Raw genomic sequence first — 57671 nt, 5'->3', positions numbered from 1 at the left:
TCTTCGCTTGTTAAAAAGGCGAAGGCCCGGAGGGAACAGGGGCTGTTTATCGTGGAGGGAGCAAAGATGTTTTCCGAGCTTCCAAAGGAAAAGTTAAAGGAAACCTATGTGTCGGAGAGCTTTCTGCGCCAGCACGGTGAGAAGGCGGCTGCGCTTTTAAGAGGAATCCATTATGAGGAGGTATCCGACGATGTGATGAAATACATGTCGGATACGCAGACTCCCCAGGGGATTCTGGCCGTTGCGGAGCAGTTTTACCATACCCTTGAAGAAGTCCTGGAAAGGGGCGGAGAGGAGAGGGGAAATGCGGCCCATCTGATGATTCTTGAGACGATCCAGGATCCGGGCAATCTGGGCACAATCCTGAGGGCCGGGGAAGGCGCCGGCATCACCGGAGTCGTGATGAACAGCGCGACGGCCGATATCTACAATCCAAAAGTGATACGCTCCACGATGGGATCCATTTACCGGGTACCGTTTGTCTATGTGGACGATTTGGAAAAGGCCCTCGTGTTGATTAAATCAAAGGGAATCCGTCTCTATGCCGCCCATTTGAAGGGAACCGGCAATTACGAGGATGAGGATTACCGCAAAGACACGGGCTTTCTGATTGGAAATGAGGCCAATGGCCTCACGGAAGAGACGGCGGCAATGGCGGACTGCTATGTTAAGATACCCATGGCGGGAAAGGTGGAATCCCTAAATGCGGCAGTTGCAGCTTCTGTTCTCATGTTCGAGGCCGCCAGGCAGAGAAGAAATTAAAAATTTAATAAAAAATTTGTTTATAGTTTAGAAATGAGTAATAAAAATGTAAGTTTAGAATATTCAGCCATATATTGATAAATGTCTGAAAAAATAATATAATAGTATCAAGGAGTATTTCTGTTACCGTTCACACAGGCAGTATTCCGCGAGGTGTTTTTACAGGCACAACCGTTTTCAGGCAAAGGTGTGGACAATAACGTATTTCCTTTGAAAGGAGAGATAAGTATGGCATGGATAATCTGGCTGGCGGCATTTGTGGTTCTGATAGGAATCGAGGCCGCAACGATGGCGCTTACGACTATCTGGTTTGCCGGAGGAGCAATAGTCGCTTTTTTACTGGCGCTGCTCGGAGCGGGACAAAGCATTCAGTTTGCAGCGTTTTTCATTGTTTCCTGTGCATTGCTTTTTTTTACCAGGCCTTTTGCACTGAAGTTTGTCAACAAGAAGACGGTTAAGACGAATGTGGAGAGCCTTATCGGGAAGAAAGCCAGAATTACGGCGGATGTGGACAATGATCTGGCCACCGGAGCCGCAGTCATTTCGGGTCAGGAATGGACGGCGCGTTCAACCGACGGCAGGCCGATTAAAGAAGGGACTATGGTAAAGATAGACGCGGTCAACGGAGTGAAACTGATCGTGAGCAGAATCGAGGAGGAGAAATAGAATGGGAGCATTTATAAGTTTTGTCGTTATTGCGATTATCGTTCTGCTGGTACTTTCATCATGTATCAGAATCGTACCGCAGGCACAGGCACTTGTTGTGGAGCGTTTAGGCGCGTATTTGGATACATGGTCGGTAGGAGTTCATTTCAAGGTTCCTTTCATTGACCGTGTGGCCAAGAGAGTAATTCTGAAAGAGCAGGTAGTGGATTTCGCACCGCAGCCTGTTATCACAAAAGATAATGTTACGATGAAGATTGATACGGTTGTCTTCTTCCAGATTACGGATCCGAAGCTGTTTGCATACGGCGTGGAGAATCCGATTATGGCAATCGAGAACCTGACTGCCACTACACTGAGAAACATCATCGGTGATCTGGAACTTGACCAGACCCTGACCTCCCGAGAGACAATCAACACAAAGATGCGTTCCGCCCTTGACGTTGCCACCGACCCGTGGGGCATCAAGGTAAACCGTGTGGAGCTTAAGAACATCATTCCGCCGGCTGCCATCCAGGATGCGATGGAGAAACAGATGAAGGCAGAGCGTGAGCGCCGTGAGGTAATCCTCCGTGCGGAAGGTGAGAAGAAGTCGGCAATCCTTGTAGCGGAAGGTAAGAAAGCATCGGCTATCCTGGAAGCCGAGGCTGAGAAGGCATCAGCTATTCTCCGTGCGGAAGCCGAGAAGGAGAAGAGGATCCGTGAGGCCGAAGGCCAGGCGGAGGCAATCCAGAAGATCCAGCAGGCGAATGCGGATGGTATCCGTTTCATAAAAGAGGCCGGCGCCGACAGCGCAGTTCTCCAGATTAAGAGCCTGGAGGCATTTGCAAAGGCCGCAGACGGCAAGGCAACGAAAATCATTATTCCGTCGGAGATTCAGGGAATTGCAGGTCTTGTAAAATCCCTTGTGGAAGTCGGAGCGAAAGATGACAATGCCGGTGCAAAATAGGCATTTATCAAAAAGAACCCGATGAAGAGCAGGCTTTGCAGGTTATTCACCGCTTAAGAAAAAACCGGATTAGTCCGAAGCAGTCAGAATTGCTTGAGGAAATCCGGTTTTTCCTTTATTGATTGGCAATGGAACGTTCAGTTAACGTGCTGCTCATTGCCGGCGGCGGTCTGCGGGGCGTGCCTTTCAACGTTTTAAAGGTGGTAATGATGGAGAATGAACAGAAAACATCGGGCGCAAGGCGCAGGATGGTCAGAAAGGTAAACCTGGGGCAGGATAAGATTAAACTGGATTTGTCCAGGGAATACGGCCTTGTGCTGGAGGGCGGCGGAGCCAAGGGCTCCTTTCAGATTGGAGCCTGGCGGGCCCTCAGGGAGGCCGGAATCAGGATAAAGGGTGTATCGGGAGTCTCCGTCGGAGCGCTCAACGGAGCCTTAATATGCATGGATGATCCGGAAAAGGCGGAAGATATCTGGCATAACATCAATTATTCCACGGTCATGGATTTTAATCCGGGCATGGGAACCCTGCAGGAAGCGGCGGAGGAAATTAAAAAGCTTATAAAGGATCGCGGCATCGACATCACACCCCTGAAAAAACTCCTCCATGAGACCGTGGACGAGGAGAAAATCAGGAATTCCGCCTGTGAACTCTTTGCCACGACGTTCTCCGTTTCTGATATGAAATTGCTTAATGTGGATGTAAAATCCATGCCGGACGGCAAGATTGAAGAGATTCTTTTGGCCAGCGCCTATTTTCCGGTCTTTAAGACAGAGAAGCTGGGAGGAAAGCTCTACACGGACGGCGGCGGATTTAATAATGTTCCCCTGGATGTGCTGATTGACCGGGGCTACCAGGATATTATCGTCATCCGGATTTACGGGATTGGCTATGACCGGGAGAAAAAGATTAAGATTCCGGAGGAAACCAATATTTACCATATTGCACCCAGGGAAGAGCTGGGAGGCGTCCTGGAATTCGACAGCAAACGGAGCCGGAAGAATATGGCCCTCGGCTATCTGGAGGCGTCGCGCCTTCTCTATGGGCTGGACGGGCGGAGATATTATATCTATGCCCCTTATGAGGAACCGTATTATTTTGACAGAATGATGTCGGAGCTGGAACTGCTTAAGGTTTATCTGAGTTCAGTTCTGGATGAGGAAACCCTCTCCTATCTGGACGGTTACCGGTTTTACACGGAGAATGTATTTCCCGAACTGGCGGTCAGAATGAAGCTCAAAGAGGAATGGAATTACAAAGATATGTACCTGGGAATCCTGGAGGAACTGGCGACGTCACTGAAAATTACAAGATACCGTGTCTACAAAACGGATGAGCTGGTGAGGGAAATCCACAAAGCTCTTCTTAAATCCGACGGAAGACTTACCGTATATGAATGAATCGGGTTACTGTTCACAGGTAATGTCCCGCGAGGCGTTTTTGCGCGTATTTTGCGTGAAAATCCCGAGTTACACGGCGCGTGTTATTGTTTGCAGCACAGCTGCTTTTAGCTGGGATGTGAACAGTAACTGAATCGGCGCCGGGTTTTCATATCTTTTTGACAAGTGGGCGGTATTTATGTAAAATAAGAGGGATTAAAGGAGAGAAAAACGATGGTATTACAGGAAAAAAAGAGAACTGGCAGAGTTTCCTCTTTTGTTTTAGACACGCTCCATGTTGTGGTGGGGATTCTGATTGTCATTCTGGCCGTACTTGCTTTTCTTAACCCGGATGAGAACAGGATTCTGTTCCCGGCTATCTTTCTTCTGGCATCGCTGCTGAACCTTGTGAGCGGCTATGAACGTTTCCACAACAACAGAGGAAAAAAGAAAAAGAGAATTGCAGGCGCAGCGCTTATGGCAGCGGGAGTTGCACTGTTCCTTTTATGCGTGATAAGCGCACTTACAATCTGGTGGGGGTAATAAGACGTGAAGACAGAAGTTTTAAGGATGTTAAAAGAGGCGGACGGATATATCTCCGGCCAGGAAATCTGCGAGAAATTTGATGTTTCCAGGACTGCGGTATGGAAAGTGATTAAACAGCTTGAATCGGAGGGATACCTGATTGAGGCTGTGAGGAATAAAGGATACAGGCTCAAAACGGCCGGAGATATTTTAAGCCGTGCGGAACTTGAGAGCAGTATGAATACCGAGTGGGCGGGCAGGAATGTCCTCTATTTTGATGAGACAGGTTCTACGAACACGGCGGCCAAGATGGCTGCGGAGGAGGGCGCTCCCCATGGGACTCTGGCGGTCGCCGATTACCAGAATATGGGTAAGGGACGCAGAGGAAAGATGTGGACATCACCGCGCGGCGTGGGGGTCTGGATGAGCCTTATGATCCGGCCGGAACTGCACCCGTCTTCCGCATCGATGCTGACACTGGTGTCTGCTATGGCCGTTTCCGAGGGAATTAAAAAGACCTGCGGCCTGGAGACAGAGATCAAATGGCCCAATGACATTGTAGCGGGCGGCAAGAAGCTCTGCGGCATTCTGACGGAGATGAGCACGGAGCTGGAATGTATCAACTATGTGGTAACAGGAATTGGAATCAATGCCAATATGGAAGAATTTCCGGAGGAGATCAGGGAGGTGGCAACATCAATCCTGATGCAGACCGGAAAGACCGTAAAGAGGAGCGAACTGATAGGCGCCGTGATGGAGGCATATGAAAAATACTATGCGCTGTTTATGGAATCCGGCAACATGGCGGGACTTCTTGAGGCGTACAACAGCCACTTGGCCAATGTAAACCGTTCGGTCCGCGTGCTGGCGCCGGGGAATGAATATGTGGGCACCGCGCTCGGAATTAATGAGGCGGGTGAGCTGTTGGTGAAGACAGAGGACGGAGCCGTGCACCAGGTTATCTCGGGTGAGGTTTCGGTTCGGGGGATTTATGGGTATGTGTAGTTGAGGAATGAGAACGCCGCCGGGACGGCCGGGGGCGGAATGGTGAGGTGAGGTAGTGAGTCTTCAGTCCCGGGCTATAGGTTGTCGCGGGTGGGGAATCCGGGCAGAAAAAGTTCCTGCGGGAAACGCTCGCGCTCTTTCGAGTACATAGCGGACACTAACCTCGAAAAGACCTCGGTAAGTGCCGATGAACTCCCAGGTTCCCTACGGAATCTTTTTCTCCCTCCTTCCCCACGGGCAGGTTATGGGCCGGGACTGAAGAAATAGCTACCTGTTAAACTGCACCGTCCGCTGTTTTGGGCGGCGGTTATGAGGAACTTATGGAATATTTATATGGTAAATTAAAAACGCTGGAGCGGGAAGATAGCCCGCTTAAGGAGGCGGAGAGGCTCAGGGCCGCATCGGGGCCGTTGCTTTACTGGTATGATCGTAACAGACGGATTCTGCCCTGGAGGGAGGAACCGGAAGCGTACCGGGTGTGGATTTCTGAGATTATGCTGCAGCAGACCAGGGTAGAGGCGGTTAAACCGTATTTTGCCCGTTTTATGGAGGCGCTGCCCGATATAAAGAGCCTGGCCCAGGTGGAGGAGCAGACGCTTCTGAAGCTGTGGGAAGGGCTTGGATATTATAACAGGGCCAGGAATCTGAAAAAGGCGGCCCAGGTTATTGTGGAAGAATATGGAGCGGTGATGCCGGACTCCTATGAAAAACTGATAAAGCTCCCAGGTATAGGAAGCTATACGGCCGGAGCGATTGCCTCTATTGCTTTTGGTATTCCGGAACCGGCTGTGGACGGGAATGTCCTGCGGGTGCTGTCAAGACTTCTGGCTGACAGGGAAGATATCGGAAAAGCCGGCACAAAAAAGCGGTTTGAAGATTTAATCAGGGAAAACATGGACCGGGAGAGGGCCGGGGATTATAACCAGGCGCTGATCGAGCTGGGGGCAATTGTCTGTCTCCCGGCCGGAAAGCCGCTTTGTACAGAGTGCCCGCTTCATTCAATCTGCCTGGCACGGAGAGAGGGGCTGACGGAGATCATTCCCGTTAAGGCTCCCAAGAAGCCGAGAAGAATTGAAGATAAGACGGTATTTCTTCTGGAATGGGAGGGCCGGGCGGCTATCCGTAAGAGGAGCAGCAAGGGACTTCTGGCGTCACTCTATGAATTTCCCAACATCCCGGGACATGCAGAGGCGGGAGAGCTTAAGGAGCAGCTGAAAGACGGGCTGGGACTTCCGGCGGAGGAAATTCTGTCCGTTGAAAAACTTCCCGATTCGGTCCACGTTTTTTCCCATGTGGAGTGGCATATGACGGGATATCGTGTAAAAATTGCAAAAGAACATCCAGAATTGTTTAAAATGGTGAAAAAAGAGGAAATATTTTCAAAATATCCCCTTCCAAATGCATTCGGAGTGTATACAAAAGCTTTAATGTGAAATAATGAGAGGGAAGACCTATGAAAAAAATGATTTTCGTGTTCAATCCCAGATCGGGGAAAGAGCAGATACGAAACAAACTGCTCGATATATTGGATATATTTACAAAGTGCGGATATGATGTGACGGTTCACGTCACCCAGGAGCCTCTCGATGCCATGCGTGTTGTGAAGCGCTGCGCCAGGGGGAAGAACCTTGTGGTATGCAGCGGCGGCGACGGCACGCTCAATGAGGTCGTATCGGGACTCATGACGTTCCCGCCGGGGAAGAGGCCGGTGATTGGTTACATCCCGTCGGGTTCCACCAACGATTACGCCTCCAGCATTGGAATTTCCAAAAACATGAAGAAGGCGGCATTGGATGCCGTCAGCGGCAGCACAATCGCCGTGGATATAGGTAAATTCGGGGAAGAGAAGTATTTCGTTTATGTCGCAGCGTTCGGAGCGTTTACCGAGGTTTCTTACAGAACTCCGCAGGAGACGAAAAATCTGCTGGGACATCAGGCCTACATGCTGGAAGCGGTAAAGAGGGTCACAAACCTGAAGGCCTACAGAATGAAGTTTGAGTGGGAAGGCGGATCGCTGGAAGACGAATTCATAATCGGAATGATCACGAATACAATCAGTATCGGTGGTTTTAAAGGACTGGTAGGTCTGAATGTGGCATTGGACGACGGAGAATTCGAAGTTCTTCTGGTCAGGAAACCCAGGACGCCGAAGGATATTGCCAGCATTGCTTCCTATCTGATACTGCGCGAGGGAGAAAATGACTGCGTATACCAGTTTCGCGCGAAACGCCTGAAAGTCACATCACCGGAACCGGTGGACTGGTCGCTGGACGGGGAATATGGCGGCAGCAGGACGGAAACACTGATAGAAAATATGAACCGCGCGGTATCAATCAGACGCAAAGCGTCGTCTGTTGTCGAAGCTTTGTGAAAAACTAATAGAAAAGCTCAGAAATATGTTGAAAAAAAATTTTGGTTAGTATATAATAAAAGGCCGAGCACTATTTTACAAAACTTCTAGGCGAAAGGACGTTAATTCGTGGAGAAAGAAAATTTTTTAGAGAAGTTAAAACGACTTGTCGACCTGGCGAAAACAAAGCAGAATGCACTTGACATCACAGAGATTAACAATTTTTTTGCCGGGGATAATCTGTCAACAGAACAGATGGAACAGATTTATAATTATCTGGAGAACAATAATATTGACATTATCCCTGAAGTGATCGATGAAACGATACTGGCGGAAGATGACGCTCTGCTTCTGGACGATGCAGATGATGACTTCCTGAAGAGCGAAGAGGAAGAGATTGATCTCGATGCCATTGATCTTCTGGAAGGGATTGGTACCGAGGATCCGGTGCGTATGTACCTGAAAGAGATAGGTACGGTTCCGCTTTTAAGCGCTGATGAGGAACTGCGTCTTGCCAAGAGGAAGGCAGAGGGCGATGACAATGCAAAGGAACGTTTAATTGAGGCCAATTTAAGGCTTGTGGTAAGTATCGCGAAACGTTATACCGGCAGAGGCATGAGCTTTCTGGATCTTGTTCAGGAAGGAAATCTGGGCCTGATCAAGGGTGTTGAAAAATTTGATTACACAAAAGGATATAAGCTGAGTACATATGCTACCTGGTGGATTCGGCAGTCTGTCACAAGAGCGCTGGCAGATCAGGCGAGAACGATCCGTGTTCCCGTGCATATGGTTGAGACGATTAATAAGATGTCGAAGATGCAGAGAAAACTGACACTGGAGCTGGGCTATGAACCATCCGTGGCAGAGCTTTCCGAAGCACTTGAGATGACGGAAGACAAGGTCATGGAGATCATGCAGATAGCCAGGGAACCGGCTTCTCTGGAGACCCCGATTGGAGAGGAAGACGATTCCAACCTGGGCGATTTCGTGGCTGACGGCAATGTGGTAACTCCGGAGGGCAACGTGGAGTCTGTTATGCTGAGAGAGCATATTGATGCACTGCTCGGTGATCTGAAGGAGAGGGAGCGCCAGGTAATCGTTCTGCGCTTCGGTCTGGAGGACGGCCACCCGAGAACACTGGAGGAAGTGGGTAAAGAATTTAACGTTACCCGTGAGCGTATCAGGCAGATAGAGGCCAAGGCTCTCAGAAAACTGAGAAACCCGGTCAGAAGTAAACGGATCCGTGATTTCCTGTAAATCGTAAAATAAATTAAGCAGCCTGTGTGCTGAAAGCAGATTGTGTGATATCGCTTAGGATATATGCGCAAAGGAGCTTTTAGCGGGGTTGCTTTTTTTAATGGGAAAGGTGATTGTATGGAAAATAAGAGAAATTATCAGATAGAGATGGAAAAGACTATCAAACAGGCGGAGAGGGACAAGGAGGTGCCTTCTCTGTTCCTGCACAGCTGCTGTGCGCCGTGCAGCAGCTATGTACTGGAGTATTTGTCGAAGTTTTTCAGGATTACTGTTTTTTATTATAATCCGAATATTTTTCCGCCGGAGGAGTACGAGGAGAGGCTGGGGGAAATTGAACGGCTGGTCCGGGAGATGCCGGCGGAGCATCCGGTGGAATTCATAGCCGGGGATTACCGGCCGGAGGAATTTTTCCAGGCCGTGAAGGGACATGAGGAGGATAAGGAGGGTGGTGAACGCTGCGGAATCTGTTTCAGGATGCGGCTTTTTGAGGCGGCAAGACTGGCAAAAGAAGGCGGGTACGACTGGTTTACGACCTCACTCACAATCAGCCCGCTGAAAAATGCGGAGAGGCTGAACCGGATCGGCGAGGAGGCGGCAAAGGAATATGGAGTGAAGTTCTTAAACTCCGATTTTAAGAAAAAGAACGGTTACAGGCGTTCCGTTGAACTGTCACAGGAGTATCGTCTTTACCGGCAGAATTACTGCGGCTGCGTGTATTCACAGCGTGAAGCGGCCATGCGCGGGAAACAGGACGGTTTCAAGGAAAATTAACGTTTCGGTGCAATACAGAGGACAGGGCAGAATGACTAAAAAATCCATGTTTAAAAAATTGTTTTTCAGGGTAAATTATGCATAATGATGAAATTGGTAAAGAAATGAAATTTCATGGTGAAACATATTGACGAAATGAAAATTCCGTATTATTATGAGATTAAGTGATGAAAATATATTTCATATGGAGAAGGAGGAATGACGCATGATTTACACGGTTACATTTAATCCGGCGTTGGACTACGTGATTAAGGTGGATCATTTTACGACGGGAACGGTGAACAGGACCGTATCGGAAGAGATTTTCTATGGCGGCAAGGGGATCAATGTATCGGCGGTTTTAAAAGAATTGGGTTATGCCAGCACGGCGCTCGGGTTTGTAGCGGGATTCACGGGTGATGAGATCGAACGCGGCGTCAAGACACTTGGATTTGCCAGCGATTTTATCCGCGTAAAAGAGGGGATGTCACGAATTAATGTAAAGATGAAATCCGATAATGAGACGGAGATCAATGGAATCGGCCCGAAAATCACGGAAGAAGACGTGGAAAAGATGTTTGAGAAGCTGGATAAGCTGGGGAGCGGGGATATTCTCGTGTTGTCCGGCAGCATTCCGAAATCCATCGATGATAAAATCTATGAAATTATCATGGCGCGGCTGGAGGGAAAAGGAGTCAGAATCGTTGTCGATGCAACGAAGGACTTACTTCTCAACGTTCTCAAATATCATCCGTTCCTGATTAAACCAAATAACCACGAGCTAGGCGAGATGTTTAATGTGGAACTCAAATCGGATGAGGACATCATCCACTATGCCGGGAAGCTACAGGAGATGGGAGCGGTCAATGTCCTGATTTCCATGGCGGGAGACGGGGCTATTTTGATTACGGAAGACGGAACTGTCCATAAGATGGGTGTGGCCAAGGGAACAGTAAAAAATTCCGTAGGAGCCGGAGATTCCATGGTGGCCGGTTTTATTGCGGGCTATCTGGATAAAAGAGATTACGGATATGCGCTGAAACTGGGAACCGCATCGGGTAGCGCGACGGCATTTTCCGAGGGGATTGCAACCAGGAAGGATATTATAGAAATTCTGGAAAAACTTTAATAAAATGTGATAAGGGGTAACGAAAGACCATAGGGGAGAGCAGTAAATCAAAGAGAAAACCGGCAGAGGATAAGATGCCGGCGGGACTTAAGAGTAATCGGGAGACAGAACGACAAATCAGGAGGACAACATGAGGATTACGGATTTATTGAAGAAAGAGAGTATTGCTCTCGGGGTCAGGGTGGATTCGAAAGAGGCCGCAATTGATTATCTTGTGAATTTGATGGATAAAAGCGGCAGACTGAGTGACAGGGAAGGTTACAGGAAGGGCATTCTTGCAAGGGAGGCGCTGGGAAGCACGGCGGTCGGCGACGGGATTGCAATTCCCCATGCAAAAGTGGCGGCGGTCAATGAACCGGGACTGGCGGCCATGGTAGTGCCGGAAGGCGTGGACTATGATTCATTTGACGGCAGTCCGGTCAACCTTCTTTTCATGATAGCGGCTCCGGATGGAGAAGCGGACGCCCATCTGGAGGCTCTTTCAAAACTCTCTATGGTTTTGATGGACCCGGATTTTAAGAACTCGCTTGTAAAGGCAAAGACGGCAGATGAATTTCTCAAGCTGATTAATGACAAGGAAGCAGACCGCTTTGCCCCGGCAAAGGAGGAGACGCCGCAGGAGGCGGAGCCTGCGGCGGAACGCGGGGCAGGCGGTAAAACTCCGGCTGACACAGGGTACAGGATTCTCGCCGTGACAGCCTGTCCGACCGGTATCGCCCATACGTTTATGGCAGCGGAAAACCTTCAGAGAACCGGTGAAAAACTGGGATATCCGGTCAAGGTGGAGACAAACGGAGCGGACGGCATTCAAAATCATCTCACAAAGGAAGAGATTGAGTCCGCGGACGGAATCATCATTGCGGCTGACAAGAATGTGGAAATGGCGCGTTTCAACGGAAAACCGGTTATTATTGCGCCCGTTTCTGACGGTATCCACAAAGCGGAAGAACTGATTAAGAGGCTCGAAGCGGGAGAGGTGCCCGTTTACCACCATACGGGAGAGGGAGGAAACGGGGGCGAAGAAACATCCGATAAGGAAAATCTGGGAAGAAGCATTTATAAACATCTGATGAACGGTGTTTCCCATATGCTGCCATTTGTCATTGGCGGAGGTATTCTGATTGCCCTCGCGTTTCTTTTTGACGACTATTCCATTGATCCGGCGAACTTTGGCAAAAATACACCGCTTGCCGCCTATTTAAAGACGGTGGGTGAGCAGGCGTTTGGAATGATGCTGCCCGTCCTGTCGGGATTTATCGCAATGAGCATTGCAGACCGCCCGGGTCTGGCCGTTGGTTTTGTAGGCGGTCTCGTTGCCAAGATGGGTATGACGTTTGCAAACCCGGCGGGCGGAGATGTAAACGCCGGGTTCCTGGGAGCGCTGCTGGCCGGTTTTATCGGCGGTTATCTCATCCTGCTTTTGAAAAAAGTATTCAGCAGGCTGCCTAAATCACTGGACGGAATCAAGCCGATCCTGCTTTACCCGGTGCTCGGCATTCTCCTCGTTGCCGTGATTACGACCATTATCAATCCCTTTGTCGGCGCAATCAACGACGGCCTTTCCCACCTGTTAAACGGGATGGGCGGAACCAGCAAAGTGATTCTCGGAATGGTGGTCGGCGGAATGATGTCGGTAGATATGGGCGGACCGGTAAACAAAGCGGCCTACGTGTTCGGGACGGCCCAGCTGGCGGAGGGCAATTTCGATGTGATGGCCGCCGTGATGGCGGGAGGTATGGTTCCTCCGCTGGCAATCGCCCTTGCAACCACTTTTTTCAAAAGGAAGTTTACGGATAAAGAACGTCAGTCGGGACTTGTAAACTATATTATGGGTCTGTCCTTTATTTCGGAAGGCGCCATTCCCTTTGCCGCACAGGATCCCCTGCGTGTAATCCCTTCCTGTATAGCAGGCTCGGCGGTGGCCGGAGGCCTGTCCATGCTCCTTGGATGCACACTGAGAGCCCCCCACGGCGGTATCTTCGTGCTTCCCACCATTGGAAACCCGCTGGGCTATCTGGCGGCGGTTGCTGCGGGTTCCGCAGTCGGATGTGTAATTCTTGCGGCTCTTAAAAAAAATGTATAGATTGTATGTATACCATGTATGCTTTGATGGGATAATATAAAAAGATGAAATGTTTGCCGTCTGCCTCCGGGCAGAGCTGTTCCTCCCCCACGTTTTATTACAGTCGGCGGAGTCAGGCGGCTAAACAGTTTCATCTTTTTTATTGGTTGCCAGGAAAAGGTTCACGGAGTGTGCTTTATCTTATTCCGGGTATAAAATTCCTTCAGATCTGCTTTTATTTCCGGCGGGAGCAGAGTCTTTTTCACTCTCTGCAGAGCGCCTTCCAGTGCAAGAAGCCTGTGTATACAGGCCGAGGAGTCATTTTCCTGTATTTTCAGCCATGCATTTCTGGAACCGTATTGCTCCAAATCCTCCCGCGTGAAGACTCCCGCTTCGTTCAACTGGCGTTCCAGTTCTTTTCCGATATTCGGAAGTTTTTCAAGTTCTCCCATATTCCTGCCTTTCTAAGATAACTTATAATTTAGTGATACATAGTTTTTGGTGTTAATAATCGGTATGGCCGGGAACCGGTGGAGCGCCGTCTGGAACGTCCGTGCTGAAGAATACAAAAAGATAAGGGGCAAACAGAGATGGGACGGCGCAGAACCAGCCCGGCACAAATTTTCCGAAGAGCAGAAGCATAACGGAGGTAATGGGAGTGAACATTTCTACAGGGAGATAAAGTAAATGGTTTATCTGGCCGTAATCTCCGGTGTGCAGCATAAGCTGTTCCAGAACCAGAATGATGACAGCGTAAACAACGAGCAGGGACGCAGCCCTGAAACACGTCTGCCGGGTATAAGTCCTGCAAAGACGCCGTCCGATGAAAATAAAAAGAACGGCGGAGACGGCGAGATGGGCAGCAAGGAGGCCGTTGCTCATCCAAACGGACCATTCTGTGGTCAGGCTGACAGCAGTCAGTACTACAAAATAGAAGATAATTCTGATGATAAGTCCTGAGGCAAGCGTGTAGAGCGGCAATTTGTATATCTGTTTATCCATTAGGAACCCTCCTTTACATGACAGCCATTTCCAGAATGCAGCAAGGGGCTATTGGAATGCCATCCTGTTCCATAAACCCGGCTGCATGCCGGAATAAAGGCTGCTGTCCATCTGCTGCATCATTTCCCGCTCTTCGTCCGTATAAAATTCGATGGCCGTGTCTGTGGGACCGCAGGACACATAGTATTTGCCGCCGTGGCTGCCAAGATACTTCCAGCCGTCGTGCATACCAAGAGCTCTTGTTTCATCCATCTCTTCCCGGCTGTCGAACTGCAGGAGCCAGAACATGGTCTGAGTGACGGAGCTGCGGATTTTTCCGTCCATAATCAGCGGCTTGACAGGATAAAAATCAACATAAAGATTTCCTCCGTTCGTGGAGTAGCAGAAATGATTCTTCCAGTTATCCGGGAGGGTGAGGGTATAATCACGTGTGGTTATCACGCTGCTGTCCCTGGGAGCGGTGAGTAGGGATACGGTCCCGTCGCTCAGAAGAGCTGCGCCGTCCACCCCTATTTTCTGACCGTACTCCGTCTCGGTATCGGCAAGCATCCAGCCGTCGGAATTAAAATAATAGTTTTCATAGATGCCGTCCCGGTTTCCGTCCAGCCAGAGATCACAACTGCCGACATAGGAACCGTTATCCTCCTGCCAGCGCCAGTTTGAGACGCCGTCTTTGACGGAAGGCCTGTTCTGGTCCTGTATCCACTGCCCGGCAAAGGAAGTGGAGAAACAGGACATTGATATAATCAGTGCGGATGACAGGATTCTGATACTTTTTTTCATTAAGTGCCTCCTTATTTATAGAAATATCTGTGTCTGATGGTTTTTAGTTTGTATTTTAAAGCTGTGCATCGGGGGGAGGTTATGAGTCTTCAGTCCCGGGCTTTAGGGTGCGGTGAGGGGGAATCCAGAGAAAAAAATTCCTTCGGGGACACGCTCCCGCTTGTGAAGCGCACAGCGGATGCTAGGCTCGAAAATACCTCGCCAAGCACCGGCGGGCTTCAAGGTCACCCTTCGGAAAGTTTTTCTCTTCCTTCCCCGGGCAGGTTGTCGACGGGACTGAAGACTCAGCGAAGGTGATCGCCCCGTCCGCTGTCTTCAGGGGCTGGTTGTCCCTTTCGTCAAGTGCAGAAGAGGTATTGCAACAACCACTACGAAGCGGTGGGATTTAATCGGTTTGCTATCTTATTAATCGCTGCTTCACAGTGCATGTAAAACAGGATAAAACACTGTTTTGAGTGGCTAAGACTCGGGATTTCTACTATCTCATCCTGAGTGAAAGACGGCTCTATAACAACACATTCTCAGGTTTGTAAAGAGACGGTTCCCGGGCATCTGAAGGCCCGTGGTGGTAGCGACAATGCCCTTCCACCTTGAAGGAATAAAACAAATCAGCGGCCGCAGGCCGGTTTTCGGGATGGCAAAAACCTACGCGTCTTCAGTCCCGGCCATAACCTTCCCGTGGGGAATCCGGGAGAAAAAGATTCCGCAGGGAACCTGGAAGTCCATCAGTACTTAGGTGGCGTATTTTGGCACCTTAGTACTGTTATGCACTTCAAAGAGCGCAAGCGTTTCCCGGAGGAACTTTTTCTGCCCGGATTCCCCACCCGCGATCAAACTCAAGCCGGGACTGAAGACTCACATCCCCCCCCCCTCACCATTCCGAACTCAATTATATGGACATTATAACATGCCCCCGGGACGCAGGCCAGAGCCTGGGGACGAATTAATATAATAGAAAGAGAAAAGAAAGACAAATTCAAGAATCCCCCCTTTTTACACCCCGGCCGGGGGATGGGAAAAATAAGTGGCCGTTGCATCTTTCTTTTTTTTAGTATATTATTACATGTGGGAATTTCTGTTACTGTTCAAACCGGATAGGTTACGTGAGGTTTATTCGCGTACTGTTTGTGAATAATCTGAATTTTACATCGAAAGGATGAGAGAGATGTACCGCTTATGTATTTTTGATCTTGATGGGACATTGCTTAACACGGTTAATGCCCTGACTTATACAACGAATGTGACGCTGGCTGCTTTTGGCCTCGGACCGATTGTACCGGAGCAGACGAAGCGGATGGTGGGAGACGGTTACAGGACACAGATGGAACGCGCCCTGAGGGCCTGCGGTGATGAGAAGCTGGTACATTATGAGGCGGCTCTCCCGCTGTATATGGAGAATTTTGCAAAGTACTGCATGAAGGATGTGAGGCCCTATGAAGGAATCGGGCATCTTCTTGAATATCTGAGGAAGAAACAGGTAAAGATAGCAGTATTCTCCAACAAACCGCATAACCAGGCGGTGGAGAACATAGAAACCATTTTCGGAAAAGATTATTTTGACTGCGTCAGGGGAGAACAGGCGGGCACGCCTAAGAAACCGGCACCGGACGGAGCGCTGATTGTCTGCCGTGAGATGGGAATGACGCCGGAAGAATGCCTCTATCTGGGTGATACCAATACGGATATGAAGACGGGAATCGCGGCCGGAATGGATACGGCATGCGTTACCTGGGGGTTCAGGGACAGGGCGGAACTGGAGGCTCTGAGTCCGAAATATATTGTGGATCATCCCTCTCAGGTGGAAATGATTGTAGAAAAAGCGAATATGCCGAATGAGGATTTGAATGAAAGAAAATAAAAACAGAAAAAAGGGAAATTGGATGAAGCGTTTTGCCAAACATTTCTCCGTTATGGCCCTGTTTTTTGCAGTCATCGGCTTTGCTGCGGGCTGCAGCCGTTACGGTGGTGGGAACAGTGGAACGATAGGCGGCGAGACGGGAAATCATGCGGCAGACGAGTCGAAAAAGGGTGGCAAAGATACGGACGGGAAACTGAATGTGGTTACAACCCTGTTCCCCTATTACGATTTTCTGCGCCAGATAGCAGGAGATGATATCGAGCTTACCCTTGTGGTTCCCGCCGGAATGGACAGCCATTCCTTTGAACCGACCCCGGCGGATATGATTACCATCCAGAATGCAGATCTTGTGGTGTGCAACGGCGGCGCCATGGAACAGTGGTTCGGGAAAGTCCTGGATTCCTTTGGAGACGGTGCGGCACCCGGCCGTGTTGTCACAATGATGGATTATGTGGACACCGTGGAAGAAGAGATTGTGGAAGGGATGGAGGCGGAAGAGCATGACCATTCATCGGACCGCCGCGTTCACGGAAATGACGGCCATCTGCATGAAGAGGGTGAACACCTGCACGAGACGGATGAACATACGCATGAGGCAGAGCAGTTTGACGCACACACCCATGAAGAGGAATACGGTTATGGAGAAGACCTTCTGCACAGCGGCCATGAATATGACGACGGCCACGAAATTGAAATAGAGTATGATGAACATATCTGGACTTCTCCGGTCAATGCAATGAAGCTGACGGGAGTCCTGGCGGATGTGCTGATGGAGGAAGATCCAGCCCATGCGGCAGATTACCGCAGAAGGGCGGATGATTATATCAGCGAATTGAAGACGCTTGATCAGGAGTTCCGGGAGGTTGTTGCGGCGGGGCACAGGAGACTCCTTGTTTTCGGCGACAAGTTTCCGCTGCGCTATTTCTTTGATGAATACGGTCTTGAATACCGGGCGGCCTTTACCGGATGCAGCTCAGATACGGAACCCAGTGCAAAGACGATTGCCTACCTGATAGATAAAGTGAAGGCGGAAAATATACCGGTAGTCTATTACCTGGAACTTTCCAGCCACCGTGTAGCCGAGATTATCGGGGAAGAGACGGGGGCGGAACCTCTTCTGTTCCACTCCTGCCACAATGTGACGAGGAGGCAGTTTGATTCGGGGGTAACTTATCTGGAGCTGATGGAGCAAAACGTGGTGAACCTGAGAAAAGGACTTGAATAAATGGGATTATTATTAAGATGTGAGCATGTCGATTTTGGATATGAGAACCAGGATGCGGTCATTGATGTGAGCCTGGAAGTCAATACGGGGGACTATATCTGTATTGTAGGTGAGAACGGTTCGGGTAAGAGCACCCTGATGAAAGGGATTCTGGGCCTGTTAAAGCCGACGGCGGGAAAGATTGAAGTGTCGGAGGAGCTTAAAAGGGCAGGAATTGGTTACCTGCCCCAGCAGACAGCGGCTCAGAAAGATTTTCCGGCTACCGTTTTTGAGGTGGTCCTGTCCGGCTGTCTGGGGAAGAGAGGGAACCGGCCCTTCTACTCTTCAAAAGAAAAAGAGACGGCGCTTGCCAATCTGGAGCGCCTGGGAATTATGGATTTGAAAAAAAGCTGTTTCAGGGATTTGTCGGGAGGGCAGAAACAGAGGGCTTTGATTGCCAGGGCGCTCTGTGCCACGGACAAGCTTCTGATTCTGGATGAACCGATTACCGGGCTGGATCCCTCCGCGATTCAGGATTTTTATTATATTATCAGAAAGCTGAACCGGGAGGAAAAGGTGGCCATTTTGATGGTTTCCCATGATATGGCTAATATTGTAAAGCAGGCGGGAAAAATCCTGCATCTGCAGCAGAAGGCAATTTTCTGCGGAACAATGAGAGATTATCTGAAGAGCGGTATCGGCAGACAGTTTCTGGGAGGTGACGAAGGATGAGCATTGTAAGTGAAATGATGTCCTACCCCTTTATTGTAAGAGCGCTTGTGGGAGGTGTGCTGGTGTCCCTCTGTGCATCACTTTTAGGGGTCAGCCTTGTCCTGAAACGGTATTCCATGATAGGCGACGGACTTTCCCATGTGTCGTTCGGCGCTCTTTCGGTGGCGCTTGCAATCGGATGGTCGCCCCTCAAAGTATCGATTCCCGTTGTAGTCCTGGCGGCATTTTTCCTCCTCAGGATTACGGAGAGGGGAAAAATTAAAAGTGACGCGGCCATCGCAATGATATCAGCCAGCGCGCTTGCAATCGGTATTATCGTGACCTCCCTGACGACGGGAATGACAACCGATGTGAGCAGCTATATGTTCGGCAGCATCCTTGCGATGAGCCGGGAAGACGTACGGTTTGCCGCCGTTCTTTCCGTAGTGGTATTAGGACTTTTCCTGTTTTGCTATAATAAGATTTTTGCAGTGACGTTTGATGAGAACTTTGCCAGGGCAACCGGAGTGAATGTTTCTATCTATAACGTCCTGATTGCGGTCCTGACCGCCGTGACCATTGTGCTCGGAATGAGGATGATGGGGGCAATGCTGATTTCCAGCCTGATTATATTCCCATCCCTGACTGCGATGAGGATATTCAAAAGTTTCAGGGGAGTAATGATTGTCTCAGGAATTCTTTCTATTATCTGTTTCTGTATTGGAATGGTGATTTCCTACGTCTATTCCACCCCGGCAGGAGCCAGTGTGGTGGTAGTTGACCTGGCGGCTTTTATACTGTTCAGTCTGGTGCAGGCGGTGCGGCAGGGATTTAAATGGTAAAACGGAGAAAGAATTAAAAAGTCCGGATAGAGAAATGGCTGCGGAAAATATTCGGCAGGCCGGAAGCGAAAGACGGTAAGGACAGCATAATTCCGGAGGGAATCATATGCTGTCCTCTTTGTGTCCGGGAGAAGCCGGGTTCCGTTTTGGCTGATGCGGAACATGGAATAAAAAAGCTGACTGAAATTCTCACCTGCTTGACTTTATCCTGTATTTGTGTAAAAATAATAAATTAGGTTTAAACTATTGTAAAAAGAAGAAAAGAAGGTTGATAATAATGACAAAGATTGATATCATTTCCGGTTTCCTTGGAGCAGGAAAGACTACATTTATTAAGCAGCTCCTCAGGGAAGCCATCGCAGGAGAGAAAGTCGTGCTGATTGAAAATGAATTTGGTGAGATCGGAATTGACGGAGGATTTTTAAAAGACGCCGGGATTGAGATCCGTGAGATGAATTCAGGCTGTATCTGCTGTTCCCTGGTTGGGGATTTCGGCAAATCACTTAAAGAAGTGCTTACAAAATACCAGCCGGACCGTGTCATCATCGAGCCGTCGGGTGTTGGAAAGCTTTCCGATGTCATGAAGGCGGTGAGAGATGTCGCTTCTGAAATAGAAGTAATGCTCAACAGTGCCGTTACCGTTGTAGATGTAAACAAGTGCCGCATGTATATGAAGAATTTCGGTGAATTTTTCAACAACCAGATCGACAATGCAGGTACTATTGTGCTGAGCCGTACGGATATAGCGGCAGCTGAAAAGGTTCAGGCAGCTGTTGAGATGCTCAGGGAGCATAACGCAGCGGCAAATATTGTAACAACTCCCTGCAGCCAGCTTACGGGTGCGCAGCTTCTGGAAATTATCGAGAAAAAGGATGATATGGCGGAAGAACTGATGAAGGAGGCCAGGGAATACAGACAGCATGAGCACCACCATCACGGCCACGGGGAAGAAGAGTGTGGCTGTCACGATCATGAGCACCATCATCATGCTCACGATGAGGAAGAAGAATGCGGCTGCCACGGTCACGGGCATGAGCACCATCATCATGATCACGGTGAAGAAGAATGCGGCTGCCACGATCATGGGCATGAGCACCACCATCATGATCACGGTGAAGAAGAATGCAGCTGCCACGATCACGGGCATGAGCACCACCATCATGGCCACGATGAGGAATGTGGCTGCCATGATCATGAGCATCATGAGCATCACCACGACCATGATCACGGCGAAAACTGCACTTGTGGCTGCCACGATCACGATCACCATGACCATCATCATGCCGATGAAGTTTTCACAAGCTGGGGAAGAGAGAATGTGCCTGCCATCAGCCGCGACAAACTGGAGGCAGTGCTTCATGAACTTGCTTACAGCAGGAAATACGGCGAGGTACTTCGTGCAAAGGGCATGATTCCCGGCGAGAAAGAAGGAATATGGCTTCATTTTGATCTGGTTCCGGAACAGGTGGAAATCCGCGAGGGAATTCCGGATTATACCGGTAAACTCTGCGTAATAGGCGCAAATCTGGATGAGGATGGCCTGGAAGCGGCGTTCAAAGCCTGATGAAACACGGAGGGAGATATAAGTAATGGATGACGAGAAGATGCCGTTATTTCTGATCAATGGTTTTTTGGAAGCCGGTAAAACGGCCTTTATAAAGTTTACACTTCAGCAGGATTACTTCCAGTCTGAGGGAAAGACATTATTAATTGTCTGCGAAGAAGGCGAGGAAGAGTACGAGGCAGATTTACTCAAAGAGACAAAGACGGCGGTAGTCTACGTGGAGGAACTCTCAAAGCTCACTCCGCAATACCTGGAAGAACTGGAGCTTTTCTATAACCCGGAGCGCGTGCTGGTGGAGTGGAACGGCATGTGGAACCTTGATGAGCTGAAACTTCCGGCCGACTGGGAGCTTTACCAGCAGATTACGATTGTCGACGGTTCTACCTTTGATTTATATCTGAACAATATGAAACCGCTGGTGGGCGCCATGGTCAGAAACACGGAAATGCTCATTATGAACCGGTGTGACGGAATTGAGGATCTGGATACCTACCGAAGGACCTTAAAGGGAATGAATCCTCAGGTGCAGATTGTCTTTGAGGATGCCGAGGGCGAGATACAGGAAATTTCCGAGGCGGATCTGCCGTATGATGTAAATGCAGAAGTGATAGAGATTTCACCGGAAGCTTACGGAATCTGGTATATCGACATGCTGGACAAGCCCGACCGCTACCGCGGCAAGACGGTGGAATTTACTGCGATGGTTCTTAAGACTCCTGATTTTCCGAAGAACTACTTCGTGCCGGGAAGAATGGCGATGACCTGCTGTGAAGCGGACATGACCTTCCTGGGCTTCATGTGTAAAGCCAAAAATGCCAGACTTCTGGAAACAAAAGAGTGGGTGAAGGTTACCGCGAGAGTGGAATACGAATTCAGCCCGGAATATGAAGGCGAAGGCCCGATGCTCTATGCGGATTATGTGGAGAAGGCAAAAGAAATAAAAGAGATAGTGCAGTTTTAGATGAGAACAAAGAATCCCGCTCGCGGAGTGTTTTTGATTCACAGGACGTAATTTCCTATAATTAAAAAAGTGCCATACCCGGTACAGGAATCCAGTATTCCTGGCGCCGGGTATGGCACTTTTTTATCGTTTCTTCTCTACTCGCTCATCTTCGCGACCGGAGTGGGCCTTCTTCTGTCAAATACCTCGGTAACATCAAATAAATCGCTCAAATGATCCTTCGTCGGATTTGTCTCCGGAAGGTCGTAATACATTCGGAAGCCATCCAGGTTTCTTCGTCCCTGTCTCATGTAATCGTCGCCAATCTGTACCCAGTACTGGCTGGAATCCACGTTGCAGAAATAACGGAATCCTTTGGAATGGAGATACTGGTAACGTTCACCGCTGGTGTCGTAAGGCATCCAGCCGCCGATATCGCTGCCGAACGGGAACAGGATGATATCACATGGGCCAATCAGTGTTTCCACCTCTGCCTCCCACTTATCCGTATCCGCGCGGAAGTTCTCCATCGAAATCGTTCCCATGTTTCTGTGGCCCCAGCTGTGGGAAGCCAGCTCAAAACCGTTTTCTTTCAGGCACGCGGCTACCTTGGCGGCCTCTTCCCGTTCTTTTGCATAGTCAAAGCCCGGGTTCTTGGCTCTGTATTCGTCTGAGTCGTAAGACGGGGCGGTACGGTAACCGAGGATACCGTTATAACCAGTAAGAGCAATAACTGCTTTTGCCCCCTTATAGGAGAAATCAGGGTGCTCTTCGATAAAGTCGTCGAGCAGCGGTACCAGGTCGTAGGAACCTACGAGCACGGAACCGTCTTCCAGTTTCATCTCGTTAGTAGGTTTTCCGTCTTCTCCGATAATCATCTTTGTGGCAAAACCGTCGTTTTCCATATATTCATAATAACATACGTCATCCTGTGACATGACGAAAGGCTGCTTGCCCGGAGGCAGCATAATGTCGCCCTGGACAAAGTGCGGATTGCCATCCTCGCCGGTGGTCTCGTAAGCCACATCGTGGAGCTTTACAAGGACAAAACCACGGTCATACATGGACTGAAGAATCTTCATAAATTCCTCTTTGGTGGTCATCATCTGATTATAGCCCTTTTCCCTGGAATCGCCGTCAAAGGCCTTGGAGGTATCCATAATCAGGGTGTGGAAAAATACATGCGTAACTTTCTTCGGATCGGCGCGCACGAGCGTGTTCTTTGTCTCTTCAAAGCCTGCAATTGCCGCAGTAACCTGTTCATCCGATGCATAAGGGCTTTCATTTAAAAGCGCGATGGCAGCGTCGTAATCATAACCGGCGGCAATGAGATTGGCGCGGTTCAGATAGCTTTCCAGACTGTTTGCATCGGCAGAAGCTTCCGCGGCATCCTGGGATTCGGAGGTGTCTCCCGCCGCCCCCTGATTGCCGGGATCGGATCCCTGCATGGACGGATCTGAGGCCGTATAAACTTCCCCGAGCACTCCCCTGGTCTCCAGGCTCTTATTTCTCATGTAGAGATACGCCGCAATGCAGAGTAAAATAGCTAGAATCGACACCAGGACAATATAGGGCAGTACCCGCAGAAACTTCCTGCGCTGCCGCCTGGAATGGCTGGAATATCCGCTGCTTTTCAGTAAAAAATCATCTTTTCCCATAGTATTAAATCACCTTTATCTAAGAATATGTTTTGTTTGAGGCGCCTGTAAGGCATGAAATTAAAAACCAGGATGACAGACAGGCAAAAAAGTAGACCGGAAAAAATCCCGGCTTCCATTGTTGTCGATGGAAATAAAAAAGAAGATGCATTTCATCGTTTGGGTATCATTATAGCATAGATTTCAGGGAATAACTATTACAGTTTACTTAAAATTTATTCCTTTTATTTGGTTATAAGAGGGAGGTTAGTTGAGATGCGAGGACGCCTCTGTAAGACGGCGGACGGGGGAGTGGGAGGGTGGATATGAGTCTTCAGTCCCGGTTTGCAGGTTGTGGTAAGGGGGAATCCAGGAGAAGAGATTCCTACGGGGACTCGCTTCCGCTTGTGGAATGCGCAGCGGTGCTAGATTCGAAAAAACCTCATCAAGCACCGGCGGATTCCAATGTCCCCTTCGGAATCTTTTCTCCTTCCTTCCCCGGGCAGGTTGTCGACGGGACTGAAGACTCAGCGAAGTGTATTGCCCCGTCCGCCGGCTCCAGGGGCTGATTGTCTCTTTCGTCAAGTAAGGGGGAGGTATTGTCGCGGCCACTATGTAGTCGTGAATCTTTTACCTTATGAAGGTATTTCGGGCAGGATTCAGAGAAAAATCCAAAGCTGAATTTAATGATGAATTATAAAATTCAATGGATATTTAAGGATAAGTCAGGCGTCGAAGCTCAGATTCATCAATTGGATACCATACAGGAAAATCATTTGACAATATAGGGAGGAATTCCCCTGAAATTTGGGAAAACGTAGTGGCAGCGACAGTACCTCCCCCTTTGAAGGAATAAGAACAATTCAGCGGCCGCAAGCCGGGGTCCGGGATGGCGAAAACCTTCGCGTCTTCAGTCCCGGGCCATAACCTTCCCGTGGGGAAGTAAGAATATGTTAATGTTGAATCGGTTGTATTCCGCGAGGTGTTTTATGTGAGTGCAGCGCAGCGTAAGTCACAGAAAACCCGAGGGTTGCAGCGCGAAACGGTGATTTTTACCGTTTCTGTGCATCGCGCAGCGTGTTTCTGGCCACAGGGTGGACAGAAGCTAAAAAGATTCCGCAGGGAACCTGGGAGGTCCTTTCTGAACATTGGATATTCTATTGGCCTCTTGATTTCCCCTGTGCCTGTTATTACTGGAAAATTTGAACAGCCAGCATTTATAAAACATCCAAATATGAGAAAGAACCACCTGGGAGTTCATCGGCACTTACCGAGGTTTTTCACGAGGTTAGTACCGTTATGTACTCCAAAGAGCGCAAGCGTTTCCCGGAGGAACTTTTTCTGCCCGGATTCACCACCTGCGACCAAACTCAAACCGGGACTGAAGACTCACAACCTCCCCTTCACCATCCCGCCCCCCGACCTAACGGCGGCGTTCTCATTCCCCCCATAAAATTTTGTCGGAAAGAAAAGAACACTTCCTGTAACACAATGGCATAAGTACATGCATTCTGTCCATATCCTGATTAAAGAAGGAAATAGATGCGGAGAAAAGGTATGAAACGATTAACGGCGGTTATTTTGACGATTATGATGGTCCTGCAGGCGGGGCTTTGCAGCGTGTATGCTTCAGTTCCGGAGATTCCGGCCGCGGCGGCTTCGGCGATGGTCCAGGCTGCGGACGGGCCGGAAATTCAGGCTCCGGAGGCAATTCTCATTGAGGCGTCCACCGGAACGGTGATTTATGAAAAGAATGCCGACGAGGCCAGGAACCCGGCCAGCGTTACGAAGATTATGACGCTGCTTCTGACTTTTGACGCCCTGAAGTCCGGAAAGATTCATCTGGACGACGAAGTTGTCACCAGCGCCCACGCGAAATCCATGGGAGGTTCCCAGGTATTCCTGGAGGAGGGCGAAGTCCAGACCGTGGAGACACTGATCAAGTGCATTGTCATTGCGTCCGGCAACGATGCCAGCGTGGCAATGGCGGAATACATAGGCGGAGATGAGGCCACATTTGTAAAAATGATGAACGAGCGGGCAAAAGGTCTTGGAATGGAAAACGCAAACTTTGAGGACTGCTGCGGACTGACCGATTCCACAACCCATGCAATGTCGGCCCGTGATATAGCGTTAATGTCGAGGGAGCTCATCACAAAATATCCCGAGATATTTAATTACTCTACGATATGGATGGAGAACATTACCCATGTGACAAAACAGGGCACAAAAGAATTCGGTCTTTCCAATACCAACAAACTGCTCAAAATGGCCACCAATTTTGAGGTGACCGGCCTGAAAACGGGTTCGACCTCCCTGGCGAAATACTGCCTGTCGGCAACGGCAAAAAAAGACGGTGTGGAACTTATCGCCGTTATACTTGCAGCCCCCGATTTTAAAGCCAGGTTCGGCGATGCCCTGACACTCTTAAATTACGGTTATGCCAACTGCCGGATGTACCGTGACGAAGATCCGGGCACAGTGCCGCCGGCCACGCTGATAAACGGAATACAGGACACCGTGCAGGGAAGGCTGAACGGAACCTTTTCCTATTTGACGATGAAGGGGGAGGACTTCGGAGGCATTGAAAAAGAATGGGTATTTGAAGAAGAAATCAAAGCTCCCGTGGGCGAGGGCGATATCCTGGGCCGTCTCGTCTACCGGTTAAACGGGCAGGAGCTTGGAAGCGTGGATATCGTAGCGGCGGAGGATGTGAGAAAGGCCAATTTCTTAGATTATCTGAAGCGGGCCGCCTCCAGCTTCTGCGTATAGGGACTGTGCATATAATATACCATTAAAACGAAACAGGGATTTGTCACTGTCAGCCAGATTTTTGGCGCTATTACATAGTGACAAATCCTTGTTTCTTCATGTTGAAATATTTCCCTCAGGGTGGGTATAATAAAACTATCAAAAGGAACGACCGGCCGGTCACTTTTATCAATTTGGAGTTACATGAACGGAAATTGGAAAATAGAACATAAAAGTGGAAAGAGGGTATCAGTATGAAAGAAAAAGTTCAGTTATTTGGACGGTTTTTGAGCGGTATGGTTATGCCGAATATCGGCGCGTTTATCGCATGGGGCTTAATTACGGCATTGTTTATCCCGACGGGCTGGATGCCGAATGAGGCGCTGGCCGCGCTTGTAACGCCAATGTCAACCGTGCTTCTGCCGCTGTTAATTGCCTACACGGGCGGCGCTGCCGTACACGGACAGCGGGGCGGCGTAATCGGCGCCATCGCAACCATGGGCGTAATCGTAGGTTCCGATATTCCAATGTTTATCGGCGCCATGATTGTAGGTCCTCTGGCGGCATGGATTATGAAAAAAATAGACAATGTAATAGAAGGTAAGATTCCGGCAGGTTTTGAGATGCTGGTCAATAACTTCTCACTCGGTATTGTAGGCGCAATCCTGACGCTCCTTACATTAAAGGGCGTTACGCCTCTTGTAGAATCATTAAACGAGGCAATGAGGGCAGGCGTTGGTTTCTTCGTTGACAACAAACTCCTCCCAATGGCAAGTATTTTCATCGAGCCTGCAAAGGTTCTGTTCCTGAACAACGCAATCAACCACGGAATTTTCTCCCCAATGGGAATCCAGCAGGTGGAGGAAACGGGAAAATCCATTTTCTTCCTGCTTGAGGCTAACCCGGGCCCGGGACTCGGCGTGCTGCTGGCATACTGCCTGGCGGGCAAGGGTTCTGCAAAGAGCTCCGCACCGGGCGCCGTAATCATTCATTTCCTCGGCGGTATCCATGAGATTTATTTCCCATATATCCTGATGAATCCGCTTTTACTTCTCTCCGTTATTGCAGGCGGAGCCAGCGGCATCTTTGTAGAGCAGATGCTGGGCGCAGGACTTTCCGCACCGGCTTCACCGGGAAGCATCATTGCAATTCTCGGAATGACCCCGCGCGGCGGCTATATCCCGGTTCTGGCAGGCGTTCTCGTAGCTACGGCGGTATCCTTCTTCATTTCCATGCCGATTCTCAAATTCGCCGGCAAGGATGAGGACCTGGAAGCTTCCAAGAACAAGATGAAAGAAATGAAGAATGCGGCAAAGGGAATTGCCGAAGAGCATAAAACAGCAAATACAGTTGATTCAAAAGATATCAGAAAAATCGTATTTGCCTGTGACGCCGGAATGGGTTCCAGCGCAATGGGAGCAACGGTGCTCAAGAAGAAACTGGCGGCGGCAGGCCTTGGAAATATTGAGGTTATGCATTCACCTGTATCTTCCATCCCGGCTGATGCGCAGATTGTGGTAACGCATCAGGAACTGGGAGAGAGAGCAGGGCACAGCAATCCTGACGCGCAGCTTATCCTTATCACCAATTTCCTGGCCGCGCCGGAATACGATGAGCTGATTCAGGAATTACTGAACCGATAAGGGAAATGCCCCGGAACCGTCACATAGGCGGGGCGGGCGCATATAGAAAATTGTTAAGACAGAAACCGGGTGTGCCTCCACACCCTGTTCTGTCTTTCTATCGTATAAAAACACCGGGCGGGGAAAAGGCCCGGAGGACAAAAGCCGGGTAAGGGCGGTTAAGTGCCGGAAAGCGGGAGAGGGAACGGTAAATATATGGATTTTACACCGAGAATGCAGCAGATACTTCTGCTCATGCTGAATGAAGATAAAGTCATATCCGTCAAAAATCTGGCGGAGCAGATGAACCTGAGCAAGCGCACGGTTCAGAGGGAACTGGAATACCTGGGAAAAGCGCTGAAAGAATATAATGTGACGTTCTGTTCCAAGACGGGGACGGGAGTGTGGCTGGAGGGGGAACCGGAAGACAGGGAGAGGCTGCTCAGGCAGCTGAGCGAAAAGGACACGTTTTACGTCTCGGACAGGACGGAGCGCCGCAAGAGGTTGATCCTGGAAATCCTGAAGGACAAGACGCTGAAAAAGCTTTACTACTACAGTGATCTGTTCGGAGTCAGTGAAGCGACGATCAGCGCGGATCTGGAGGCTGCGGAGGAGTGGTTTGCTCCGTTTAACCTGAAAATCAACCGGAAACCCGGATACGGGATATCCATAGAGGGCAGGGAGAAGGATTTCCGCCTGGCTCTCAGGGCTTTTATCGATGAAAATATCGACACGCGCTTTATCCGGGATATTTATGAGGAAAAAGACCAGGCGCTGTTTGAACTGGTGGAAAATAAAAATGATAAAAACATCTACAAGATTTTAAATAACGACCTCCTGCTGCGGGTCATTGCGTGCATCCAGAGGGTGAAGGACCGAAGACTTTTAAACCTGACCGAGAATTCCTATGTGGGACTCGTCCTGCATGTGACAATCGCGGTAAACAGGATTCTGGGGAAAGAGATACTGGAAGAGAACGAGGCCATGATTAAGTCCCTGCGCGGCGACGAAGATTTCCGCCTGGCGGGCAGAATCGTGGAGGAGCTTCGAAAGGAGTTTAGGATCGAAATCCCGGAGATCGAGGTTGCATACGTCTGTCTTCACATTAAGGGAGCCAAGGTCCAGCAGATAGAGCTGGACGAGGACTCTAAGGCCAGGGTGAGCGGGCAGAGGGAACTTCTGTCGGTGGTAAACGCGATGATTGACCGGTTTGATCCGGCCGTCGCCTGGCAGCTTAAACAGGATGAGGAATTCGTCGTGCAGGGGCTGGCCGCCCATCTGCAGCCGACATTAGTGCGCCTTGCCAACAATATGAAGATTGAGAATCCGCTTCTGGAACAGATAAAGAACGATTATGCCGCCATTTTTGAGCGGTGCCGCGATGTTGCCGGAGTAATTGAAGAGCATTACGGTTTCACGGTACCGGAGCCTGAGATAGGCTATCTGGCCATCCATTTCGGGGCGGCGATGGTGCGCCTGGAAAGCCGGAAGGAAGTAAAAAGAAAAGTGAACATGGGCGTGGTCTGTGCCAGCGGCATTGGAATATCACGCCTGATGTGCTCCAGGATCAACAAGTTTTTCAAGGACCGCATCGAGCTTACGGCATACGGGGTTAACGATCTGAACCCGTTCGCACTGGAGCATACTGATTTCTTTGTATCCACGCTTCCTATCCGGGAGAATGCGGATATCCTTTACGTAAGCCCCCTTCTGACGTCGCAGGAGATGGAGCAGATTGCCGCCAGGGTGCGTGAATACGAACGCATGCCCGTGGCCGGGAAAGAGAATGAGGCGTTTACAAGACAGCTTGAGGAAGTCAATTATATGGCGACCCAGATTAAATCGCTGATCAAACGTTTTAAACGCACAAAGATTGGGACGGCGGCCACATTCGGGGAGCTGCTTTTAAAGGCGGGAGAGGAGCAGACGCCCTACGCGGATCGGCAGACCATGATCGTAGAGGCCTTGAGGAGAAGGGAAACGATGGGCTCCCAGTTCTTCCCGGATTTCTCATTCGCGCTTCTCCACGCGCGGACAGCCGGGGTCACAAAGCCGGTATTTACGGTCTTTGTACCGGATTCGGGAGAATGGTTTACCGCTCCCGATATGAAGGGAATCAGGGCCGCCATCATTATGCTGATGCCGGAGGAAGGCCACACGCAGGAGAACGCGGACATGCTGGGCTATTTAAGCCAGATGCTGGTGGAAGAGGATGAATTCCTGAACGCCATCATAACAAAGGAAGAGGAGAACGTCCGGGATCTGCTGTCGCGGTATCTCAAAAAATACTTTGACCAGTATCTGGACAGAATGTAAAAACGGAAATTTCCGCCTTCAGCTTTTGTCACTATCTGATGATGCCAAATGCATTTTTGTTTCGGTTGAATTATACGGTGTGCCGGGGCTATAATTGAGACATAAAAGGGAACAGAAGAAACACCGGAACGGGAAAACCTGTGGATAATGAGGAGGAATAAGAGAATGTTTGGTTTTGGAAAGAAAAAAGAACAGGCTGAAAAAATTCAGAAACCGGAGCTTTTAGAAAAGAAAAATATCCGTTTAAACTGCAGCCCGATGCCGAAGGATGACGTAATCCGGGCGGTGGGACAGCTCCTTTGCGACAGCGGGTATGTAAACGAAGGATATATCGATGCAATGATAAAAAGGGAACTTTCATTCCCTACCAATATAGGAAACGGAATTGCGCTTCCGCATGGAGTTGAGGAGGCCAAGAAAGAAATTAAACAGTCCGGAATTGCAGTGATGGTATTCCCGGAAGGCACCGACTGGGGAACCGAGAAGGTTAATCTTGTAATCGGAATCGCCGGAGTAGGGGAGGAGCATCTGGAAATCCTCTCAACCATTGCAGAGAAGATGGCGACGCCGGAGGCTGTCGAGGAACTGATTAAGGGCAGCGAGGATGATATCTACGCGGCATTTACAACAAAAGCGTGATGGAATCATTTTCAGAATGATGGAATTTAAAGCTGGTAATCATAGATAATAACAGAAGGATATCAAACAGAACAATCATTGGAGGTTGAAAACATGAAAACAAAAGCAGTGAGAATGTATGGGCTCGACGACTTAAGATTAGAAGAATTTGAATTACCGGAGATAAAGGATGATGAAATCCTTGTAAAGGTAATGAGCGACAGTATCTGCATGTCCACCTACAAGCTGGTTAAGCAGGGTAAAAAACATAAACGCGCTCCGCAGAATATCGATACCAACCCGATTATCGTCGGCCATGAATTTGCCGGAGATATCGTACAGGTCGGAAAGAAATGGCAGGATCAGTTCAAACCGGGACAGAAATTCTCCATCCAGCCGGCCATCAACTATCAGGGAAAACTGGACTCCCCGGGATATTCCTATGAGTTCTGCGGCGGAGCCGCCACATACTGCATTATCCCTCACGAGGTGATGGAGATGGGCTGTCTCTTGAATTACGACGGCGAGAGCTACTTCCAGGCATCCCTCGGAGAGCCGATGAGCTGTATTATCGGCGGATACCATGCCAATTACCACACCAACAAAAAGAATTACGAGCATGCAATGGGAACAAAAGTGGACGGCAATATCTTAATCATGGGAGGCTGCGGCCCGATGGGCCTAGGAGCCGTAAGCTACGGCATCCAGTTTGAAAATAAGCCGAAACGGATTGTTGTAACCGATGTCAACGAGGACAGAATCAACCGTGCAAGAGAAGTGATTTCCGAGGCCCACGCCAGGGAGATGGGCGTGGAACTCCACTATGTAAACACGGCGGCAATGGCAGATCCGATTGCAGAACTTACGGCTATCACGGAAGGCCACGGTTACGATGACGTATTCGTATACGCTCCAATCAGGCAGGTAGCCGAGATGGGAGATAAACTGCTGGCATTTGACGGCTGCATGAACTTCTTTGCAGGCCCGACCGACAGCCAGTTTTCAGCCGAGATTAATCTCTACAACTGCCACTATACAAGCACCCATATCATGGGAACTACAGGCGGCAACACCGATGACCTGATCGAGGCCAACGCCCTTTCCGCAAAAGGCGTGATCGAGCCGGCCGTTATGGTAACCCATGTAGGCGGAATCGACAGCATCGCAGAGGCCACAAAGAACCTTCCATCCATTCCGGGAGGAAAGAAGCTGACCTATACACAGTTTGAGATGCCTCTGACGGCCATTGACGACTTTGCGAAGCTGGGAGAGACGGATCCGCTTTATAAGAAGCTGGATGAGTGCTGCAAGGCCCACAAAGGTCTCTGGAACGCCGAGGCGGAGAAAGTCCTGTTTGAGCATTTCGGAGTAAGATAAGTTTAATATACGGCAGTGAAAAGCATGCTCAGCGGGCTTTTCACTGCCGGCCAACAACGAAAAGCACGCTTCGCGAACTTTTCATTGCCACTCAATAAAAAGAAACAGGACGGCAGATGATTAAAACCTGCCGTCCTGTTCTTTTTTGTAACCATTATATTGTTGTAGATAACAGGGGGTTATTTCTCCTGTGTCACAGGGCCGTAGAAGCCGATGAGATATAATCCGCAGATTCCCACCAGGGCGTAAATGACTTTGGACAGCATAGAAGCGGAACCAAAGAGAAAGGAAACGAGGTTAAAGTTAAAGAACCCGATCAGTCCCCAGTTGATTGCACCAATAATGGCTATGGTGAGAGCAATTACATTTATAGTTTTCTGCATATTCTACCATCCTTTCCTGTATGCGGATTTCTCCGTTTTGCTTATTATTGTCCGAAGAGGAAAAAAATATACGTATCTTCCAGGAAATTTTTAGCAATTGCACAAAAAATTAAAAAAATCAGCCTGATTTTCGGGCAGAAAGCAGAGAATCAGCTTGAAGTAAGATCTCATTTATTGTAAGATAGAACGAGGAGTTATTAAGTTGAAAAATAAGAATCTTACAGTCAAAGGACGTTGCCCTAAACTGCAGGAACATATACCGGGAGGAACTGGGAATTAAAGACTTTATGGTGGGGAGAGGATGAAGGGATTCCGTCAGTTACATCGAAGCAGGTGTCTACAATAGAAACGCTGGCTGACACGGTAAGCGGCCTTGCAGATAAGAAGTGGAGGAGCCGGAGGCAAAGGATTTTCCGTCATTGCGGATAAGACGGCCGAGTCCGTGGAACAAATTACAAAGAATATTACGCGGAAATCCAACATCGTGCAGAGCAATTCGGCTACGGCAGAAGAAAGCGCTGCAGCCAGTGAAGAGCTTTCAGGGCAGGCGGAGAGGCTTAAGAGCCTGGTCAGCACTTTTAAAATAAAACCAAATTAAAGAAATTGTGAAAAGGAGGGGCTTTATGACAAAAACATTTTTGTGTTTTGAATTAGAAGCTGCTCTTTTTTTGATTCCGCTTGAGCTGGTAAAGCATATTCTTCCGGGAAAGACAGACGAAGAAGGTAAGGCTGCCTACGGCGGCAATGAGGTGTGCTTCTTTGATCTGTGCCGTCTGTGGGGAGGAAACGCCGGTGTCTGTGGGAACTATATGATACTCCTGAACCGGGAGGACTGCCTCTACGGATTCCGGGCCGATGAAATCATGGGGATTTTTGAACTGGAATCCGCCGTTCTGAAGGAGATGCCGGAAGAGGTGACGGGCGGGAACGGTTCCCGCCTCAGGAGAGCGGCATATATGGAGAGCCTGGATGCATGGGCGTTTGTCATAGAGCCGGACTTATTTTTATGACGGAGGCAGCGAAGATGGTGGAAGAGAAAAGAGAGATTCTCAGATTATACTCCGGGGAAGGATATGGGGAGGTTTTGATGGAACAGATTGGAAGAATCCTGCCGAAGCCCCGTGTGATTAAAGTACCGGGAGCGCCGGACGGTATTGCGGGCATGATATATTTCCATGGCCGGCTTATCCCTGTAAAATATCTGGATGGAGCGCAGCACAAAGAGGAGTTTGAGTGTGCCGTACTGGTGGTCCGGGAAGACGGCAGTGTCTGCGGCCTGCTGGCAGACGATTTGTCCGGAGGTGAGCGGTTTGATACGGTTTACGGGTAAGGAGTTTGAACTTCTGATAAATTATATGAAGGTACACTACGGAATCGATCTTTCCAAAAAGAGGGTCATTGCGGAGTGCAGGATGAGCCAGGAAATGGAAAAGAACGGAATTACCTCCCTGAAACAATATATGGAGATGATGGAGGCGGACAGAACCGGAAGGATGAGGGCCGCCCTGCTGAACCGCCTTACGACGAATTATACATATTTTATGAGGGAACCGAAACATTTTGAATTTCTTGAGCAGAATATACTTCCCGATATCCGGCCGGAAACAGCGAAGTCTCCGTTCAGAGTCTGGTCTGCCGGCTGCTCCAGCGGGGAAGAGTGCTATACGCTGGCGATGCTGCTTCAAAATTATACCGACGGAGGGGGATTTCTCCCCTCTTTTGAAATCCTGGGCACGGATCTTTCGGAGAGTGTGATAGGGAAGGCAAAAGAAGGACGGTACCCGATCAGTGAACTGGATGTGATACCGCTGTTCTGGCAGCAGAAGTACTGCAGGAAAGAAAAGGACAAAGGCAGTTTCACAATTATCCCGAAGCTCACGGAAAAGGTCAGATTTCAGATTATGAATCTTCTGAGGCCCAATGTGGGGATTGAACGCTTTGATCTGATTCTGTGCCGCAACGTCATGATCTATTTTGACGATGCATCGCGTAAAAAATTAATAGAAAATTTAAACCGGGCGTTGAAACCGGGCGGCTATCTGTTTGTGGGCCATACCGAGCTGCTTCCCAGAGACCAGGAGCTGCTTACTTATGTGCGCCCGGCTGTCTATAGAAAATAGAGGAAATGCGTATGGAAGAAATCAGGGTTGCAATTGTTGCGGAGACCGTAAGGATACAGGAAACGATCAGAAACGCGCTGCAGAGTGGGGGAATATCGGCCTCTGTCTTAAGAGCCGGCGCGTGGCGGAAGGGAATTTCGCCTGCCGCAGAGTACGGTGCGGTTATTCTGGGATGCGAGACCGCGGCATTTTTTGAGAGGGAGTACAAGTCTGTCCATACATTTGGGAAAAAGGAAAACTATATCATCGCCGTCTGCGGGGATGGAGCCGGAGAAGATTTTGCCCGTAAAAGCGGATGTGACTTTCTAACGATGACATCCATGGATACGGAACGGGGAAGAGACCTGTTTGCAAGGGAACTGCTCATCAGGATTAAAGTGGGAAATTCAAAAGCGGGAAGAAATCTGTTGTACGGACGGGAAGATAAAAACAGCCGCTTTTTAGTGGGAATCGGTTCATCGGCCGGAGGGCCCAAGGCGCTTCTCAGAGTTTTAAAAGATTTGCCGGAGGACACCTGCGGGATTCTGCTCGTACAGCATCTGAGCAGGGGATTTGCGAAAAGTTTTGCACAATATTTGGATTTACAGATTAAGATGAAGGTAAAAGAGGCTGAGACGGGAGAGATGGTACAGGACGGGACGGTTTATCTGGCCTCCGACGGCTGCCAGATGAGCGTCGGCAGGAGCGGTATGGGATATGTCGTCAGAAATATTCCGGGAGAGAAAGTAAACGGCTTTGCTCCGTCGGTCAACTATCTATTTTCTTCCCTGGCCGGTGCGGCGGGGGAGAATGCCATGGGAATGATTCTGACCGGTATGGGAGACGACGGAGCAAAAGGCCTGCTGGAAATGAAAAATGCGGGAGCCTATACTGTTGTCCAGGACAGGAGGACGAGTGAAATTTACAATATGCCTTCGGCGGCGTTTGAGCTTGGAGGCGCGCAGAAGCAGCTTCCTTTAGACAGTATGTCCGGAGAAATAAGACGCTTTTGTATACAGATGCGGAGGAAAGGAAGGAGATAAAACCGGATGGAAACAAAGATAATGATTGTAGATGATGCAATGTTTATGAGGATGGTAATTAAAAGGGCGCTTAAAACAGCGGGATATGAGAATTTCACAGAGGTTGGCGATGGAAGAGAGGCGCTGGAACGCTATAAGGAGATCCGGCCGGATCTGGTGCTTCTTGATATCACAATGCCGGAGCGGACCGGTCTGGAGGTCCTTGATGATATCCTGACCGAAGATCCCGGGGCAAGAGTCATCATGTGTTCCGCTCTGGGACAGGAAGCGGTCATTGCCCAGGCAATTCAGAGGGGAGCCAGGGATTTTATCGTAAAACCATTTAAAGATGAGATGCTGGTTCAGATGGTCAAAGCCAATCTGAAGGCATAGGCTTAGAAGAGATATATGGTAAGCCGGGAACGGGGAATGCAGATTGAAAGCTGCATCCGGAACAGCCTGGTGGAAGGGAATAGACAGAAGGAAATGAAAAAGCTGAAGTTTAAGGATCTTAGGATAGGGAATAAATTACTGGTTTCCTATATGTCAATTATTTTGCTGTATATTGTTACGGTTACGGCGGCTCTGTTTGGAATTACAGAGACCTCCAGGACCCTGGATACGTTCTATAAGAAGGCGTTCGCCATATCGTACACGGCTCAGGATATGAAGTCCTCCGTCCAGGGAATCGGAAGATGCATACTCGATGTGGCCACAAAAGTTACGGAGCAGGAAAAGATAGAAAAAATAAAAGAAGCCAGAGAAATGGAGTCAGTGCTGCTGAGAGGATATGATTATCTGGCGGAAAATCTGGAAAGTGATGAACTTCTTGTGGGCCTGAAGGAACAGATGGACAAGATTAATCCCATCAGAACGGAAGCAATCGGACTCATCGAGGCAAGCCGCTATGAGGAGGCGATTGCTCTTTATGATAACGAGTATGAGCCCAATACCAAGGTGGAGAGGGAGTATCTCCAGAAAATAGCGGACAAATCCCTGGAACGGGCACAGAGATACCTGGAAGACGGGCATGATGTAAAACGGCAGATGAACAGCATTATCACGGGACTTGCTGCAATTGTCCTCATGATTTCCACCTTCCTTTGGATCCGCATCACAAGAGGGATAACAGGCCCGGTAAAGGAAATACAGGAGGCAGCCAGACAGATGGCAGAGGGGAATCTGGAGGCATGCATTTCTTATGAATCGGGGGACGAATTAGGCGCCCTGTCGGACAGTATGAGAGAGACCCTGGGGACGCTAAAGACTTACGTATACGAAATAGAGAAGGGATTATATGCCATTGGAAACGGCAGGCTTACCTATCATTCTGAGATTACATATAAAGGTGATTTTATCGCGATTGGTCTGGCTATGGAGCAGATTACGGAACTTTTAAACAGGGCGATTCTGCAGATTGCCAATACGTCCGAGCAGGTGGCGGCCGGTTCCGAGCAGGTGGCGGGCAGTGCGCAGATGTTGTCCCAGGGCTCTGTGGAACAGGCAGCCGTGATGCAGGAGCTGGCGGCCAGCATCAATGAGATTTCTGATAAGGTAAAACACAATGCCGATGATGCCGTGAGGGCCAGCCGGAAGGTCGAAGAGGTGAACGGAATCGTCGCCGGGGGAGACCGGCAGAAGGCGGCCATGCTGGAGGCAATCAGAGATATCAGTGAGAATTCAAAGACAATTGGAAAGATTGTGAAAGAGATTAAGGATATTGCGTTCCAAACCAATCTGCTGTCGCTGAATGCCTCAGTGGAGGCAGCCAGGGCTGGGGAAGCGGGACGCGGATTTGCAGTTGTCGCCGCCGAGGTGCGCAACCTGGCTGCTAAGACGGGAGAGGCGTCCAGAATGATGGCGGAACTGGCGGCTCAGACCGGGGATAAAGTGGACAAGGGCGCAGGCGCGGCAGGTAAGACGGCGGAAGCCTTTGACCGGGTGGTGCATGGAACCGGAGAAATCCTGACCATGATTGACCGCATTTCAGATGCCTCCGTGCAGCAGGCGGATTCGGTACTTCAGATCAGGGAAAGTATCGAGCAGGTGATTTCAATCGTGCAGGATAACTCTGCGACGGCTGAGGAGAGCGCCGCAGCCAGTGAGGAATTGTCGGCGCAGGCCCAGATTATGAAACAGCTTGTGGAGGAATTTGAATTATAGAAAGTTTAATTTTCGCAATAAAAGAAAGGTATCTGCCTTTCAGGGATATTTTCCATGGGAGGCAAAGAAAAGAGGCAGCGGATGGGGAAGTATTACAGTTTAAACGACAGTATGAGCGATATACTCAGGGAGCTTGGCAATATTGGGAGCGGAAAGGCGGCGACCGCTCTGTCGGATCTGATGGGACACGCAATTGGAATGGAGATTCCGGCGGTAAATATCAGGGGATTTGAACAGGTTTCCAATATTCTCGGTGGAACCGAAAATACCGCAGCCGGAGTGCTGATGGATTTGACCGGCGATATCAGCGGGATGTTCATGTTCCTGTGCAGTGAATCCTTTTTAAAAAGTCTCATAAAAGGAATGCTTGGGAGTGAAACAGAAAATATTTATGAGCTGGACGAGATGAGCCTGTCCGCATTTAAGGAGATTGGCAACATCATGTGCTGCTGTTATATCAGCGCCCTGGCGGAGATGCTGGATATTACGATCGATGTGTCAGTTCCAGATGTAAATGTGGATATGGTGGGAGCGCTGTTAAGCGTTCCTATGATACGTATTGCAAATGTCAGCGAAGAGCTTTTATTTATAGAAACCGAAATCAGCACCGGCGGACTGTCGGAGCAGGGCTATGTCCTGTTCTTCCCGGAGCAGGAATCCCTGGAGAAAATTGCTGCGATACTAGAGGAGAAATATGAAAAATAGTCCGGTTAATGTGGGGATTGCCTGTGCGCTTGTGGTGAAGGAGCCTGGGGTACTGATTACTTATGCACTGGGTTCCTGTGTGGGCGTCTGCCTTTTTGACAGAAAAAAGCATATTGCAGGCATGGCCCATATCATGCTGCCGTCTTACGAAGATGCAGTGGACCGACAGAATTTATACAAATTTGCGGACAGTGGATGTGAACTCCTGCTCCACTCCATGCTCCGGCAGGGAGCCGGGCGCGATGATATCACCGCGAGGCTGGTGGGCGGAGCCAGAATGTTCCGCACCGGAGGATCGATGGAAGGGATCGGTGAGAGGAATGTCAATGCGGTCAGGGAGACTCTGCGCCGCCTGGGAATTCAAATCACTGCGGAAGATACAGGAAAAGATTACGGAAGAACGGTAACTTTGGACTCGGTAACGGGTGAGGTAACCATAAAAGCCGTCAACGGAGAGATAAAAAAAATTTGACGGGCAGGCGCCTGACAAATGGAAGGAGAAAGAGAAATGGGAAGCGGACAGACAATATTAGCGATTGATGACAGCCTGTTAATTTGCCAGCAGATAGAAAAGGTTTTAAAGAGTGACGAGGTGGCCATCCACAAGGCGCACTCGGCAAAGGAAACAATGGAGATTCTGGATCAGATTCAGCCGGATCTGATTCTGCTTGATGTGGTGCTTCCTGATATGGAGGGGTATGACCTGTTCCAGAAAATCAGGGATCACGAAAACGGCCGTGCACCGGTTATTTTCATCACGTCAAAGGACAGCGAACAGGACATAACAAGAGGATTTTCCCTCGGCGCCTGCGATTATATCAGAAAACCATTCCTTCCAGAAGAACTGAGATCCAGAGTCAAGGCCCATCTCCATGACAAACAGGAGAAGGATGAACTCCGCTCCCTGAATGAGACGCTCAAGGCGAATATGGAGAAGCTGAACCGGGCGGCGTTCCGTGATGAGCTGACGGGACTTTACAACCGCCGTTTTATCGTGGAGAAGCTGGCGAAAGATTTGAAGGAAGAGGGCCGCGACGACGCCCTGGTCATGGTAGATGTGGATAATTTCAAGCGGATTAACGACACCTACGGCCATTCGGTGGGGGATATGGTTCTCGTCTGTATTGCCAATATCATGGAAAGCATCTGCCGGAGACATAAGGTGGTGCGCTGGGGCGGAGAGGAATTTCTCCTGATCCTGATGGCGGTCACAAAACAGGAAGTGCTTGAAATCTGTGAGGAAATCCGCAAAGAGATTGCAGAATTTCCGTTTATGTTCGGGGATACGAATTTTACATGCACAGTTACGCTTGGAATCGCACTTTATGATAAATCAAAAGATTTCGATGATAACACGAACTGTGCCGACAAGGCTCTCTATTATGGCAAGACGTCGGGAAAAAACCGGGCGGTGCTTTTTGGGGCGGAGAAGGAAACAGGGGTGTGATGTAGATGGGATTTTTTGATACAGATATGGAAGATATGCTGGATATCTATCTTCTTGAGACGAACCAGCTTCTCGACCAGGCAGACGAAATTCTGTTGAATGCGGAACAGGAAAAGGCGCTTACAAAAGATGAAATTAACGGGATTTTCCGTGTAATGCATACGATTAAGAGTTCCTCGGCCATGATGGGACTGACTGCTTTGTCGGTGCTGGCCCACCGCCTGGAGGATATTTTCGCTGTATTCAGGGAAGAGCCGTTCCGGCTCGGGGGTTTTGAGCAGGAAACCTTTGACCTTATCTTTGCCGCCGCCGATTTTATCAGGGGCGAACTGGGGAGGATGAACGAGGAGACGTTCCAGCCAAACGATCCGGAGGGCTTTGACGAAAAGATAGATGCCCTGGTCTCAAAAGTAAAGGCGAAAAAGGATTTTACCGCCCATATCAGGTTTGAGGCAGGCTGCAAGATGGAGAATATCCGCGCTTATATGGTGGCGCGCCAGATAAAAGAGGATTGTACCGAGATGCAGACCTTTCCGGAGAATGTGGAGTCGGATCCGGGTACGGCGGACTATATCCGGGAACATGGATTTTACATCCATTTCCTCTCGGAAACCCCGGGTCAGGTGTTCGATAAGCTGGCCGAAGCCCTCTTTGTGGCCCGCGTGACCGCATCGGAAACCATGCCGGGACAGACCGGGACGGGTGAAGGTACAAAGACGGCGTCCGGGCAGCCGGAGACAGGCGCCGGGGAAAAAGTTTCCGGTTGTACTGAGGCACCGGAGCAGAAGGATACGGCCGAAGAGGTGGAGGAGCTGAAGGATACGGCTGAAGAGGCGGCGGAAACCGCAGATAAGACGGCAGCCGGAGATAAATCAGCAAATACGGCAGGACGGAAGGAGGCGGATAAACCGGTAAAACAGGCGGGCCAGAATGGGGGAGCTCAGACTGGGAGCGAGTTTATCCACGTGAAGGTGGAACGCCTGGACGAACTTCAGAATCTGACGGGAGAGCTGATGATAGCCGCCCAGGCCGCCGATTTATACGGAAGCAGCTCCGCGGGAGCGGGAGTGCGGGAAGACAACCAGAAACGCCAACTGGAACGTCTTTTAAGGGAATTGGAAGAACTTGTAATTTCCATCCGTATGATACCGTTTTCCAGTGTTGTCCCGCAGATTAGCCGCGTGGTCAGGGATATCAGCCGGAAAGAAAATAAGAAAATAACATTCACCGTGACGGGCCAGGATGTGGAAGTAGATAAAAAAATTGCGGACAGTATTCTGGAGCCGCTGCTTCATCTGGTCCGTAATGCCGTGGATCATGGCATCGAGACACCGGAAGAACGTGAAGCGGCAGGAAAATGCCAGACCGGGCAGATAACGCTGAGCTTTGAAAATATGGGCGGAGAAATCTGTGTATCCGTCCAGGACGACGGCTGCGGAATCGATACGGAGAAGGTGCTTAGAAAAGCGAAAGATAAGAATCTATTTACCGGAAATGAGGCGGACTATTCTGAGGCGGAACTGATGGAACTTTGCCTCCTGCCGGGTTTTTCAACAAGAGAGCAGGCCAATGAATTTTCGGGCAGAGGCGTTGGCCTCGATGTGGTCCGCCAAATGGTGGAAAAATTAGGAGGCCACCTCCACCTGGAAAGCAAAAAGGGAAGCGGAAGCCGGTTTATACTCCACCTGCCCCTGACCCTGACGATTATTGACAGTATAAGGCTTTTGGCGGGAGACAATTGTTTTGCCGTCCCAGCCAGGCAGGTGATACAGTTTTTCCCCTATCCTCCGGAAGAAACAGAGCTTGTAAGACGGGGAGAGAAGGAATTCTGGCTGCACGAAGGACGCTATATCCCGATTATCTCCCTGCGCCGGTTTTACGGCATGGAAGAGACGGGGATGGGACGCCGCGTGATGGCATACGTAAGGGGCAGTTCCCGGGAGGCCTGTCTCCTGGCCGATCGGATTGTCGATCAGATGAGCCTTGTGGAGAAACCGCTTCCTGAGATATTTGGCCCCCATTTCAGGTATTATACGGGAATTTCAGGCTGCAGCCTTCTTGGGGACGGTTCAATCTGTATGCTGCTAGACATAGAGGATTTAATCCGCGTTGCGGGAGGTGTAAAATCGTATGAGTGACATAAGCGGGCTGAGCGCCCGGATGGCTTTTTTTGACGAAGGAGCTGAAACAGCCGCCAATTTCCGGGAAAATCTGGAATTCATGGCAGTCGATATGGGAAATTTCTACTATGGAATTGAGCTGGAATGTGTAAAAGAACTGATCCGTGAGCCACATATCACGCAGATTCCCTGCCTGCCCGCCTATTATGAGGGGGTATGCAACTGGAAAGGTAATATAGTTCCCGTAGTGTCCATGCGGGCGGCCGGAGGAATTTCTCAGGAGGCTCCTTCGCAGAAGCTGGTTCTGATCGTGAGAGCGGGCGGCCTGGAATGCGGTTTACTGATCGAGGGGGAACCGCGGATCCTGGGTATCTCACCCGATCGTGAGCTGATAGGGGAACTGCCGGAAGCCGATGGGATCATGCTTGTCGTCAAGCATGCGTTTGAGGGGGAAGATAAGGTCATTTCGGTGATTGATGTAGAGAAATCCCTCAAAAAGATGGTGGTGTTTGAGTAGAAAAATGAGGATGCGGGCGGGACGGCCCGGGGATGGGGATGGTGGAAGACTCATCACCCCCGCTCAGCGAGCCGTCCCGCCGCGTCCTCATTTTTCAACCTACTTTCCTGCTTCTTCCGAAAATGTCGTAGTCACAAGATCCTCATAAGGAACCCTCTCATTCAGCTCTCCGGCCTCTTCCAGGATGTTCTCCAGAAGTTCGAAGCTTTCTTTTTCAAACACGGTATCATTTTTCCACGTATCCTGCTCTTTGTAACGCTCAATGATAGTCGCGATGGTGTCGGTGTCGGTCTCCTTAAACTGAGGCTTGATTGTCTCCGCAATCTCTTCCGCGGAATGTGTGTTTACATATTCAAGGCCGCGCTGGATTGCGTTGGTGAATTTCTGGATGGTTTCAGGATTTTTTTCCAGATAGCTCTTCTTTACACAGTAAGCGGTGTAAGGAACATAGCCGGAATCCACGCCGAGAGAGGCTACGACGGTTCCGTTGCCCTCTTTTTCAAGGCCTGTGGCGAACGGTTCGAATTCGACGGTGTAATCGGCATCATTGCTGGTAAAGGCAGCGGCGGTCAGGCCGAAGTTGATGCTCTGGTCAATGGTCAGATCGGTTTTTGGATCAATGCCATTCTTTTTCAGGATGTATTCGAAAATCATCTCCGGCATTCCGCCTGCGCGGCCGCCCAATACTTTTTTGCCTTTCAGATCCTGCCAGGAGAAGTTTTCCTGGGGATCGCGGGCAACGAGAAAGTTTCCGGCGCGCTGGGTCAGCTGGGCAAAATTGACCGCATAGTCTTCGGAACCTTCCTGGTAGACGTAAACGCTGGCCTCAGAGCCCATGAAACCGATGTCCGCGTCCCCTGAAATCAGGGCAGTCATGACTTTGTCGGCGCCCGCGCCGTTGACAAGGGTAAGATTAATCCCTTCGTCTTTGAAATACCCCAGTTCGATGGCAGCATACTGAGGAGCATAGAAGATGGAGTGAGCCACTTCATTTAATGTAACCGGAGTAAGAGCATCAGATGCCCCTCCACCCTGACAGCCGGAAAGGGCGGCTGCAGTCATGGCGGCTGTCAGGAAAACAGAAATAATTTTTTTCATAAAACTCTCCCGTAGATTTTGTCTATATTATCTAAGATATTGGAAAAACCGCAGGTTGGTGCCTGTTTCCCTATAAGGAATTATCGGGATTATGTCAGGAAATGTACATCAGTTAATATTATTTAATTGTGTTTTTTCCTGACTTCCTATATAATAACGGCTGGGGAATGTGAGGGACTGGTATCAGGCCGGTGTGCAGATTGTACAGGAGCAGAGATGCAGATGGAAAATTATGAAATTATCGTTCTGGATTTAGATGGAACGCTGACAAACCGTGATAAAGTGATAACGCCAAAGACAAAGAAGGCTCTGATGGAGCTTCAGGAGAGAGGAAAGAAGATTGTGCTTGCCTCCGGACGTCCGACGGACGGGGTAATGCCCCTTGCGCGGGAGCTGAAACTGGAGGAGTATGGAAGCTATATTCTCTCGTTTAACGGCGGTATGATAACGAACTGCCGGACCGGGGAGGTGGTATTCAGCCGCCTGCTTCCGGTGGAGGCCAATGCAAAAATTATCGGCCTGGCCGAGGACGAGAGGGTGACGGTGCTCACCTATGACGGACATACCCTGATCACCAATGATGCGGAGAGTCCCTATTCAAAGCTGGAAAATAAGATTAATAATATGGAAGTCCGCCAGATTGATGATTTGAAGTCCTATGTAACCTACCCTGTACCGAAGTTTTTAATGATGGACGACGGGGATTACCTTGCCATGGTGGAACCCCGGGTGAAGGCGGCGATGGGAAAGAACTTCAGTATTTACCGTTCCGAACCGTTTTTCCTTGAAATACTGCCGAGAGGAATCGATAAGGCCCAGTCACTGGCCAGGCTGCTGGAGATTCTTGGACTTCAAAAAGAGCAGATGATTGCCTGCGGAGACGGTTATAATGATCTGACAATGATTAAGTTTGCCGGTCTCGGCGTAGCCATGGAGAATGCGGTGCTCCCGGTGAGAAAAGCCGCGGACTATATTACATTATCCAACAATGACGACGGGATTGCCCATGTTGTGGAAAAATTTATGCTGTAAACCGGCTTACGACCGGTATCCTGTCAGAATATTTTTTGGGGTTGCGAAAACTTTGCAAAAAGAAGTGGAAAAAATATGGACTTTACAACTTTAGTATGCTAAAATTGTAAGGAGCTGGTGGTTTACGGAAAGCAAAAATATATAATGAAGAGGTGCTTTTACATGAATAAAAAACTCAAGACAGAGGCGGTTGACCATTTGTTTCAGGCGATTCTGACCCTTAAGAGCACGGAAGAGTGCTACAGCTTTTTTGAGGATGTCTGCACAGTCAACGAGCTGTTGTCCTTCTCACAGCGCTATGAGGTTGCCAAGATGCTGAGAGAGAAAAGAACGTATCTGGAGATCGCCGATAAGACGGGAGCCTCCACCGCGACAATCAGCCGCGTTAACCGCTCATTGAACTATGGCAACGACGGATACGATATGGTATTTAAACGCCTGGAAGATCAGGCAGGGGATGAGGAGAAAGAGGCGGCAAAGGCTGCTGAATGACATAAAAACAGGACAGATTTTAAAGAAGAGCCGGAAAATCTCCGGCTCTTCTTTATTGCCAAAAAGACTGCGAAAAGAACACACTATTTTACTGCAGGTTTGTCATTGCGGCGGAACCTGTCTTTTTTCCTGCCTTTTCCGCCGTGCGCGCATAGAAATTGGCGAGAACCGCGCCGGAAATATTATGCCATACGCTGAATACGGCTCCCGGGATGGTAGCTAACGGATACTGGGCAAAATGAGTGGCGGCGAGGGAGGTAGCCAGGCCGGAGTTCTGCATACCGACTTCGATCGAAATGGCGCGGCATTTGCTTTCGTCCAGTTTTAAAACTTTTCCGATGGAGAAGCCCAGCAGATATCCGATTACATTGTGGCAGATGACTACTGCGACGATCAGGAGTCCGCTTGTCAGAATCTTAGATGAATTGGCGGAAACAACGGCAGCAACGATGGCTACGATGGCGGTCGTGGAAATCAGAGGCAGCACTTCCACAATTTTCTGTGTAACCGCAGAGAAAAAGTGGTTGATAATAAAACCGGCTGCAATCGGTACAATCACGACCTTGACGATGGATAAAAACATGCTGGCCATGTTGACGTCGACTCTGGCGCCCGCGTAAACGTAGGTGAGAAGCGGGGTAAGGAACGGAGCCAGCACGGTGGAAACGGCCGTCATGCCGACGGACAGCGCCACATCGCCTTTGGAGAGGTAGGTCATGACGTTGGAGGAAGTGCCGCCCGGGCAGGTTCCCACCAGGATCACGCCGATGGCCAGCTCCGGCGGAAGATTAAATACCTTAGTCAGCCCGAAGGCCAGAAGCGGCATCACCGTGAACTGGGCGATACATCCGATAATAACGTCCTTGGGGCGGGAGAAAACGACCTTAAAGTCTCCCGGTTTCAGGGTAAGGCCCATCCCAAACATAACAATGCCAAGGAGGGTATTGACGTAGGAGGTTTTGATGAAACTAACGCTCTGAGGCACAAACAGGGCGAGGGCAGCGATGGCGATGACAATGACGGCCATATTCTGTCCGAAGAAATTACTCAGCTTTTTCAATGTGTTCATAATAAAGATCCCCTTTCGATTTTGTGTGTATTTCCACGGAGGTTTTTTGTTTTACTGAAAATAAAAACAAAAAACCTCTGTCTCTGTTAAGAGACAAAGGTTATATTCCCTCTGCGGTACCACTCTTATTGCCGTAAAACGGCCCCTTAGCCACATCTGACAATGTGTAACAGGATAACGGCTGTTAACCGTTCAGTCTTACTGGGTGAACTGTTCAGGCTGAAAGCTCAGAGGTGATTTTCTTCCGGATTTCCTGCTGACTCGCACCTGCCGACAGCTCTCTGAAAGGATGTACAGCGGAATACTTTTCCTCGTCATGGCTTGTTGTTACTTGTTTTTAGTGATTCTACTGCGCTGAAGTGTAAATGTCAATAGTCAGATTTATCTTATTTAAAAAATGAATTGACCTTTATTGACATGAGGCAGCGCCTTATTTTTTTTTCTTGGGAGGATTCTCCTGTCTTAACTGTTCCGCCAGCAGCTCTATCATCTGCTTTTTCAGGTATACGTCAAAGGCCAGTTCACAAATAAAAGAAAAGAGGCGCAGGTATTCCTGGTCATCCCCCTCGGCATCGGGAAACGTCTCGGAAGCCGCCTGGAATTTGGCCATCACGTCCTCTTTCAGGCGCTTGCGCTGTCCCCGCTCCAGGGAGAATATCTCCGTGTAAAGCTCTGACAGTTCCGGATTGGAACCCTGGGAAAAATGGTTCTCGCTGATCGGGGAGAAGAGCTGTTCAATATCGTTAAAAGAAAGTACATTCTTAAAGTAGTAGATAAAAATCAGCAGCAGGATATGGTTCTTCGAATACTTCTTCTTCTCCGGGGGAGGCAGCAGGTTGTTCTTTGCATAGTTGTTAATCATTGTCTTTGTCAGGATCTTGTCCTCGCCGAACCGCTTGCAGCCCGACAGATGGCTGTCCATGAATGTGGTAACCTGATCCATATATAAATCAATAGCGGGAATGTCGGACGGGTTGATCCTGGTCATGCTGTCCAGATAAGCCATCAGATCCTGCAGACGTTCTTCGTTCGTTTTCATAAAATTCACCTCACATTTTATTATATAGTATTGAATACTAGATGACAAGGGGGAAAAGCATTTATTTGAAGCCGGAGGCCAGGCATGAATGCGGCCGCTCTGTTTTTTTCCGTGACAGGAGCAGTAAAATATATTATAATAATGGTTATTGTCCGTGCCTCTATGGAAAGCACAGGTACCGCGGACAGCAGAACGAAAGAGGTTCGCATCGGTTACCGGCCCTGGACGGGCGGCCTGCACGGCGCATGCTGCGGAGCACGTAGGATACGGTAACTGACATCACCCTGAAGATGGAATCAGAAAAGGCGGTAGGAAACATGAACAAATACGAATTACTCAATCCGATGCAGCAGGAGGCGGTTTACCACACGGATGGCCCCCTTCTCGTGCTGGCGGGCGCAGGTTCCGGAAAGACCAGAGTACTGACTCACAGGATTGCATATCTGATAGAAGAAAAAAAGGTGAATCCATGGAATATCATGGCAATCACATTTACCAACAAGGCGGCGGCCGAGATGAGGGAGCGTGTGGACAAGATTGTCGGCTTCGGCTCCGAGAGCATCTGGGTGAGCACCTTCCATTCCTCCTGCGTGAGGATTCTGCGGCGTCATATCGAATATCTCGGCTACAGTACGAATTTTACGATTTATGACGGCGATGATCAGAAGACCCTGATGAAGCAGATATTCAAGAAACTGGATGTAGACACGAAACAGTTTAAGGAGAGGGCGGTTCTCAGCAAGATCTCTTCTGCAAAGGACGATATGATCACGCCGGAAGAATTCGAACTGAATGCAGGCGGAGATTTCCGTGAGAAGAAGGTTGCTCAGATTTATAAAGAGTACCAGAAAGAGCTGAAGAAAAATAATGCCCTGGATTTTGACGATCTGATTGTAAAGACCGTGGAGCTGTTCCAGAACGCGCCGGAGGTTCTCGATTACTATCAGGAGAGATTCCGTTACATAATGGTGGATGAGTACCAGGATACCAACATGGTCCAGTTTAAGCTGGTCGATCTGCTGGCTGCCAAATACAGGAATATCTGCGTGGTGGGTGACGACGATCAGTCGATCTACAAATTCAGGGGAGCCAATATTGAAAATATACTGAGCTTTGAGAAGGCATTTCCGGGAGCAAAGGTCATCAAGCTGGAACAGAATTACCGATCCACCCAGAATATCCTGAACGCGGCCAACGAAGTAATCCGCAACAACCGTGGAAGAAAAGACAAGACGCTCTGGACGGCCAACGATGAGGGAAACCAGGTGCGTTTCCTGCAGTTCGATACGGCCTATGAGGAAGCGGAGGCGATTGTGAAGGATATACGCCGGGAAAAGGAAGATTCCGGATGTGAATATTCCGATTTTGCGGTGCTCTACAGGACAAATGCCCAGTCGCGCCTATTGGAGGAGAAATGTATCCTTTACAGTATTCCGTACCGTCTGGTGGGAGGCGTTAATTTCTACCAGAGAAAAGAGATTAAGGACATTCTCTGCTACTTAAAGACGATCGCCAACGGGCAGGACGATCTGGCTGTACAGCGTATTGTCAATGTGCCGAAAAGGGGCGTCGGAGCGACGTCCATCGGAAAGGTAACAATGTTTGCCTCCGCCAACGGGATGAGCTTTTACGATGCATTACTGCGCGTCAAGGGAATCCCGGCCATGGGAAAAGCGGCAGATAAGATAGGCGTTTTCACGGAGCAGATCGAAGATTTCAAAGCGCGTATGCCGGAGATGACGATCCAGGAACTGATCGAAGAGATTCTTGAAAACACCGGTTACAAAAAAGAGCTGGAGGCAGAGGGCGAGATTGAGTCGGAGACACGTCTCCAGAATATAGAGGAATTGATTAACAAGGCGGTCAGCTACAGCGAGAATGCGGAGGAACCGACGCTGGACGGGTTCCTCGAAGAGGTTGCGCTGGTTGCCGATGTGGATAATATGGATGAGTCTGAAAACCGGATTATCCTGATGACGCTCCACAGCGCCAAAGGACTGGAATTCCCATATGTATATTTAAGCGGCCTGGAGGACGGACTGTTTCCGAGCAGCATGTCCATCATGTCGGACGACAAGGATGCGGTCGAGGAAGAACGCCGCCTCTGTTATGTAGGCATCACAAGAGCCAGGGAGAAACTGACGCTGACCGCGGCCAGACAGCGCATGACCAACGGTGAGACGAGATTTTCCAAGGTCAGCCGTTTTGTGGAAGAGATTCCTTCATGGCTGCTGGAACAGGTGGAACAGCCGTCCGTATTCGGAAGGGCGGCAGGAAGATCCTGGGGAGGCGAAAACTCCGGGAACGGGGACGGCTTTGGCGGGGCGGCAGCCTCCGGCTGGGGCAGAAAGTCTTCCGAAGGGGAGGAGGCAGGCCTGCCATGGAACCGTTCCGGCGGTATTACGACCGGCTGGGGTTCATCCGCCGGCGGACAGAGCGGAGCGGGAAGCCGTAATTCCAGCGTTACCATCGGCAGCGGGGCAGGAGCAGCGGGCAGCGGCGGACGCGGTCTCAGCGCTTTCGGCCAGAAGCCAAATGCTTATGCCTCAAAGACGGCCCCGGGAGCCCCTTCCTTCGGGAAGGCATTTTCCGTACAGAAGGCAGCTCATCTGCCCTATTCTGAGGGAGACCGTGTAAAGCATATTAAGTTCGGTGAGGGTACCGTTAAAAAGATTGAGGACGGCGGCAAAGACTACGAGGTCACCGTAGAGTTCGAACGCGTAGGTGTCAAAAAAATGTTTGCATCTTTTGCCAAATTGATAAAATTGTAATAAAAATCTGTTTTTTATTCAAAATAAGATAGTAAAAACCTGACTTTGATGATATAATATAAAAGAAAAACATCGGTGCAGGATCACGGAAGAAAGGATGTGGAACCTATGAATAAATTCGATATGATGGGTAAGGATGCATTATCTAAAGTGGAAGAGATCATGAATGCAACAAAGCTGAATGAGTTTTTACACAGAAAAGAAGAGGAAGAGAAGAAGAAAACCTGTATCCTCTGGATTCTTGCCATTATCGGTGTTGTAGCGGCTGTAGCAGCCATCGCTTACGGTGTTTACCGCTTCTTTACACCGGATTATCTGGAAGACTTTGAGGACGATTTTGAAGATGATTTCGACGACGATTTCTTCGAGGATGATGCGGAAGACGAGAAAGAGTAAGAGAAGTAACAAAGGCCCGGAGCAGAAGGTACATTAAGAGCGCCTGAGTGCCTGAGAGTATGATGTACGGAACGATAATGTTCGGATGTGGTAAATACGGATACGGTAAAGCGGAAGTATGATAAATACGGATGTGAAAAAGTACAAGTATGATAAACACGGATACGGTAAAGTACAAGTATAGTAAATACAGATAAAGATAAAATATAACGGCAAGGATTACTCTGTTATGAGTGCCTTGCCGTTTTTTGTTGAGTGTCAATGAAAAGTTCGCGAAGCGTGCTTTTCGTTGTTGTTACATTCCCGCCAGCTCGGAGAGCTGATCGAGGATACCTTTACCACCGCTTACGGAGATGCTGCCTACTTTATCGCAGATTCTCTCCAGATACTCCATCTCCTTCAGCTTCAGCAGTGTCTTGTTCTCATCCATCAGCCGGGCTGTGTTCAGCAGGCTTCTGGTGGAGGCTACCTCCTCACGGCGCATGATGACATTGGCCTGGGCTTTTTTCTCGGCAACCAGGACCGTGTTCATGATATCACGGATTTCACCGGGAAGTATGATGTCTTTGATACCCGCGTTTACAATCTGGACGCAGTAATCCGACTCCCGCTCCCTGAGCTGTCCGCAGATGGAACGGCCGATCTCTTCCTTTTGAGCCAGCAGCTCATCGAGGCGGAAACGGCCCACATATTCCCTGATGCAGAGCTGGGCTCCGGTGTAAAGCTGGGCGGATGCACCCTCGATCGTCTGCACAAGTTTTTCCGGATCGGTGATTCGGTAGCTGCAGACTACGTTTAAACGGATGCTCACCTTGTCGGCGGTCAGGATTTCCTGGCCCTGGATCTCGAGCTGCTGTACTTTCATATTGAAGATTTTGCAGGTCACCTCGCTTCCGTAATTCCAGAAATACCAGGTACCCTGCTCCAAACGTTTTTCGAACCGGCCGTCGAAGTACAGAAGACCGATCTCACCGTCCTTGATTGCGATTTTTTTATAGAATTTCATCGGCATCAAATCGATGTAATATCTCGGCAATGTCTGATCCATGTAGGGATTGGTGATATCTACAAGGCGGATTTCCACATCCTCAAAGACATTCCAGTACAGAGCGTCGGGGCCGGTAAGCACCTCTTTGAACGCTTTGTTTACAAAACGGATGCCGAGACATTCGTCGGGAATCGTTACGTGTACGACCCTGTCCGCAAAAGCCTGGTTTTTCAGCAGGATTTCAGCCGGGATACCGCAGGTGTCGACGCTGCCCGTCATTGGTACGGTTTTCAGTTCGTAGCCCAGTCTCTGTATGTAATGGTAGCTGCCGGCGGTGAGAAAACCCTGAAATCTTCCGTCTTTTAACAGATAACCGCATTCCTGCTCTTTGATTGTATATTTCATACTACTACCTCCTTTTGAGTTTAGAAATTGTCACTTTGTTTAAATCGGATTTTTTGAGAATGGAAATGCCCCTTCTTCATCAAAATACTGCGGACCGTTCGTTGAGGGACGGCGTTTCCCGTAAGGGGACGGCGCTTCTAACCAGCGCTGTCCCGGGACGGGTTCTGCCGGGCCGGTATCCTGATTGGCACAGGCAGTTTCTGACTGCTTTCCGTGGAAATTGTCCGGCTTTGAAAAGTCCGCTGAGCGTCTTTTCTTTGCTGCACGAAATTCTACAGAACGCGGAAGGAGGGACATTTCTGATCCCTGGTGGTTTTGGTTTGGTAGGCATCTTATCAGGATGTTCCAAAGTTTTAATGATTGCTATACCAGCTTAGCTACATGCTTTCGCAAGGGAGGATTCGAACCTCCGACACATCATGTGGTGCTGACTGCCCGGAATACCCTCCGTTCAGGGACGGCGGCACCGCGGAGGCTCCTGTGTGGAAAACCTCTCACCTGTGAGACAGCCCGCCTGGCAGTTCCGTACCGGATTGCCATGGCTTAATCATAGAGGATAGAAGGAGAAAGATCATTTAAAAAAAGTTGCGAACTTCCTGAAAATGGTATTTCCTGTAAGATTTGACAACAGGATGGGCAGACGTTAGACTAAAGACAAATGGTTACGGTTTTCCGATAATGGGAATAAAGATAAGGGGATATGGAATATGACGGAGTTTCAGGAACTGATCAAAAATTTTGACCGCATCCGCGATTATATGCGGCAGTTCTATATATACGGATTTAAGGTGCGGGGTGACTATGATAAGAAGAGCGCCAGAACCTATGATAATGAGAGACGGCGGATTGAGAGCTGGCTTTCCGATTATATGGAATCCGAGTACACCCAAAAGGGAAAACAGGTCTATATCAATGTGGACAGCAGGACGGTCAGCCAGAACCCACTTTATGCCGCATGGAAGGCAAAAAGCTTTACAGACAACGATATTATGCTCCACTTTTTTATCCTGGACCAGTTGTGCGGGCAGAGTGAGGGAATGAGCGCAGGTGAGCTTGGCGACAGAATGGCGGAGAGCTACGGCGTTGTCTTTGACAGCCAGACGGTCCGGCTGAAGCTGAAAGAATATGAAGAACTGGGGATTCTGGGAGCCGTGAAAAAAGGAAAGTCGCTGGCATATTTTTTGAAGCCGTGCTTTTCGGATCATACGGAGCAGATGCCGGAACCGGAAACGTGGGAACACGTTTTGACGGCTGTAAAATTCTTTCAGGAGGCGGCTCCCTTCGGATTTGTCGGCAGCACCATCCTGGATCGGGAAAACGCGGCCAACGATAGTTTTCAGTTCAAGCACCATTTTATCGTACATACATTAGAGGATGGAGTACTGCTGAACATTCTGGAGGCCATCCGGGAACAGCGGAAAATATCCTTTGTCAATAAGAGCAGCCGCAGCGGCAATACGTCGGTTATTCAGGGACTGCCCCTTAGAATCTTTGTAAGCGTCAGGACAGGACGGAGGTATGTGTGCTGTTACCTGGAGAACCGCAGGCGGTTTATGAATTACCGTCTGGACTGTATCTGGCAGGTCAAGGCATTGGAGGAGTGCGGTGAATGTGAGCAGTGGAAGGAACTGCTCAATAAAAATATCGCCCGGTGCTGGGGAGTCTCATTCGGAGGTCCCAGCCGGCTGGAAGAAATCCGGATGAAGGTGTATATTGATGAGGAAAAAGAAGATTACATATTGAACCGGCTCCGCCGGGAAGGGCGCGGCGGGGAAATTACCAGAACAGGGGAAAATGAATATCTCTACTACGGCACATTTTTTGACACCAATGAGATGCTTTCCTGGGTTAAAACCTTCACGGGCCGGATTCTGGATATCGAGGGCAGCAACCCGGCTGCCATCGCAAAGGTGAAGCGGGACTGGGAACGGATGTACGAGATGTATTGTGAGGATTAGGAAATGGAATTATTTGATAAAGTTTATAGCTGCTATTACCAGGTGGTAAGACAAATCCTGACAGGGGCAAAGGAGCAGCCGCTGACGGAAAAGCAGATGGAAACGCTGATCAGGAAATATGGCTTCCAGGAGAGTGTTTTCGCAATTCTACCAAAACTGCTGGACGGAGAGTGGGCGCTTTTGAAAAAAGAAAAGGAAGACGGCAAAACTTACTCTTCGGCCGTGGACGGAGAACTCCGCCCTCCCCTTACCCTGCTTCAAAAGAGCTGGTTAAAATCACTGCTGGCAGACAGAAGGATAGGCATGTTTTTAGATGAGAGGGAACGCGGGTGGGCCGATGAGGCTCTGAAAGAGGTTATGCCTCTTTATAATGAGGCGAATTTTTACTATTATGACAGATACAGCGATGGGGACGACTATGAGTCGGAACCGTACCGGAAAAATTTCAGGACGGTACTCAGCGCGATCAAACAGGGGCAGGCGCTTTTTATAGCGTATGAGGGAAAACAGAAGGACACATTTACCTATGAGGTGCTGCCGTACCAGCTTCAGTATTCCTCCAAGGATGACAAATTCCGGCTCTGCTGCCGCCAGTATACGCACAGAAGTTTCTGCAGGGAAATCCTGCTGAATATGAGCCGGATTCGGGCCTGCCATCCCTCAAACCGGGAGGTTTCAGAGAATGTGGAATCCTTCCGGTTTAGAAACGGCAGAAAATCGAAGGAACCCGTCGTGATAGAAATAAGCGGGGAGAGAAACTCGCTGGAGCGGTGCATGCTCCACTTTGCAAGCTATGAAAAACATACGGAATTTGACGGAGAGAAAAATACCTGCCGCTGTTCCATTTATTACGACAGGGCGGATGAGACGGAGCTGCTGATTGATATTCTCTCATTCGGTCCCGTAGTGCGCGTGCTGGGGCCGGAACCATTTTTGAATCTGATCAGGGCCAGAGTGGGAAGGCAGCATAGGATGATGGGGATGGAGGCGGAAGAAAGGTAGTTGCTGTTCGTAGCGCAGCGGCTTTCTGACTGTGGTGTAAACCGTAACGAAAGGTGGTTCGGGGAGAACAGGATTAGCGGATTTTGCTTTTCATCTGTCTGGTTTTCGTGTATACTAAAGCATGTTTAAAGCGGCCTTAATAAGTTCTTGATGGCAGCGTTTTATATAGAATCAGAGAAGGAGTTAATTATAGAGATGAAAAAAGGCGAAGTATATGAGGGTACCGTGGAGAAAATTGAATTCCCGAACAAGGGAATTGTCAGAATAGAAGATGAGAAGGTAGTCGTAAAAAACGCTCTTCCGGGTCAGAAGATCCGCTTTCTGGTCAATAAGAAGAGAAAAGGAAAATGTGAGGCGCGCCTGATTGAGGTTCTGGAACCTTCTGGTATTGAGACGGAAGAGAAGGTATGTCCTCATTACGGAATCTGCGGAGGCTGTCTCTATCAGACCGTACCGTATGAGAAACAGCTTGAAATCAAGCGGGAACAGGTGAAGGAGCTGATTGACGGCGTATGCAGTGATTATGAATTTGAGGGAATCAAGGGGAGCCCCATCCCGGCCTGTTACCGCAATAAAATGGAATTTTCCTTCGGTGATGAGGTGAAGGACGGACCGCTGGCCCTTGGCATGCACCGCCGCGGAAGTTTTTACGATGTGGTGACTACCGGGGAATGCCAGATTGTGCACAGAGATTTCTGTGATATCCTCCTCTGCTCCAAACAGTACTTTGAGGAAAAGGGGACAGGCTTTTATAAGAAAATGCAGCATACGGGATATCTGCGCCATTTGCTTGTGAGACGGGCGGTTAAGACCGGGGAGATATTGATTGACCTGATTACGACAACCCAGATTGAGGCGGAAGAAGAGAACGAGCTTCTGAACGGATGGCTTCAGGAAATCCTGGCCCTGCCTCTGGAAGGAACGATGACGGGAATCCTGCACACGAGAAATGATTCCCTGGCCGATGCCGTGAAGGACGAGGGGACGGAGATCCTGTATGGACAGGATTACTTCTTTGAGGAGCTTCTCGGCCTGAAATTCAGAATTTCACCATTTTCCTTCTTCCAGACTAATTCTCTGGGAGCGGAAGTGCTCTACGAGAAGACCAGGGAATACGTGGGCGATACAAAGGGAAAAGTGATTTTTGACCTGTACAGCGGAACCGGCACGATTGCCCAGATTCTCGCTCCGGTGGCCGAGAAGGTGGTCGGTGTCGAGATCGTGGAGGAGGCCGTGGAGGCCGCAAAGAAGAATGCATTGTTAAACGGACTGGAAAACTGCGAGTTTATCGCAGGCGATGTCCTGAAGGTGATGGACGGGCTTAAAGATAAGCCGGAGCTGATCGTGCTCGATCCGCCCAGGGATGGAATTCATCCCAAGGCTATTGAGAAAATTATTGATTTTGGGGTCAACCGGATGGTGTATGTATCCTGTAAGCCGACCAGTTTGGCGAGGGATCTGGTGATTCTGCAGGAGAGAGGGTATCGGGTGGAGAAGGTTTGCTGTGTGGATATGTTTCCGGGGACGGCGAATGTCGAAACGGTAGTACTTTTGTCCCACAAGTCACCAGATAGCCATATGATGTAAAAGTGGAATTTGGAGAAGTCAAGGGGAAAATGCCTTTGGATGCAATTGCAGAGGTGAAAAGGTCTTTGGGATTAACAATGTTTGATGTCCCTAATGCGGTGGAAGAATTGAAACAACCAAGAAAATATCTGCCAAAAGAGAAAATGGAGGCAATAAAATATGCACTTAAGTATTTTGAGGTGATTTGATGGAGGAAAGTATATACCAGATTGCAGAGAAAATAAGTAAACTATATCAAGAAGTATATGATGCCTATCTGCCATTGGTTGAAAATGTGTGTAACAGAGAAGTATCAGAAGGCGAATTGTCACATTTTCTCGATTATTTATTGGATTTTGCTTGTGATGAAAAAATATTGGGGCTGTATAAAAAGGTGCGTAAAAGATATTTATATGTATATCCGAGGTGCATCAAATTTTATATTGAAGCGTATTGGGACATGTGGGAAGATGAAAATAAATGATTACTTGACAGAATATATCTAAAAGAAGCAATAGTACAGCTGATTCTAAATTGCCAAAGTTGCTATAATAGGATGTGGGAGGGGGATTGTTTATGCCCAAAAAGAAGAATGATATTACAATACACAGCTCTGCTGCGGAGTATTTGACTTATGTGGCTTCAGCAGGGGATAGTAACGATAGCTTTGAAATGCGTTATGAGAATGAAAATATCTGGCTGACGCAAAAAATGCTTGCGACTTTATATGATGTAGATGTGCGTACAATCAATGAACATATTAAAAAAATTTATACGGATGATGAACTGACGCAGGAATCAACTATCCGGAAATTCCGGATAGTTCAAACAGAAGGTTCGCGGCAGGTGAACCGGGAGGTGATTCACTATAACTTGCAAATGATCATTGCTATCGGATTTAAAGTGAACAACGACCGCGCTGTAAGATTCCGTAAATGGGCAGGGCAGATTGTTAAGGATTATACGATTCAAGGTTGGACGATGGATAAAGAACGCCTGAAAAAAGGGCATATGTTCACCGATGAATATTTTGAACGGCAGTTGGAGAATATTCGAGAGATACGTTTGTCCGAACGCAAGTTTTATCAAAAGGTTACTGATCTTTATGCTACAGCGTTTGATTACGACAAAGATGCCAAGACTACACGGCAGTTTTTCAAAATGGTGCAGAATAAGATGCATTGGGCCGTACATAGGCATACGGCAGCAGAATTGATTGTAGAACGTGCAAATGCTGAAAAAGAACATATGGGCCTGACAACATGGGAATCAGCGCCAGATGGGAAAATTGTCAAAGCAGATGTTACCGTTGCTAAGAATTATCTGAGCGAAAAGGAAATGTC

Annotated in this window: 55 protein-coding genes and 1 other annotated feature (2 of these 56 only partly in view); of the genes, 46 read left to right on the top strand and 9 right to left on the bottom strand. The window is 49.2% G+C overall.

Going from position 1 to position 57671, the window contains the following annotated elements; translation table 11 throughout:
- From V3C10_17975 to V3C10_17920, 12 genes are all read left to right on the top strand, one after another.
- Positions 1-762, top strand: the 3' portion of a protein-coding gene (locus V3C10_17975; protein ID WVP61179.1) for an RNA methyltransferase. Its footprint begins 39 nt before the window's first position; the window shows 762 of its 801 coding nt (coding positions 40-801); its start codon lies beyond the left edge, outside the window; its stop codon occupies positions 760-762.
- A 228-nt stretch (positions 763-990) separates the two neighbouring features.
- On the top strand, positions 991-1428 hold the full coding sequence (locus V3C10_17970; protein ID WVP61178.1) for an NfeD family protein: 438 nt from the start codon (positions 991-993) through the stop codon (positions 1426-1428).
- 1 nt (position 1429) lies between these two features.
- Complete coding sequence (locus V3C10_17965) at positions 1430-2374, top strand: SPFH domain-containing protein (GenBank protein WVP61177.1); 945 nt, start codon at positions 1430-1432, stop codon at positions 2372-2374.
- Positions 2375-2622: 248 nt separating this feature from the next.
- Positions 2623-3774: a patatin-like phospholipase family protein gene (locus V3C10_17960; GenBank protein WVP64653.1), complete on the top strand. Its 1152-nt coding sequence runs from the start codon at positions 2623-2625 to the stop codon at positions 3772-3774.
- A 213-nt stretch (positions 3775-3987) separates the two neighbouring features.
- Positions 3988-4296, top strand: coding sequence for a DUF6637 family protein (locus V3C10_17955; GenBank protein ID WVP61176.1), 309 nt, complete (start codon positions 3988-3990; stop codon positions 4294-4296).
- Positions 4297-4302: 6 nt separating this feature from the next.
- Positions 4303-5283 (top strand): biotin--[acetyl-CoA-carboxylase] ligase, encoded by a 981-nt coding sequence (locus V3C10_17950; GenBank protein WVP61175.1) that lies wholly within the window; start codon positions 4303-4305, stop codon positions 5281-5283.
- A gap of 320 nt (positions 5284-5603) precedes the next feature.
- Positions 5604-6716, top strand: coding sequence for an A/G-specific adenine glycosylase (gene mutY / locus V3C10_17945; protein ID WVP61174.1), 1113 nt, complete (start codon positions 5604-5606; stop codon positions 6714-6716).
- 20 nt (positions 6717-6736) lie between these two features.
- Entirely contained in the window at positions 6737-7654 is a 918-nt protein-coding gene (locus V3C10_17940) for a YegS/Rv2252/BmrU family lipid kinase (protein ID WVP61173.1), read from the top strand.
- Positions 7655-7762: 108 nt separating this feature from the next.
- On the top strand, positions 7763-8890 hold the full coding sequence (rpoD, locus tag V3C10_17935) for an RNA polymerase sigma factor RpoD (protein WVP61172.1): 1128 nt from the start codon (positions 7763-7765) through the stop codon (positions 8888-8890).
- Between the two features lie 117 nt (positions 8891-9007).
- Entirely contained in the window at positions 9008-9661 is a 654-nt protein-coding gene (locus V3C10_17930; protein WVP61171.1) for an epoxyqueuosine reductase QueH, read from the top strand.
- Between the two features lie 205 nt (positions 9662-9866).
- A complete protein-coding gene (gene pfkB, locus V3C10_17925) occupies positions 9867-10769 on the top strand; it encodes a 1-phosphofructokinase (GenBank protein WVP61170.1) in 903 nt (300 codons plus the stop codon).
- Between the two features lie 130 nt (positions 10770-10899).
- On the top strand, positions 10900-12852 hold the full coding sequence (locus V3C10_17920) for a fructose-specific PTS transporter subunit EIIC (protein ID WVP61169.1): 1953 nt from the start codon (positions 10900-10902) through the stop codon (positions 12850-12852).
- Between the two features lie 161 nt (positions 12853-13013).
- Here V3C10_17920 and V3C10_17915 read toward each other — a convergent pair whose 3' ends face one another.
- Genes V3C10_17915 through V3C10_17905 form a run of 3 tightly spaced genes read right to left on the bottom strand, consistent with a single transcriptional unit; the run spans position 13014 to position 14616 of the window.
- Complete coding sequence (locus V3C10_17915; GenBank protein ID WVP61168.1) at positions 13014-13283, bottom strand: TfoX/Sxy family protein; 270 nt, start codon at positions 13281-13283, stop codon at positions 13014-13016.
- Between the two features lie 52 nt (positions 13284-13335).
- Complete coding sequence (locus V3C10_17910) at positions 13336-13833, bottom strand: hypothetical protein (protein ID WVP61167.1); 498 nt, start codon at positions 13831-13833, stop codon at positions 13336-13338.
- 48 nt (positions 13834-13881) lie between these two features.
- Positions 13882-14616, bottom strand: a complete 735-nt coding sequence (locus V3C10_17905; GenBank protein ID WVP61166.1) for a hypothetical protein — start codon at positions 14614-14616, stop codon at positions 13882-13884.
- 1165 nt (positions 14617-15781) lie between these two features.
- Between V3C10_17905 and V3C10_17900 the strand changes: the two genes are divergently transcribed.
- The 6 genes from V3C10_17900 to V3C10_17875 all read left to right on the top strand — a co-directional run bounded on the left by V3C10_17900 (position 15782) and on the right by V3C10_17875 (position 21756).
- Positions 15782-16474 (top strand): HAD family hydrolase, encoded by a 693-nt coding sequence (locus V3C10_17900; protein WVP61165.1) that lies wholly within the window; start codon positions 15782-15784, stop codon positions 16472-16474.
- Positions 16461-17699: a metal ABC transporter substrate-binding protein gene (locus V3C10_17895; GenBank protein WVP61164.1), complete on the top strand. Its 1239-nt coding sequence runs from the start codon at positions 16461-16463 to the stop codon at positions 17697-17699. The genes V3C10_17900 and V3C10_17895 overlap by 14 nt, the downstream gene beginning before the upstream one ends.
- The gene (locus V3C10_17890; GenBank protein ID WVP61163.1) at positions 17700-18410 is read left to right on the top strand and encodes a metal ABC transporter ATP-binding protein; all 711 of its coding nucleotides are present in this window, start codon (positions 17700-17702) and stop codon (positions 18408-18410) included.
- On the top strand, positions 18407-19231 hold the full coding sequence (locus V3C10_17885; protein ID WVP61162.1) for a metal ABC transporter permease: 825 nt from the start codon (positions 18407-18409) through the stop codon (positions 19229-19231). The genes V3C10_17890 and V3C10_17885 overlap by 4 nt, the downstream gene beginning before the upstream one ends.
- A gap of 277 nt (positions 19232-19508) precedes the next feature.
- Positions 19509-20795, top strand: a complete 1287-nt coding sequence (locus tag V3C10_17880; GenBank protein ID WVP61161.1) for a CobW family GTP-binding protein — start codon at positions 19509-19511, stop codon at positions 20793-20795.
- Between the two features lie 25 nt (positions 20796-20820).
- A complete protein-coding gene (locus V3C10_17875; GenBank protein WVP61160.1) occupies positions 20821-21756 on the top strand; it encodes a GTP-binding protein in 936 nt (311 codons plus the stop codon).
- 137 nt (positions 21757-21893) lie between these two features.
- Here the strand turns inward: V3C10_17875 and V3C10_17870 are convergent, their stop codons facing one another.
- Entirely contained in the window at positions 21894-23393 is a 1500-nt protein-coding gene (locus V3C10_17870) for a polysaccharide deacetylase family protein (protein ID WVP61159.1), read from the bottom strand.
- 305 nt (positions 23394-23698) lie between these two features.
- Here V3C10_17870 and V3C10_17865 point away from each other — a divergent pair, with 305 nt between their 5' ends.
- The 6 genes from V3C10_17865 to V3C10_17840 all read left to right on the top strand — a co-directional run bounded on the left by V3C10_17865 (position 23699) and on the right by V3C10_17840 (position 32056).
- Positions 23699-23941 (top strand): hypothetical protein, encoded by a 243-nt coding sequence (locus tag V3C10_17865; GenBank protein ID WVP61158.1) that lies wholly within the window; start codon positions 23699-23701, stop codon positions 23939-23941.
- Between the two features lie 988 nt (positions 23942-24929).
- Positions 24930-26144 carry a D-alanyl-D-alanine carboxypeptidase family protein gene (locus V3C10_17860; protein WVP61157.1) on the top strand — a complete coding sequence of 405 codons (1215 nt, stop codon included), beginning with the start codon at positions 24930-24932 and terminating at the stop codon, positions 26142-26144.
- 233 nt (positions 26145-26377) lie between these two features.
- Positions 26378-27766, top strand: coding sequence for a PTS mannitol transporter subunit IICBA (locus tag V3C10_17855; GenBank protein ID WVP61156.1), 1389 nt, complete (start codon positions 26378-26380; stop codon positions 27764-27766).
- A 195-nt stretch (positions 27767-27961) separates the two neighbouring features.
- Positions 27962-30061, top strand: coding sequence for a BglG family transcription antiterminator (locus V3C10_17850; GenBank protein ID WVP61155.1), 2100 nt, complete (start codon positions 27962-27964; stop codon positions 30059-30061).
- A 165-nt stretch (positions 30062-30226) separates the two neighbouring features.
- Entirely contained in the window at positions 30227-30700 is a 474-nt protein-coding gene (locus tag V3C10_17845; GenBank protein WVP61154.1) for a PTS sugar transporter subunit IIA, read from the top strand.
- A gap of 93 nt (positions 30701-30793) precedes the next feature.
- A complete protein-coding gene (locus V3C10_17840; protein WVP61153.1) occupies positions 30794-32056 on the top strand; it encodes a zinc-binding dehydrogenase in 1263 nt (420 codons plus the stop codon).
- Between the two features lie 179 nt (positions 32057-32235).
- Here the strand turns inward: V3C10_17840 and V3C10_17835 are convergent, their stop codons facing one another.
- Positions 32236-32439 carry a DUF378 domain-containing protein gene (locus tag V3C10_17835; GenBank protein ID WVP61152.1) on the bottom strand — a complete coding sequence of 68 codons (204 nt, stop codon included), beginning with the start codon at positions 32437-32439 and terminating at the stop codon, positions 32236-32238.
- Between the two features lie 373 nt (positions 32440-32812).
- Here V3C10_17835 and V3C10_17830 point away from each other — a divergent pair, with 373 nt between their 5' ends.
- The 12 genes from V3C10_17830 (at position 32813) to V3C10_17775 (ending at position 42512) form a co-directional block, all read left to right on the top strand.
- A complete protein-coding gene (locus tag V3C10_17830; GenBank protein WVP61151.1) occupies positions 32813-33037 on the top strand; it encodes a hypothetical protein in 225 nt (74 codons plus the stop codon).
- A 25-nt stretch (positions 33038-33062) separates the two neighbouring features.
- Complete coding sequence (locus tag V3C10_17825; protein ID WVP61150.1) at positions 33063-33449, top strand: chemotaxis protein CheW; 387 nt, start codon at positions 33063-33065, stop codon at positions 33447-33449.
- A 14-nt stretch (positions 33450-33463) separates the two neighbouring features.
- Entirely contained in the window at positions 33464-33769 is a 306-nt protein-coding gene (locus V3C10_17820) for a chemotaxis protein CheW (protein ID WVP61149.1), read from the top strand.
- A complete protein-coding gene (locus V3C10_17815; GenBank protein ID WVP64652.1) occupies positions 33741-34559 on the top strand; it encodes a protein-glutamate O-methyltransferase CheR in 819 nt (272 codons plus the stop codon). The genes V3C10_17820 and V3C10_17815 overlap by 29 nt, the downstream gene beginning before the upstream one ends.
- Positions 34560-34570: 11 nt before the next feature.
- A complete protein-coding gene (locus V3C10_17810; protein WVP61148.1) occupies positions 34571-35581 on the top strand; it encodes a CheB methylesterase domain-containing protein in 1011 nt (336 codons plus the stop codon).
- A 6-nt stretch (positions 35582-35587) separates the two neighbouring features.
- Positions 35588-35953, top strand: a complete 366-nt coding sequence (locus tag V3C10_17805; protein ID WVP61147.1) for a response regulator — start codon at positions 35588-35590, stop codon at positions 35951-35953.
- Between the two features lie 15 nt (positions 35954-35968).
- Positions 35969-37723, top strand: a complete 1755-nt coding sequence (locus V3C10_17800; protein WVP61146.1) for a methyl-accepting chemotaxis protein — start codon at positions 35969-35971, stop codon at positions 37721-37723.
- Positions 37724-37804: 81 nt separating this feature from the next.
- A complete protein-coding gene (locus tag V3C10_17795) occupies positions 37805-38428 on the top strand; it encodes a chemotaxis protein CheC (GenBank protein ID WVP61145.1) in 624 nt (207 codons plus the stop codon).
- On the top strand, positions 38418-38900 hold the full coding sequence (locus tag V3C10_17790) for a chemotaxis protein CheD (protein WVP61144.1): 483 nt from the start codon (positions 38418-38420) through the stop codon (positions 38898-38900). The genes V3C10_17795 and V3C10_17790 overlap by 11 nt, the downstream gene beginning before the upstream one ends.
- A 36-nt stretch (positions 38901-38936) precedes the next feature.
- Positions 38937-39875 (top strand): diguanylate cyclase, encoded by a 939-nt coding sequence (locus V3C10_17785; protein ID WVP61143.1) that lies wholly within the window; start codon positions 38937-38939, stop codon positions 39873-39875.
- Between the two features lie 5 nt (positions 39876-39880).
- On the top strand, positions 39881-42013 hold the full coding sequence (locus V3C10_17780) for a chemotaxis protein CheA (GenBank protein ID WVP61142.1): 2133 nt from the start codon (positions 39881-39883) through the stop codon (positions 42011-42013).
- Positions 42006-42512, top strand: coding sequence for a chemotaxis protein CheW (locus V3C10_17775; GenBank protein ID WVP61141.1), 507 nt, complete (start codon positions 42006-42008; stop codon positions 42510-42512). Before V3C10_17780 ends, V3C10_17775 begins: the two co-directional genes overlap by 8 nt.
- A 99-nt stretch (positions 42513-42611) precedes the next feature.
- Here the strand turns inward: V3C10_17775 and V3C10_17770 are convergent, their stop codons facing one another.
- Positions 42612-43610 carry an ABC transporter substrate-binding protein gene (locus V3C10_17770; GenBank protein ID WVP61140.1) on the bottom strand — a complete coding sequence of 333 codons (999 nt, stop codon included), beginning with the start codon at positions 43608-43610 and terminating at the stop codon, positions 42612-42614.
- A gap of 222 nt (positions 43611-43832) precedes the next feature.
- On the opposite strand from V3C10_17770, the gene V3C10_17765 reads away from it, so the two are divergent.
- Both V3C10_17765 and V3C10_17760 read left to right on the top strand, forming a co-directional pair.
- Positions 43833-44642, top strand: coding sequence for a Cof-type HAD-IIB family hydrolase (locus V3C10_17765; protein ID WVP61139.1), 810 nt, complete (start codon positions 43833-43835; stop codon positions 44640-44642).
- 162 nt (positions 44643-44804) lie between these two features.
- Positions 44805-45134, top strand: coding sequence for a YerC/YecD family TrpR-related protein (locus V3C10_17760; GenBank protein ID WVP61138.1), 330 nt, complete (start codon positions 44805-44807; stop codon positions 45132-45134).
- An 88-nt stretch (positions 45135-45222) separates the two neighbouring features.
- Here the strand turns inward: V3C10_17760 and V3C10_17755 are convergent, their stop codons facing one another.
- Entirely contained in the window at positions 45223-46203 is a 981-nt protein-coding gene (locus V3C10_17755; protein ID WVP61137.1) for a bile acid:sodium symporter family protein, read from the bottom strand.
- Positions 46204-46289: 86 nt separating this feature from the next.
- Positions 46290-46530: a binding site (T-box leader), on the bottom strand.
- A 103-nt stretch (positions 46531-46633) separates the two neighbouring features.
- Entirely contained in the window at positions 46634-47242 is a 609-nt protein-coding gene (locus V3C10_17750; protein WVP61136.1) for a DUF1836 domain-containing protein, read from the bottom strand.
- Between the two features lie 317 nt (positions 47243-47559).
- Between V3C10_17750 and V3C10_17745 the strand changes: the two genes are divergently transcribed.
- A complete protein-coding gene (locus V3C10_17745; protein WVP61135.1) occupies positions 47560-50013 on the top strand; it encodes a UvrD-helicase domain-containing protein in 2454 nt (817 codons plus the stop codon).
- Between the two features lie 108 nt (positions 50014-50121).
- Positions 50122-50409: a DUF4366 domain-containing protein gene (locus V3C10_17740; protein ID WVP61134.1), complete on the top strand. Its 288-nt coding sequence runs from the start codon at positions 50122-50124 to the stop codon at positions 50407-50409.
- A 295-nt stretch (positions 50410-50704) separates the two neighbouring features.
- Here V3C10_17740 and V3C10_17735 read toward each other — a convergent pair whose 3' ends face one another.
- Entirely contained in the window at positions 50705-51802 is a 1098-nt protein-coding gene (locus V3C10_17735; protein ID WVP61133.1) for a slipin family protein, read from the bottom strand.
- 707 nt (positions 51803-52509) lie between these two features.
- Between V3C10_17735 and V3C10_17730 the strand changes: the two genes are divergently transcribed.
- The 6 genes from V3C10_17730 to V3C10_17705 form a co-directional block, all read left to right on the top strand.
- A complete protein-coding gene (locus tag V3C10_17730) occupies positions 52510-53760 on the top strand; it encodes a WYL domain-containing protein (protein ID WVP61132.1) in 1251 nt (416 codons plus the stop codon).
- 3 nt (positions 53761-53763) lie between these two features.
- Positions 53764-54762 carry a WYL domain-containing protein gene (locus V3C10_17725; protein WVP61131.1) on the top strand — a complete coding sequence of 333 codons (999 nt, stop codon included), beginning with the start codon at positions 53764-53766 and terminating at the stop codon, positions 54760-54762.
- A 195-nt stretch (positions 54763-54957) separates the two neighbouring features.
- A complete protein-coding gene (gene rlmD / locus V3C10_17720; GenBank protein ID WVP61130.1) occupies positions 54958-56349 on the top strand; it encodes a 23S rRNA (uracil(1939)-C(5))-methyltransferase RlmD in 1392 nt (463 codons plus the stop codon).
- Positions 56350-56351: 2 nt separating this feature from the next.
- A complete protein-coding gene (locus tag V3C10_17715; GenBank protein WVP61129.1) occupies positions 56352-56537 on the top strand; it encodes a hypothetical protein in 186 nt (61 codons plus the stop codon).
- Positions 56537-56812 (top strand): hypothetical protein, encoded by a 276-nt coding sequence (locus V3C10_17710; GenBank protein ID WVP61128.1) that lies wholly within the window; start codon positions 56537-56539, stop codon positions 56810-56812. The genes V3C10_17715 and V3C10_17710 overlap by 1 nt, the downstream gene beginning before the upstream one ends.
- A 92-nt stretch (positions 56813-56904) precedes the next feature.
- Positions 56905-57671, top strand: partial view of a virulence RhuM family protein gene (locus V3C10_17705; GenBank protein WVP61127.1) — the 5' portion only. It continues 286 nt past the right edge of the window; only the first 767 of its 1053 coding nucleotides appear in the window; the start codon lies at positions 56905-56907; the stop codon falls past the right edge of the window.

The organism is [Clostridium] symbiosum (genome assembly GCA_036419695.1).
GTDB lineage: Bacteria > Bacillota > Clostridia > Lachnospirales > Lachnospiraceae > Otoolea > Otoolea symbiosa_A.
The sequence above is the reverse complement of the archived record's forward strand: the minus strand, read 5'-3'. Positions and strand labels throughout refer to the sequence as shown.

Bases quoted from the DNA above. Each gene is read 5' to 3' on its own strand.
- V3C10_17970 (WVP61178.1), top strand. From the start codon at position 991: ATGGCATGGATAATCTGGCTGGCGGCATTTGTGGTTCTGATAGGAATC.
- V3C10_17965 (WVP61177.1), top strand. From the start codon at position 1,430: ATGGGAGCATTTATAAGTTTTGTCGTTATTGCGATTATCGTTCTGCTG.
- V3C10_17960 (WVP64653.1), top strand. From the start codon at position 2,623: ATGGTCAGAAAGGTAAACCTGGGGCAGGATAAGATTAAACTGGATTTG.
- V3C10_17955 (WVP61176.1), top strand. From the start codon at position 3,988: ATGGTATTACAGGAAAAAAAGAGAACTGGCAGAGTTTCCTCTTTTGTT.
- mutY (WVP61174.1), top strand. From the start codon at position 5,604: ATGGAATATTTATATGGTAAATTAAAAACGCTGGAGCGGGAAGATAGC.
- V3C10_17940 (WVP61173.1), top strand. From the start codon at position 6,737: ATGAAAAAAATGATTTTCGTGTTCAATCCCAGATCGGGGAAAGAGCAG.
- V3C10_17930 (WVP61171.1), top strand. From the start codon at position 9,008: ATGGAAAATAAGAGAAATTATCAGATAGAGATGGAAAAGACTATCAAA.
- pfkB (WVP61170.1), top strand. From the start codon at position 9,867: ATGATTTACACGGTTACATTTAATCCGGCGTTGGACTACGTGATTAAG.
- V3C10_17920 (WVP61169.1), top strand. From the start codon at position 10,900: ATGAGGATTACGGATTTATTGAAGAAAGAGAGTATTGCTCTCGGGGTC.
- V3C10_17915 (WVP61168.1), bottom strand. From the start codon at position 13,283: ATGGGAGAACTTGAAAAACTTCCGAATATCGGAAAAGAACTGGAACGC.
- V3C10_17910 (WVP61167.1), bottom strand. From the start codon at position 13,833: ATGGATAAACAGATATACAAATTGCCGCTCTACACGCTTGCCTCAGGA.
- V3C10_17905 (WVP61166.1), bottom strand. From the start codon at position 14,616: ATGAAAAAAAGTATCAGAATCCTGTCATCCGCACTGATTATATCAATG.
- V3C10_17900 (WVP61165.1), top strand. From the start codon at position 15,782: ATGTACCGCTTATGTATTTTTGATCTTGATGGGACATTGCTTAACACG.
- V3C10_17895 (WVP61164.1), top strand. From the start codon at position 16,461: ATGAAAGAAAATAAAAACAGAAAAAAGGGAAATTGGATGAAGCGTTTT.
- V3C10_17890 (WVP61163.1), top strand. From the start codon at position 17,700: ATGGGATTATTATTAAGATGTGAGCATGTCGATTTTGGATATGAGAAC.
- V3C10_17885 (WVP61162.1), top strand. From the start codon at position 18,407: ATGAGCATTGTAAGTGAAATGATGTCCTACCCCTTTATTGTAAGAGCG.
- V3C10_17880 (WVP61161.1), top strand. From the start codon at position 19,509: ATGACAAAGATTGATATCATTTCCGGTTTCCTTGGAGCAGGAAAGACT.
- V3C10_17875 (WVP61160.1), top strand. From the start codon at position 20,821: ATGGATGACGAGAAGATGCCGTTATTTCTGATCAATGGTTTTTTGGAA.
- V3C10_17870 (WVP61159.1), bottom strand. From the start codon at position 23,393: ATGGGAAAAGATGATTTTTTACTGAAAAGCAGCGGATATTCCAGCCAT.
- V3C10_17865 (WVP61158.1), top strand. From the start codon at position 23,699: ATGAGTCTTCAGTCCCGGTTTGCAGGTTGTGGTAAGGGGGAATCCAGG.
- V3C10_17860 (WVP61157.1), top strand. From the start codon at position 24,930: ATGAAACGATTAACGGCGGTTATTTTGACGATTATGATGGTCCTGCAG.
- V3C10_17855 (WVP61156.1), top strand. From the start codon at position 26,378: ATGAAAGAAAAAGTTCAGTTATTTGGACGGTTTTTGAGCGGTATGGTT.
- V3C10_17850 (WVP61155.1), top strand. From the start codon at position 27,962: ATGGATTTTACACCGAGAATGCAGCAGATACTTCTGCTCATGCTGAAT.
- V3C10_17845 (WVP61154.1), top strand. From the start codon at position 30,227: ATGTTTGGTTTTGGAAAGAAAAAAGAACAGGCTGAAAAAATTCAGAAA.
- V3C10_17840 (WVP61153.1), top strand. From the start codon at position 30,794: ATGAAAACAAAAGCAGTGAGAATGTATGGGCTCGACGACTTAAGATTA.
- V3C10_17835 (WVP61152.1), bottom strand. From the start codon at position 32,439: ATGCAGAAAACTATAAATGTAATTGCTCTCACCATAGCCATTATTGGT.
- V3C10_17825 (WVP61150.1), top strand. From the start codon at position 33,063: ATGACAAAAACATTTTTGTGTTTTGAATTAGAAGCTGCTCTTTTTTTG.
- V3C10_17820 (WVP61149.1), top strand. From the start codon at position 33,464: ATGGTGGAAGAGAAAAGAGAGATTCTCAGATTATACTCCGGGGAAGGA.
- V3C10_17810 (WVP61148.1), top strand. From the start codon at position 34,571: ATGGAAGAAATCAGGGTTGCAATTGTTGCGGAGACCGTAAGGATACAG.
- V3C10_17805 (WVP61147.1), top strand. From the start codon at position 35,588: ATGGAAACAAAGATAATGATTGTAGATGATGCAATGTTTATGAGGATG.
- V3C10_17800 (WVP61146.1), top strand. From the start codon at position 35,969: ATGGTAAGCCGGGAACGGGGAATGCAGATTGAAAGCTGCATCCGGAAC.
- V3C10_17795 (WVP61145.1), top strand. From the start codon at position 37,805: ATGGGGAAGTATTACAGTTTAAACGACAGTATGAGCGATATACTCAGG.
- V3C10_17790 (WVP61144.1), top strand. From the start codon at position 38,418: ATGAAAAATAGTCCGGTTAATGTGGGGATTGCCTGTGCGCTTGTGGTG.
- V3C10_17785 (WVP61143.1), top strand. From the start codon at position 38,937: ATGGGAAGCGGACAGACAATATTAGCGATTGATGACAGCCTGTTAATT.
- V3C10_17780 (WVP61142.1), top strand. From the start codon at position 39,881: ATGGGATTTTTTGATACAGATATGGAAGATATGCTGGATATCTATCTT.
- V3C10_17775 (WVP61141.1), top strand. From the start codon at position 42,006: ATGAGTGACATAAGCGGGCTGAGCGCCCGGATGGCTTTTTTTGACGAA.
- V3C10_17770 (WVP61140.1), bottom strand. From the start codon at position 43,610: ATGAAAAAAATTATTTCTGTTTTCCTGACAGCCGCCATGACTGCAGCC.
- V3C10_17765 (WVP61139.1), top strand. From the start codon at position 43,833: ATGGAAAATTATGAAATTATCGTTCTGGATTTAGATGGAACGCTGACA.
- V3C10_17760 (WVP61138.1), top strand. From the start codon at position 44,805: ATGAATAAAAAACTCAAGACAGAGGCGGTTGACCATTTGTTTCAGGCG.
- V3C10_17755 (WVP61137.1), bottom strand. From the start codon at position 46,203: ATGAACACATTGAAAAAGCTGAGTAATTTCTTCGGACAGAATATGGCC.
- V3C10_17750 (WVP61136.1), bottom strand. From the start codon at position 47,242: ATGAAAACGAACGAAGAACGTCTGCAGGATCTGATGGCTTATCTGGAC.
- V3C10_17745 (WVP61135.1), top strand. From the start codon at position 47,560: ATGAACAAATACGAATTACTCAATCCGATGCAGCAGGAGGCGGTTTAC.
- V3C10_17740 (WVP61134.1), top strand. From the start codon at position 50,122: ATGAATAAATTCGATATGATGGGTAAGGATGCATTATCTAAAGTGGAA.
- V3C10_17735 (WVP61133.1), bottom strand. From the start codon at position 51,802: ATGAAATATACAATCAAAGAGCAGGAATGCGGTTATCTGTTAAAAGAC.
- V3C10_17730 (WVP61132.1), top strand. From the start codon at position 52,510: ATGACGGAGTTTCAGGAACTGATCAAAAATTTTGACCGCATCCGCGAT.
- V3C10_17725 (WVP61131.1), top strand. From the start codon at position 53,764: ATGGAATTATTTGATAAAGTTTATAGCTGCTATTACCAGGTGGTAAGA.
- rlmD (WVP61130.1), top strand. From the start codon at position 54,958: ATGAAAAAAGGCGAAGTATATGAGGGTACCGTGGAGAAAATTGAATTC.
- V3C10_17710 (WVP61128.1), top strand. From the start codon at position 56,537: ATGGAGGAAAGTATATACCAGATTGCAGAGAAAATAAGTAAACTATAT.